Origin of the sequence: Kitasatospora sp. NPDC059648 (genome assembly GCF_042734825.1) — a bacterium.
GTDB lineage: Bacteria > Actinomycetota > Actinomycetes > Streptomycetales > Streptomycetaceae > Kitasatospora.
Window position 1 is genome coordinate 67656 of record NZ_JBHWDU010000013.1, and the last position, 57023, is coordinate 124678.

48 protein-coding genes and 1 riboswitch (1 of these 49 only partly in view) are annotated in these 57023 nt (G+C 73.9%); of the genes, 26 read left to right on the forward strand and 22 right to left on the reverse strand.

The window, feature by feature from the left end:
- Nucleotides 1-588 precede the first annotated feature (588 nt).
- Nucleotides 589-1932 carry a multicopper oxidase family protein gene (locus ACFV1W_RS11175; RefSeq protein ID WP_380415235.1) on the forward strand — a complete coding sequence of 448 codons (1344 nt, stop codon included), beginning with the start codon at nt 589-591 and terminating at the stop codon, nt 1930-1932.
- Between the two features lie 171 nt (nt 1933-2103).
- Here the strand turns inward: ACFV1W_RS11175 and ACFV1W_RS11180 are convergent, their stop codons facing one another.
- Nucleotides 2104-3054 (reverse strand): pseudouridine synthase, encoded by a 951-nt coding sequence (locus ACFV1W_RS11180; protein ID WP_380415236.1) that lies wholly within the window; start codon nt 3052-3054, stop codon nt 2104-2106.
- Between the two features lie 107 nt (nt 3055-3161).
- Between ACFV1W_RS11180 and ACFV1W_RS11185 the strand changes: the two genes are divergently transcribed.
- Complete coding sequence (locus ACFV1W_RS11185; protein WP_380415238.1) at nt 3162-4253, forward strand: PP2C family protein-serine/threonine phosphatase; 1092 nt, start codon at nt 3162-3164, stop codon at nt 4251-4253.
- A gap of 133 nt (nt 4254-4386) precedes the next feature.
- Complete coding sequence (locus ACFV1W_RS11190; protein ID WP_380415240.1) at nt 4387-4776, forward strand: DUF3224 domain-containing protein; 390 nt, start codon at nt 4387-4389, stop codon at nt 4774-4776.
- A 27-nt stretch (nt 4777-4803) separates the two neighbouring features.
- Here ACFV1W_RS11190 and ACFV1W_RS11195 read toward each other — a convergent pair whose 3' ends face one another.
- Nucleotides 4804-5568: a poly-gamma-glutamate hydrolase family protein gene (locus ACFV1W_RS11195; protein WP_380415242.1), complete on the reverse strand. Its 765-nt coding sequence runs from the start codon at nt 5566-5568 to the stop codon at nt 4804-4806.
- Nucleotides 5569-5779: 211 nt separating this feature from the next.
- On the opposite strand from ACFV1W_RS11195, the gene ACFV1W_RS11200 reads away from it, so the two are divergent.
- Complete coding sequence (locus ACFV1W_RS11200; protein WP_380415244.1) at nt 5780-6670, forward strand: DUF5995 family protein; 891 nt, start codon at nt 5780-5782, stop codon at nt 6668-6670.
- On the opposite strand, the gene ACFV1W_RS11205 is transcribed toward ACFV1W_RS11200, so the two are convergent.
- On the reverse strand, nt 6631-8070 hold the full coding sequence (locus tag ACFV1W_RS11205; RefSeq protein WP_380415246.1) for a GuaB1 family IMP dehydrogenase-related protein: 1440 nt from the start codon (nt 8068-8070) through the stop codon (nt 6631-6633). The two genes, ACFV1W_RS11200 and ACFV1W_RS11205, sit on opposite strands and share 40 nt — an antisense overlap.
- A 326-nt stretch (nt 8071-8396) precedes the next feature.
- Between ACFV1W_RS11205 and ACFV1W_RS11210 the strand changes: the two genes are divergently transcribed.
- On the forward strand, nt 8397-9881 hold the full coding sequence (locus ACFV1W_RS11210; RefSeq protein WP_380415341.1) for an SDR family NAD(P)-dependent oxidoreductase: 1485 nt from the start codon (nt 8397-8399) through the stop codon (nt 9879-9881).
- Nucleotides 9882-9905: 24 nt separating this feature from the next.
- Nucleotides 9906-10358 carry an NUDIX hydrolase gene (locus ACFV1W_RS11215; protein ID WP_380415247.1) on the forward strand — a complete coding sequence of 151 codons (453 nt, stop codon included), beginning with the start codon at nt 9906-9908 and terminating at the stop codon, nt 10356-10358.
- Between the two features lie 44 nt (nt 10359-10402).
- Here ACFV1W_RS11215 and ACFV1W_RS11220 read toward each other — a convergent pair whose 3' ends face one another.
- Complete coding sequence (locus ACFV1W_RS11220) at nt 10403-10528, reverse strand: hypothetical protein (RefSeq protein WP_380415248.1); 126 nt, start codon at nt 10526-10528, stop codon at nt 10403-10405.
- 431 nt (nt 10529-10959) lie between these two features.
- Here ACFV1W_RS11220 and ACFV1W_RS11225 point away from each other — a divergent pair, with 431 nt between their 5' ends.
- A complete protein-coding gene (locus tag ACFV1W_RS11225; RefSeq protein WP_380415250.1) occupies nt 10960-11616 on the forward strand; it encodes a hypothetical protein in 657 nt (218 codons plus the stop codon).
- A gap of 92 nt (nt 11617-11708) precedes the next feature.
- Here ACFV1W_RS11225 and ACFV1W_RS11230 read toward each other — a convergent pair whose 3' ends face one another.
- From ACFV1W_RS11230 to ACFV1W_RS11240, 3 genes are all read right to left on the reverse strand, one after another.
- On the reverse strand, nt 11709-12386 hold the full coding sequence (locus ACFV1W_RS11230) for a YoaK family protein (protein WP_380415251.1): 678 nt from the start codon (nt 12384-12386) through the stop codon (nt 11709-11711).
- Between the two features lie 54 nt (nt 12387-12440).
- Complete coding sequence (locus ACFV1W_RS11235; RefSeq protein ID WP_380415252.1) at nt 12441-13175, reverse strand: MgtC/SapB family protein; 735 nt, start codon at nt 13173-13175, stop codon at nt 12441-12443.
- 167 nt (nt 13176-13342) lie between these two features.
- Nucleotides 13343-15007: an NRAMP family divalent metal transporter gene (locus tag ACFV1W_RS11240; RefSeq protein WP_380415254.1), complete on the reverse strand. Its 1665-nt coding sequence runs from the start codon at nt 15005-15007 to the stop codon at nt 13343-13345.
- 357 nt (nt 15008-15364) lie between these two features.
- A riboswitch (M-box (ykoK) riboswitch) is annotated at nt 15365-15541 on the reverse strand.
- Nucleotides 15542-15717: 176 nt separating this feature from the next.
- Here ACFV1W_RS11240 and ACFV1W_RS11245 point away from each other — a divergent pair.
- The 4 genes from ACFV1W_RS11245 (at nt 15718) to ACFV1W_RS11260 (ending at nt 20645) form a co-directional block, all read left to right on the forward strand.
- Complete coding sequence (locus ACFV1W_RS11245) at nt 15718-16479, forward strand: ABC transporter ATP-binding protein (protein ID WP_380415342.1); 762 nt, start codon at nt 15718-15720, stop codon at nt 16477-16479.
- Nucleotides 16476-19217, forward strand: a complete 2742-nt coding sequence (locus ACFV1W_RS11250; RefSeq protein ID WP_380415256.1) for an FtsX-like permease family protein — start codon at nt 16476-16478, stop codon at nt 19215-19217. The genes ACFV1W_RS11245 and ACFV1W_RS11250 overlap by 4 nt, the downstream gene beginning before the upstream one ends.
- 175 nt (nt 19218-19392) lie before the next feature.
- Nucleotides 19393-19764, forward strand: a complete 372-nt coding sequence (locus ACFV1W_RS11255) for a BlaI/MecI/CopY family transcriptional regulator (protein WP_380415258.1) — start codon at nt 19393-19395, stop codon at nt 19762-19764.
- On the forward strand, nt 19761-20645 hold the full coding sequence (locus tag ACFV1W_RS11260) for a M56 family metallopeptidase (protein WP_380415260.1): 885 nt from the start codon (nt 19761-19763) through the stop codon (nt 20643-20645). Before ACFV1W_RS11255 ends, ACFV1W_RS11260 begins: the two co-directional genes overlap by 4 nt.
- Nucleotides 20646-20736: 91 nt before the next feature.
- On the opposite strand, the gene ACFV1W_RS11265 is transcribed toward ACFV1W_RS11260, so the two are convergent.
- A complete protein-coding gene (locus tag ACFV1W_RS11265; protein WP_380415262.1) occupies nt 20737-21807 on the reverse strand; it encodes an NlpC/P60 family protein in 1071 nt (356 codons plus the stop codon).
- Nucleotides 21808-22100: 293 nt separating this feature from the next.
- Between ACFV1W_RS11265 and ACFV1W_RS11270 the strand changes: the two genes are divergently transcribed.
- From ACFV1W_RS11270 to meaB, 3 genes are read left to right on the forward strand one after another with little or no spacing between them, the layout of a single operon-like run.
- Nucleotides 22101-23969 carry a methylmalonyl-CoA mutase subunit beta gene (locus ACFV1W_RS11270; protein ID WP_380415264.1) on the forward strand — a complete coding sequence of 623 codons (1869 nt, stop codon included), beginning with the start codon at nt 22101-22103 and terminating at the stop codon, nt 23967-23969.
- On the forward strand, nt 23966-26179 hold the full coding sequence (scpA, locus tag ACFV1W_RS11275; RefSeq protein ID WP_380415266.1) for a methylmalonyl-CoA mutase: 2214 nt from the start codon (nt 23966-23968) through the stop codon (nt 26177-26179). The genes ACFV1W_RS11270 and scpA overlap by 4 nt, the downstream gene beginning before the upstream one ends.
- A gap of 17 nt (nt 26180-26196) precedes the next feature.
- Nucleotides 26197-27189 carry a methylmalonyl Co-A mutase-associated GTPase MeaB gene (gene meaB, locus ACFV1W_RS11280; protein ID WP_380415268.1) on the forward strand — a complete coding sequence of 331 codons (993 nt, stop codon included), beginning with the start codon at nt 26197-26199 and terminating at the stop codon, nt 27187-27189.
- Nucleotides 27190-27207: 18 nt separating this feature from the next.
- On the opposite strand, the gene ACFV1W_RS11285 is transcribed toward meaB, so the two are convergent.
- The 5 genes from ACFV1W_RS11285 to ACFV1W_RS11305 all read right to left on the reverse strand — a co-directional run bounded on the left by ACFV1W_RS11285 (nt 27208) and on the right by ACFV1W_RS11305 (nt 32296).
- Nucleotides 27208-28695: an NADH-ubiquinone oxidoreductase-F iron-sulfur binding region domain-containing protein gene (locus ACFV1W_RS11285; RefSeq protein WP_380415270.1), complete on the reverse strand. Its 1488-nt coding sequence runs from the start codon at nt 28693-28695 to the stop codon at nt 27208-27210.
- The gene (locus ACFV1W_RS11290; protein ID WP_380415272.1) at nt 28692-29612 is read right to left on the reverse strand and encodes a hypothetical protein; all 921 of its coding nucleotides are present in this window, start codon (nt 29610-29612) and stop codon (nt 28692-28694) included. The genes ACFV1W_RS11285 and ACFV1W_RS11290 overlap by 4 nt, the downstream gene beginning before the upstream one ends.
- 329 nt (nt 29613-29941) lie before the next feature.
- Nucleotides 29942-30586 carry a pyroglutamyl-peptidase I gene (pcp, locus tag ACFV1W_RS11295; RefSeq protein ID WP_380415273.1) on the reverse strand — a complete coding sequence of 215 codons (645 nt, stop codon included), beginning with the start codon at nt 30584-30586 and terminating at the stop codon, nt 29942-29944.
- 22 nt (nt 30587-30608) lie between these two features.
- Entirely contained in the window at nt 30609-31583 is a 975-nt protein-coding gene (locus ACFV1W_RS11300) for a DUF979 domain-containing protein (RefSeq protein WP_380415275.1), read from the reverse strand.
- Complete coding sequence (locus ACFV1W_RS11305) at nt 31580-32296, reverse strand: DUF969 domain-containing protein (protein ID WP_380415277.1); 717 nt, start codon at nt 32294-32296, stop codon at nt 31580-31582. The genes ACFV1W_RS11300 and ACFV1W_RS11305 overlap by 4 nt, the downstream gene beginning before the upstream one ends.
- Before the next feature lie 158 nt (nt 32297-32454).
- Here ACFV1W_RS11305 and ACFV1W_RS11310 point away from each other — a divergent pair, with 158 nt between their 5' ends.
- Genes ACFV1W_RS11310 through ACFV1W_RS11325 form a run of 4 tightly spaced genes read left to right on the forward strand, consistent with a single transcriptional unit; the run spans nt 32455 to nt 35607 of the window.
- Nucleotides 32455-33249: a GntR family transcriptional regulator gene (locus ACFV1W_RS11310; RefSeq protein ID WP_380415279.1), complete on the forward strand. Its 795-nt coding sequence runs from the start codon at nt 32455-32457 to the stop codon at nt 33247-33249.
- Nucleotides 33246-34028, forward strand: coding sequence for a LamB/YcsF family protein (locus tag ACFV1W_RS11315; RefSeq protein ID WP_380415281.1), 783 nt, complete (start codon nt 33246-33248; stop codon nt 34026-34028). Before ACFV1W_RS11310 ends, ACFV1W_RS11315 begins: the two co-directional genes overlap by 4 nt.
- A 40-nt stretch (nt 34029-34068) precedes the next feature.
- Nucleotides 34069-34692 carry an allophanate hydrolase subunit 1 gene (locus ACFV1W_RS11320; RefSeq protein WP_380415283.1) on the forward strand — a complete coding sequence of 208 codons (624 nt, stop codon included), beginning with the start codon at nt 34069-34071 and terminating at the stop codon, nt 34690-34692.
- Nucleotides 34693-34746: 54 nt separating this feature from the next.
- The gene (locus ACFV1W_RS11325) at nt 34747-35607 is read left to right on the forward strand and encodes a biotin-dependent carboxyltransferase family protein (protein WP_380415285.1); all 861 of its coding nucleotides are present in this window, start codon (nt 34747-34749) and stop codon (nt 35605-35607) included.
- Between the two features lie 10 nt (nt 35608-35617).
- On the opposite strand, the gene ACFV1W_RS11330 is transcribed toward ACFV1W_RS11325, so the two are convergent.
- The 4 genes from ACFV1W_RS11330 to ACFV1W_RS11345 all read right to left on the reverse strand — a co-directional run bounded on the left by ACFV1W_RS11330 (nt 35618) and on the right by ACFV1W_RS11345 (nt 41394).
- Entirely contained in the window at nt 35618-36667 is a 1050-nt protein-coding gene (locus ACFV1W_RS11330) for a glycosyltransferase family 2 protein (protein WP_380415286.1), read from the reverse strand.
- Between the two features lie 270 nt (nt 36668-36937).
- Nucleotides 36938-37540 (reverse strand): superoxide dismutase, encoded by a 603-nt coding sequence (locus ACFV1W_RS11335; RefSeq protein WP_380415288.1) that lies wholly within the window; start codon nt 37538-37540, stop codon nt 36938-36940.
- A 332-nt stretch (nt 37541-37872) separates the two neighbouring features.
- Nucleotides 37873-41082 (reverse strand): type 2 lanthipeptide synthetase LanM family protein, encoded by a 3210-nt coding sequence (locus tag ACFV1W_RS11340; protein WP_380415289.1) that lies wholly within the window; start codon nt 41080-41082, stop codon nt 37873-37875.
- Between the two features lie 132 nt (nt 41083-41214).
- On the reverse strand, nt 41215-41394 hold the full coding sequence (locus tag ACFV1W_RS11345) for a hypothetical protein (RefSeq protein WP_030279901.1): 180 nt from the start codon (nt 41392-41394) through the stop codon (nt 41215-41217).
- A gap of 374 nt (nt 41395-41768) precedes the next feature.
- Here ACFV1W_RS11345 and ACFV1W_RS11350 point away from each other — a divergent pair, with 374 nt between their 5' ends.
- From ACFV1W_RS11350 to ACFV1W_RS11360, 3 genes are all read left to right on the forward strand, one after another.
- The gene (locus ACFV1W_RS11350; protein WP_380415291.1) at nt 41769-42293 is read left to right on the forward strand and encodes a hypothetical protein; all 525 of its coding nucleotides are present in this window, start codon (nt 41769-41771) and stop codon (nt 42291-42293) included.
- A 151-nt stretch (nt 42294-42444) separates the two neighbouring features.
- Nucleotides 42445-43686 (forward strand): sensor histidine kinase, encoded by a 1242-nt coding sequence (locus ACFV1W_RS11355; RefSeq protein WP_380415293.1) that lies wholly within the window; start codon nt 42445-42447, stop codon nt 43684-43686.
- A complete protein-coding gene (locus ACFV1W_RS11360) occupies nt 43683-44369 on the forward strand; it encodes a response regulator (protein WP_380415295.1) in 687 nt (228 codons plus the stop codon). The genes ACFV1W_RS11355 and ACFV1W_RS11360 overlap by 4 nt, the downstream gene beginning before the upstream one ends.
- 56 nt (nt 44370-44425) lie before the next feature.
- On the opposite strand, the gene katG is transcribed toward ACFV1W_RS11360, so the two are convergent.
- Nucleotides 44426-46642 carry a catalase/peroxidase HPI gene (katG, locus tag ACFV1W_RS11365; RefSeq protein WP_380415297.1) on the reverse strand — a complete coding sequence of 739 codons (2217 nt, stop codon included), beginning with the start codon at nt 46640-46642 and terminating at the stop codon, nt 44426-44428.
- Nucleotides 46643-46852: 210 nt separating this feature from the next.
- On the opposite strand from katG, the gene ACFV1W_RS11370 reads away from it, so the two are divergent.
- The 3 genes from ACFV1W_RS11370 (at nt 46853) to ACFV1W_RS11380 (ending at nt 49015) form a co-directional block, all read left to right on the forward strand.
- Nucleotides 46853-47266, forward strand: a complete 414-nt coding sequence (locus ACFV1W_RS11370) for a Fur family transcriptional regulator (RefSeq protein WP_380415299.1) — start codon at nt 46853-46855, stop codon at nt 47264-47266.
- 133 nt (nt 47267-47399) lie between these two features.
- Nucleotides 47400-47621: a hypothetical protein gene (locus ACFV1W_RS11375; RefSeq protein WP_380415301.1), complete on the forward strand. Its 222-nt coding sequence runs from the start codon at nt 47400-47402 to the stop codon at nt 47619-47621.
- A 182-nt stretch (nt 47622-47803) separates the two neighbouring features.
- Nucleotides 47804-49015 (forward strand): PP2C family protein-serine/threonine phosphatase, encoded by a 1212-nt coding sequence (locus ACFV1W_RS11380; RefSeq protein WP_380415303.1) that lies wholly within the window; start codon nt 47804-47806, stop codon nt 49013-49015.
- A gap of 17 nt (nt 49016-49032) precedes the next feature.
- Here ACFV1W_RS11380 and ACFV1W_RS11385 read toward each other — a convergent pair whose 3' ends face one another.
- The 4 genes from ACFV1W_RS11385 to ACFV1W_RS11400 all read right to left on the reverse strand — a co-directional run bounded on the left by ACFV1W_RS11385 (nt 49033) and on the right by ACFV1W_RS11400 (nt 55740).
- A complete protein-coding gene (locus tag ACFV1W_RS11385; RefSeq protein WP_380415305.1) occupies nt 49033-50163 on the reverse strand; it encodes a substrate-binding domain-containing protein in 1131 nt (376 codons plus the stop codon).
- A 17-nt stretch (nt 50164-50180) separates the two neighbouring features.
- Nucleotides 50181-51245 (reverse strand): ABC transporter permease, encoded by a 1065-nt coding sequence (locus tag ACFV1W_RS11390; RefSeq protein WP_380415307.1) that lies wholly within the window; start codon nt 51243-51245, stop codon nt 50181-50183.
- A complete protein-coding gene (locus tag ACFV1W_RS11395; protein ID WP_380415309.1) occupies nt 51242-52804 on the reverse strand; it encodes a sugar ABC transporter ATP-binding protein in 1563 nt (520 codons plus the stop codon). Before ACFV1W_RS11395 ends, ACFV1W_RS11390 begins: the two co-directional genes overlap by 4 nt.
- An 80-nt stretch (nt 52805-52884) precedes the next feature.
- Complete coding sequence (locus ACFV1W_RS11400; protein ID WP_380415311.1) at nt 52885-55740, reverse strand: SpoIIE family protein phosphatase; 2856 nt, start codon at nt 55738-55740, stop codon at nt 52885-52887.
- Nucleotides 55741-55910: 170 nt separating this feature from the next.
- On the opposite strand from ACFV1W_RS11400, the gene ACFV1W_RS11405 reads away from it, so the two are divergent.
- The gene (locus ACFV1W_RS11405; protein ID WP_380415313.1) at nt 55911-56819 is read left to right on the forward strand and encodes a cyclase family protein; all 909 of its coding nucleotides are present in this window, start codon (nt 55911-55913) and stop codon (nt 56817-56819) included.
- 101 nt (nt 56820-56920) lie between these two features.
- A protein-coding gene (locus ACFV1W_RS11410; RefSeq protein WP_380415315.1) for a PP2C family protein-serine/threonine phosphatase crosses the window boundary here: on the forward strand, nt 56921-57023 show its start. 1067 nt of this gene lie beyond the right edge of the window; 103 of the gene's 1170 nt are visible here — the first part of the coding sequence; its start codon is at nt 56921-56923; its stop codon lies beyond the right edge, outside the window.

The following is a 57023-nucleotide window of genomic DNA, read 5'->3' on the forward strand; positions in this document are numbered from 1 at the left end:
CGACTCCCCCCCCCCTCCGCCCCCACGTGTGGTTTTCCCCTCCCACCCCGATTTTGCCCCCCCTGTTGTGGCCCACGACGCGCGGCCGGACGCCGGCAGCGCGCGCCAGGCGCTCGCCGCCGCACGAAGTGGCCGCCGGACGTCCCGGGAACGCCGGCCGCCCTGGGGATGCCGGAGTCCCGAGCAGATGCGGCCGCGATGCAGAGCGCGCGAAGCCCGCTGATACTGAGCCAGCGGGGCGGTTACCAAGCGCGGCGCGATCCGCACGGTCAGTCACCGCCAGGTCCGCGCCCGGTCATGTGCGCGGCAGCCGCTGCGGGGCGGCCGGCACCCAAGGCCGGCGACCATCTGCCCGGCGGCACATCGACCGCCGGGTCCCGGACAGAGAGACCCAGGATGCTGAACCGACGAGACCTCCTCAGGGCCGCCACCATAGGCGGCCCGGTGGCCCTCCTCCCATGGGGGCTCATCCCAGGACTGGCCCAGAGCGCGCCAGCCGCACTGCCGACCGCTCATGCCGGCTCGAGGCGCAGGGGGCGGGCCGCCGCCCGGATCGTCCCCTTCGCGCACGCCATGCAGGTGCCCCCGGTGCTGAGTCCGGTGTCGCGGACGGACTCCTCGGACCTGTACCGGCTCCGGATGGCCGAGACCGAGGTGGAGATCGTCAAGGGGCTGCTGACCACCGTCCGGGCCTACGGTGGCTGCTTCCCGGGTCCGACCATCCGGGCGGTCAAGGGCCGGGAGGTGGTGGTCCAGCAGACCAACGACCTGAGCGTGCACACCTCCGTCCACCTGCACGGCGGCCACGTCCGGTCGCAGTACGACGGCCTGCCGATGGCTTTCGTCGAGCCCGGCGAGACCCGCGAGTACCGCTACCCCAACGACCAGGTGGCCGCCTCGCTCTGGTACCACGACCACGCGCACGGGCTGGAGGCCGAGAACGTCTACCGCGGCCTGGCCGGCGCCTACCTGCTCAGCGACCCGCACGAGAGCGGCCTGCCGCTGCCGAGCGGCGAGTTCGACATACCGCTGCTGATCCGGGACGCCCGGATCGAGACGGACGGCAGGCTGGTCTACACCGACCCGTACGAGTGCCCGCACATGCTGGTCAACGGCAAGGAGCGGCCCTACTTCGAGGTGGCGGCGCGCAAGTACCGGCTGCGGGTCTTCAACGTCTCGCCCAACCGCCACATATCGCTGCGCTTCGCCGACGGCGAGCCGTTCACCCAGATAGCCTCCGACGGCGGGCTGCTCGCCGGCCCGGTGAAGTTGAACGAGCTGACCCTGGCCGGCGCGGAACGCGCCGAGATCGTGGTCGACTTCGCCCGCTACCCGGTCGGCGAATCGGTGGTGCTGGAGAACACGGCCGCGTTGGAGACCGAGCGGCCCGAGGTTCTGCGCTTCGACATCACCCGGACGGCCGAGGACCGTAGCCGGATACCGGACGTCCTGGCCACCCTGCCGCCGATCCCGAAGGAGGCGGTGCACCGGGAGTTCTGGCTGACGACCTTCCCCGACACCAGGATCAACGGGCGCAAGTACGACCCGGACCGGACCGACGTGCGGACCACCGTCGGCACCAGCGAGATCTGGACGATCCACAACCACCCCAACCACCGGCCGGCCGGGGTCTTCCACGCCCCCCACTCCTTCCACACCCACCTGGTGCGGTTCCGCGTTCTGGACCGTGACGGGGAGCCGGTCGGCCCGGCCGAGGCAGGGCTCAAGGACACCGTCGCGATCCATCCGGGCGAGACCGTCCGGATCGCCATGACCTGGGGCGACTACCCGGGCGAGTACGTCTATCACTGCCACCACCTGGTGCACTCCTCGCACGGCCAGATGGGCCGGATCGACGTGCTGCCCTCGGCACCGGAAGACCGCGCCGACGAGTCGGGCGAGGCCTTCGCCGGCTCGTCCTCGTCCTCGTAGTGCGGGGCGGGGGGCAGCGCTGCCTTCACGCCCCCGCGGTCGCGCCGCGGGGTCGGGCGGCGGGATCGAGCGGCGGACCGGCCACCGGCCGGGGCCCCGCCGTTCGCCGAACCTGGACTCCGTCTTCGAACTGCCCTCGTCCGCCCCGAGGCGGGAGTTCGAAGACGGACCCTAGGACGCGCCGAGGGCCCAGCCCTCGGGGTCGGTCCAGGCGGCCAGGGTGCGGCGGCTCTCGAAGCGGCGCTCGCGGCCGGTCAGCGGGTCGGTGAACTCGACGACGGAGGAGAGCAGTTGGAGCGGCCGGCGGAAGTCGTCCGGGGCCGGTTCGGGCAGCACCACCGGGTAGACCGGGTCGCCGAGGATCGGCACGCCGAGCCCGCACATGTGCAGCCGTAGCTGGTGGGTGCGTCCGCTGAGCGGGCGGAGACGGTAACGGGCGAGGCCGTCGCGGTGGTCGAGCAAGTCGATCCCGCTCTCGCTGTTCGGCGGGGCGTCGACCTCCCGGGCGGCGATCACGCCCCGTTCCTTGACGATGTGGCTGCGGACGGTGCGGGGCAGGCTCAGCGCCGGGTCGTAGGGCGCGACCGCCTGGTACTCCTTGCGGACCAGCCGGTCGCGGAAGAGGATCTGGTAGGCGCCACGGTCCTCCGGCCGGACCACGAACATGGCCAGGCCGGCGGTGAGCCGGTCGAGCCGGTGGGCGGGGCTGAGCGCGGGCAGGTCCAGGGTGTGCCGCAGCCGGGACAGCGCCGTCTCGACGACGTGCCTGCCGCGCGGGGTGGTGGCCAGGAAGTGCGGCTTGTCGACGACGACCAGGTGCTCGTCCCGGTGCAGCACCTCCAGCTCGAACGGGACGCGGACCTCGTCCGGCAGGTCCCGGTGGAACCACAGGTGCGCGCCGGGCCGGAAAGGCGCGTCGGGTGCGACCGGCCCGTCCTCGCCGACGATCTCCCGCCCGTGCAACGCGGCGTCGATCCGCTCGGCCGCCACGGTGGGCAGCCGCTCGACCAGGTGGGCGCGAACGGTCGGCCAGGGGCCCTCGGCCGGGAGCCGCAGGTGCACCGGGTCCACGCCGTTGCGCTGCAGGAGGGGGGAGGCCGGGCGGCGGCTCTTGCGTCTCATCTCGCGGCCCAGCCTAGTCGGGCACGCCCGGCCGTCTTCGTCCGAGGTGCCGCCTGCGGGGGCGCGGACCAGAGTGGACCTCAGGCCCGCTCAGCCCTGGAGGACGCGTGACCGCCGACGACGGCCCGGCCGCTGTGCCCCCGCTGCACCTGCCGCGACGCACCCGGCTGCTCCTGTACGGCGCCTTCGCGCTGCTGGCCGGCGCCATCGTGGCCGATCTGGCGACCGGCCCCGGCACGACGCTCTCCCCCGTCCTCGCGGTGGCGCCGGTGCTGGCCGGAGCGACCACCCGGACGGCCCGGTTGCCGCTGATCGCCGGGGGGATCGCCATCCTCGCGGTCGGGCTGCTGGAGTCCACCAACACCGATCTGCCGACCGGGGTGCACGTCACCGCGCTGATCACGGTGCTCGCCGCGACGTTGGCCAGCGCCGCCAACGTCTTCCTGGTGGCGGCCCGGGAACGGGAGCTGTTCCGGGTCCGAACGGTGGCCGAGGCGGCGCAGCGGGCCCTGCTGCGCCCGCCGCCGGAGCGGATCGGGCAGCTGCGGGTGGCCGTGCGGTACGTCGCGGCGGCGGCCGAGGCACGGATCGGCGGGGACCTGTACGCCGTCGTCGAGACCCCCTTCGGCGTGCGGATCCTGCTCGGCGACGTGCAGGGGCACGGGCTGCCGGCGGTGGAGACGGCGGCGGACGTGCTGGGCGTGTTCCGGGAGGCGGCGCGGACCGAGCCCGACCTCACCCGACTGGCGGAGCGGCTGGACGCGGCGCTCACCGCACGGTCGGAGGACGGGCGGTTCACCACCGCGCTGCTGCTGGACGTGGCGCCTGACCGGGGGGCGGTGACGACCGTGAACTGCGGCCACCCCCACCCGCTGCTGCGCCGCGGGGACAGGGTGAGCGATCTGGAGCCGCCCTTCCCGGCACCGCCGCTGGGCCTGCTCGGGCTGGCCGGCGGCGGCTATCCGGCGGGCCGCTTCGAGCCGCGGCTCGGCGACCTGCTGCTCCTGCACACTGACGGCGTGTCCGAGGCCCGGGACGCCGAGGGCCGGTTCTACCCGCTGGCGGAGCGGCTGCCCGGCCTGCCTGCGGGGAGCCCGGAGGACCTGCTGGACGCCCTGCTCGCGGACGTCCGCGGCTGGGTCGGAGAGGCCGGGCTGGCCGACGACGCGGCACTGCTGGCGCTGCTCTGGGACCACTGAGGCCCCCGCGCCGGCAGCGCACGACGGCCGAGGCTGGATCGTCAGTGCCGTGTGCGAGGCTTCACGCACGGTCGACGGATGCCGACGGTGCGTGCCGGCCGTGCGTACGGACGGACCGACGAGGGGAACTGTCATGGGTGCGGTGGCGAGCGGATCGTTCGAGCTGACGGCGTTCGAGCCGGTGGAGACGGAGGAGCGCGAGGGCGCCGCCTTCGCGCGGGTCAGCATCGCCAAGACCTTCACCGGCGGGCTGAGCGGGCGCAGCGAGGTGCGGATGCTGTCCGTCGGCGACGCGTCGGGCGGGCCCGCCTCGTACGTCGCGGTGGAGCACGTGACGGGTGAACTGGACGGGCGGGCCGGGTCGTTCGTGCTCCAGCACGCGGCCTGGGACACCACCGGGGTGACGATACGCGTGGTGCCGGGCACGGGGGCGGGCGAGCTGGCCGGGATCACCGGCGAGTTCCGGCTGGCCGTCGACGAGTCCGGCGCCCACACCTACGTGCTGGAGTACGAGCTGGGCTGACGTCCGCCGCGGCGGGCGGCCGGTGGCTCACGGCACCGGCTGGGTCGCCTCCAGACGCTGGATGGCCGTCCGGACGGCCGTCGTGAAGCTCCAGAACAGCGGGAGCGTGCTGGCCCCCGCGTCGGCCCGGGTGTGCCTGCCCGGGGTGAACATCGCGGTCCGCAGTTCGGCGGTCAGCTCCAGCTGGGCGCCCATGCGGAGCAGGCTGCGGTTGCAGATGTTCTCCGGGTCGGTGCCGGCGAACTCCTCCCCGCCGGAGACGTTCACGGCCCGGATGCCCGCCGCGGCGAACTCCTCCATCAGGTACTGGCGGAGGCCGGAGTTCAGGCCGCCGACCAGCACCGCCCGGGCACCGGCCTCCAGTCCGGCCGTGGCGGTGGTGCAGCCGTGCAGCGACAGCACGTTGAGGCTGTCGGAGCACATCGCGCGGACCACGGTGTCGTCGCAGTGGTTCGAGGTGACGTGCAGCGCGCGGTTGTCGGAGGAGCGCAGGCCCTCGAACATCCAGTAGTCGTACACCGGCCCGGCGGCCGGCGTCGGGGTGAGGTCGGCGGGGTGGTGGCCCGCGACGGCCAGGCACAGTTCTGAGGTGCCGCTCTCGATGCCGCCGCCGTGCGGGGCGATGACGGTGGTGCGGACGGAGGCCGTAGGGCTCCGGGGGCTCCGGTCGTCGACCGGCTGCCGGCGGTGGCGGCGGCCGTAGTCCACGCCCTCGACCAGGGCCGGGTCGGCGTAGAGGGCCGTGTTGGAGGGGTGGAGGTCGGCGGCGATCAGGGTACGGCGGTTGATCACGATCGGAACCATGGCAGGAGGTGGGGACGTACGGGACAGGGAGACGAGGAGCCGAAGCGACGGCGAGGCCACGACCGGGTGCGCGCCCTGCGGAGCGGCGTCGGCCTGATCGTGTGACACCGGCTCGACGGACGCGCGCCGCGCCGACAGGCACATCTCCACGCTGCCACGATGATGCGATCAGTGCACGATCAGCCTCGGAGGGTGGCGCATGCCCGGTACAGCAACGGCCCGAACGGCAACGGCCCGGACGGTGACGGCCCGGACACCGATGACGGTCGAGGAGGTGGTCGACCGGCTGCGGGAGATCGCGGCCGCCCTGCCCCTCGCGGACGGGGTGGCGGTCTTCAACCGGCTCTACCTCACCGTCACCGAGGCGGTCCGCGACCGGCTCGCGGGCGGGTGCTTCGCCGACCCGCCGGCGATGGCCGAGCTCGACACCGTGTTCGCCGGACGGTACCTGCTGGCCGTGGCCGCCGACGCGGCCGGGCAGGAGCCGCCCGCCTGCTGGCGGCCGCTGTTCGCGCTGCGCGCCCACCCGGGCGTGCACCCGCTGCAGTTCGCGCTGGCCGGGATGAGCGCCCACATCCAGCACGACCTGCCGCTGGCGGTGGTGGACCTCTGCCGTCGCCGGGGCTGCGAGCCCGCCGACGTCGAACGGGACTACCACCGGATCAACGGCGTGCTCGCCGAGGTGGAGTCGGTCGTCCGGGAGCAGCTGCTGCCCGGGCCCGAGCTGCTGGACCGCGCCGAGCCGCTGACCCACCTGCTGGGAACCTGGTCGGTCGAGGCCGCCCGGGAGGGCGCCTGGTCCGCCGTCCTGGCGCTCTGGGAGCTGCGCGGGCTCCCGGTCGCCGCCCGGGCCTTCACTGCGGCACTGGACGGCTCGGTCGGTCTGCTCGGCCACGCCCTGCTGCTGCCGTTGGTGCCGTACGAGCACTGCGACGGGAGCGCCGGGCAGGACGGGCAGCGCGGACGGAGCGACGACGCCCCCGACACGGCCGCGGCCGCCGGGCTCCCCGAAGCGAGGAACCGGGCGGCCGCCGGGACGGGCGCGGGCGATCAGGCCCAGCTGGAGTGCAGCGGCTTGCCCTCGGCGTAGCCCGCCGCGCTCTGGATGCCCACGATCGCCTTCTCGTGGAACTCCTCCAGGGTGTTGGCGCCCGCGTACGTGCAGGAGCTGCGCACACCGGCCACGATCGAGTCGATCAGGTCCTCCACGCCCGGGCGGGCCGGGTCGAGGAACATCCGGGAGTGCGAGATGCCCTCCTCGAACAGGGCCTTGCGGGCCCGGTCGTACGAGGAGTCCTGGGCGGTACGGTTGCTCACGGCGCGGGCCGAGGCCATGCCGAAGCTCTCCTTGTACTGGCGGCCGTCGGCGGTGGTCTGCAGGTCGCCCGGGGACTCGTACGTCCCGGCGAACCAGGAGCCGATCATCACGTTGGAGGCGCCGGCGGCCAGCGCCATGGCGACGTCGCGCGGGTGGCGCACGCCGCCGTCGGCCCAGACGTGCTTGCCGAGCCGGCGGGCCTCGGCGGCGCACTCCAGGACGGCGGAGAACTGGGGGCGGCCGACGCCGGTCATCATCCGGGTGGTGCACATGGCGCCCGGGCCGACACCGACCTTGAGGATGTCGGCGCCCGCCTCGACCAGGTCGCGGACACCGGCGGCGGAGACCACGTTGCCGGCCACGATCGGGACCTGCGGGTCCAGGCCGCGCACCGCGCGCAGCGCGCTGATCATGCTCTCCTGGTGGCCGTGCGCGGTGTCGACGACCAGCACGTCCGCGCCGGCCTCGATCAGCGCCTTGGCCTTGCCCGCGACGTCGCCGTTGATGCCGACGGTGGCGGCGATCCGCAGCTTGCCGTTCGCGTCCACGGCCGGGGTGTACAGGGTGGCGCGCAGCGCGCCCTTGCGGGTGAGGATGCCGACCAGCTTGCCGTCGCGGTCGACGACCGGGGCGAGCTTGCGGTGGGCCTCGGTGAGCTTGTCGAAGGCCGCGCGCGGGTCGATGTCCTCGTCCAGCACCAGCAGGTCGCGGGACATGATGTCGGCGAGGCCGGTGAAGCGGTCGACGCCCTGGCAGTCGGACTCGGTGACCACACCGACCGGCTTGCCGTCCTCGACCACCACGAGGGCGCCGTGGGCGCGCTTGTGCAGCAGCGAGAGCGCCTCGGCGACGGTGGCGCCGGGGGTCAGGGTGATGGCGGTGTCGACCACCAGGTGGCGCTGCTTGACCCAGGAGATGACGTCGGCGATGACCTCGGTCGGGATGTCCTGCGGGATGGCGACCAGACCGCCGCGGCGGGCGACGGTCTCGGCCATCCGGCGGCCGGCGATGGCGGTCATGTTGGCGACGACCAGCGGGATGGTGGTGCCGGTGCCGTCGTTCGAGGAGAGGTCGACGCCCTGCCGGGAGCCCACGGCGGAACGGCTCGGGACCATGAAGACGTCGTCGTACGTCAGGTCGTACGAGGGCTTGAGGTCGTTCAGGAAACGCATGAATGGGCTCTCTGGCTGGGAGAAATTACACCTCGGGTGCGGGTGCGGCAGGGCCGCCGGGGCGCACTCGGGCGCCCTGCACCCAGCATTCGATTCTCCGTGAGGGCGGGGTCAAAAGCCAGTTCGACGAGCATTGCTGGGGGTGTGCACAAACCATGATCAGTGCTCCGCGCGTAGACATGGACGATCCTCCAAGCCCCTGTCCCTGCCCCACCTCCCGCCCTCCCCACGTCGGCCTTTCGCCCGGGCCCGGGCCGCTCCCGTAGCATTCACGCGGTAACGGCGAGGCGAGTGGGAAAGCGGCAGCGGGCGTGAGCATCGAGCAGATGGACATCGAGCAGGGTCTAGGCGAGGAGGAGATCGACTACGGTCCCGGCCTCGACCCCGAGCGGCTGCGGCTCTGCCTGGAGGTGCTCGCGGAGCTCGACGGGCTGCACGTCGACCACCCGGACGCGATCACCGTCCGCAAGGCCGTCGGCGGCATATTCCGGACCCTCAAGCAGCGCCGCCGCCAGGAGACCCGGGCCCGCAAGACGGCCAACGACCGGGCGGTCACCGCCCGCACCGCCACCGGCGCCCCGTCCCGGATCGACGACGAGACGGCCGGCGCCTTCGGCCTCACCACCGTCACCACCACCGAGATCGCCGGCATCCTGGAGCGGCCGCGCTCCTGCTACATCTGCAAGACCCGCTACGTCGAGGTCGACGCCTTCTACCACAACCTGTGCCAGAGGTGCGCCGCCCTGAACCGGTCCCGCCGGGACGCCCGGGCCGACCTCACCGGCAAGCGCGCGCTGCTGACCGGCGGCCGGGCCAAGATCGGGATGTACATCGCGCTGATGCTGCTGCGCGACGGCGCCCACACCACCATCACCACCCGGTTCCCCAACGACGCGATCCGCCGCTTCAAGGCGATGCCGGACAGCGCCGAGTGGATCCACCGCCTCAAGATCGTCGGCATCGACCTGCGCGACCCGGCCCAGGTGATGGCCTTGGCGGACGAGGTCGCCGCAGACGGCCCGCTGGACATTCTGATCAACAACGCCGCGCAGACCGTCCGCCGCCCGCCGGAGTCCTACCGCGAGCTGGTCAACGCCGAGTCCGCACCGCTGCCGGCCGGCGAGCTGCCGCAGGCCACCACGATCGGCCGCTTCAACAGCGGCAGCGTCGACCTGCCCGCGCTCCCCCACCAGACGAGCGGCGGCGAGCAGCGGCTGGCCGCCGAGGACGTCACCTCGCTCGCCCTGGTCACCGGCTCCGCCACCCCGGCCCGGATCGAGGCCGGCACCGCGATCGACGCCGGCGGCCTGGTGCCCGACCTCGCGCCCACCAACAGCTGGGTGCAGACCGTGAGCGAGGTCGGCCCGGTCGAGCTGCTGGAGGTCCAACTCTGCAACTCCACCGCGCCGTTCATCCTGATCAGCCGGCTGCGCCCGGCGATGGCGGCCTCCGCGTCGCGCCGCAAGTACGTTGTCAACGTCTCCGCGATGGAGGGCGTGTTCCAGCGCGGCTACAAGGGCGCCGGCCACCCCCACACCAACATGGCCAAGGCCGCGCTCAACATGCTGACCCGCACCAGCGCGCAGGAGATGTTCGAGTCCGACGGCATCCTGATGACCGCCGTTGACACCGGCTGGATCACCGACGAGCGGCCACACCCGGACAAGATGCGCCTGGCCGACGAGGGCTTCCACGCCCCGCTCGACCTGGTCGACGGCGCGGCCCGGGTGTACGACCCGATCGTGCGCGGTGAGGCGGGCGAGGACCTCTACGGCTGCTTCCTCAAGGACTACGAGCGCGGCAACTGGTGACCACCCGAAGGAGATGACGGCGAAGTGACCACCGCACCGATGCTCGGCGCAGGGATCATCGTGCCCACCGGGGACGGCCGGGTGCTGATCGGCCGCCGCACCACGGCCGGCGAGCCGCCGACCTGGAGCCTTCCCGGCGGCAAGGTCGACCGGGGCGAGTCCTTCGAGCGGACCGCGGCCCGTGAACTCGCCGAGGAGACCGGGATCGTGCTGCCCGCCGAGGCGATGCGGGTGCTCGCCGTGCACCTGGACCACGAGCTCGGTCGGCCCCGGCTGACCGCCGCCGTGCTGGCGCCGCCGAGTCTGGCCGAGGCGGTGGCCACCGAGCCGCACGCCTGCGCCGGCTGGGAGCGCTTCCCGGTGGACGCCCTGCCGGAGCCGATGTTCTACCCGTCCGCGCTGGTCCTCGGCAGCTGGCTGCCGGGGCTGGACGGCGTGCGGCGGGAGGGGACGCACGGCTACCCCGTCGCCCGCTGATCCACGGGCGACGGGGCGACGGGCGGCCGACTCCCGGTAGGGGCTCAGCCGTTGCGGGCCGACTCCGGCCCGGTGATCCGCCCCGGCAGCGGCGGGGTCGAGGCGATGATCCCGAGCGAGGCGGCCAGCCCGAAGCCGACCGGTCCGTAGTACGTCAGGTCCGGCGACACCAGGTCGTGTCGTATCCCATCTGCGCCTTGAGGAACATCGCCGCCGCGGCGAAGCCCGTCCCGATCGCGAGCGCCGACACCGCCAGCAGCGGCGACGCGCTCTCCAGTCCGACCACCCTGCGTAGCACGCTGACCCGGTGAGGCGTCAACTCGCGGCGAGGGGCGGGCAGGAGGCGGCCGCACGACCGCCCCCTGCTCCGCACCACCGGCCGGAACCCCCACGGTCCGGCCGGGCCGATGCCGCGCCCAGGCACGGGGGCGCCGCCGGACCCAGCCTGCCCGGCCGGCGGGCGGCTGCCGAGGGCCGAACGTCCCGGGTGACCGGGTCCGGCGGTGCTACGAACGCGCACCACTCTTGTGCGAGGGGGCGATCGGGTGGAAATTGGGTGACGAAACCCCGTACGCGCTCGCGTCCTTGAGGAGACATCAGCGTGTCCAGCCCACCCCGCCCGGCCAGGCCCGCGTCGCTCCCGCGGCGAACCGGTCGCCGGCTGCGGCGGGCCTTCGGTGCCCGGCACGAACCGTTGGCCCGCCCCGTCGACCGGTCCCGCGCCCGCGCCTGGCTGCTCGCCGTCCTCGGCGGCTTCCTCGCCACCGCCCTCGCCGTCTGCGGCGCGCTGCTGCTCTACCGCGCCACCGCGCCGCAGGCCGACACCGACCGCGCCCGGCTGCACCAGGTCGACGCCGTGGTGACGGCGGCCGCCGAACACGGTGTCGCCACCGGCAGCCGCTTCTCCGCCGGCTACGGCAGCCGGGTGGACGCCGAGGCCTCCTGGACCTACCCCGGGACCACCCCGCACACCGGCATCGTCCAGGCCCCGCGATCGGCCACCACCGGGACCGTCGTCCCCATCTGGGTCGACCCCGCCGGAAACGCCAGCGCTCCCCCGGTCGAGCGCGCCGCCCTCGCCGTCTCCGCCGCCTGCACCGGCGCCGGTGCGCTCCTCACCCTGCTCGCCGTCCTCGCCTTCGCCCTGCGGCTGCGGCTGAACGTGCTCGACCGCCGCGCCGAGGCCGAGTGGACCGCCGGCTGGGCCCGCCTGGAACCGCTCTGGAGCGGCCGTGCCGGGAACCGCCTGGAGGACTGACGCCCCGGGGCAGGCCCGAGGGCCTGGCTTCGGATTCCCGCCTGCGGGGCGGCGCGCCCTCCGGGCGGACGAGGGGAGTGGGAGGACAGGCCCTAGCGGCGCCGCGTCCAGGCCGGGGCCGGGTTCGGCCCGGCAGCGTGGTGGGTGAGAGCGGCGACGGCGACCAGCAGGGCGAAGGCCAGGGCCAGGGCGGCGGGGACGGAGGCACGGAGGACGAGGACGGCACCCAGGAGGGCGCCGGCGAACATCCAGAACGCCGAAGCCAGGCGGCGGGAGCCGGTGAGGTCCGCGGCCAGGGCGGTGATGGTCATGGTGAGCACGGTGGTGGTGAGGTCGGGGACCTTGAGCGAGCGGACCACCGCGTTCTGCCCGCCCATGGCGAGGGCGAGCAGCCCGATCAGGGTGTAGCGGGCCGTCTCGGAGCTGTGGCCGACCGCGGCCGCCAGGAGGAAACTCACGGCGACGAACACCGACTGGACGGCGACGGCGACGGTCAGCAGGCGCCCGCGGTGGCCGGGCAGGTGCCGGGAGAGGTGGCCGCCGGCCAGGGCGCCGAGCAGGAAGGCGGCGAGGGCGGCCAGCGAGGCGGTGGCGGACAGGCCGGGGGCGCCGGCCAGGGCGAAGCCGAGGAACACCACGTTGCCGGTCATGTTGGCGACGAAGACGTGCCCGAGCGTCAGGTAGCTGACCGCGTCCACCACTCCGGTGACCACGGTCAGCACCAGCAGCATCGGCACCAGCGGCCCGTGCTCGGGGTCGACTTTCGGCATCGGGCCTCCCGGAGGGTTCGTGTGACGGTCTTTCCGTTCTACACCGAAGGGGCTTCAGGCCAGTGCCGGGTTTCCCGGCTCGTCCGACCCGTCGTCCAGGTGCCAGTGGAGGTCCCGCACGCCGGGCTCCAGGGACAGCCGGGTGACGACCTGTTCGAGGGCCGGGGCGACCTGGCCGCCGATCGCCACGGTGGCCCGCAGGCTGGTGGCGTCGCCCTGGTCGCTGCGGCGGGCGCGCAGGCCGGTGGGGGCGAGGCCGGAGGCGGTCAGGGCCTGGAGCAGCAGGGCGCGGATGTGGGTCTCGGACTTGCGGTCGCACTCCAGGTGGACGGTGGCCCGGGAGGTGGAGTCCGGGTCGCTGCCGGACTGCGGAGCCCGGTCGAGCAGCCGCCCGGCCGGGCGCAGCACCAGGTGGACGGCGAGCACGGCGAGGGTGCCGAGGACGGCGAGGTCCGGTTTGCCGGAGGCGGCCAGCACCCCGACGGCGGCCGAGCACCACAGGGTGGCGGCGGTGTTGAGGCCGCGCACGCCGGCGCCGTCGCGCAGGATGACGCCACCACCGAGGAAGCCGATGCCGGAGACGACGTAGGAGGCGACCCGGGTGGGGCTGCCGGCGTCGCCGACGGCCTCGCTGTACAGGACGAACAGGGTGGCCCCGGCGGCGACCAGGGCGTTGGTGCGCAGACCGGCCATCCGGGCGCGCCACTGGCGCTCGACGCCGATCAGCGCGCCGCAGGCGACGCCGGTGGCGAGCCGGACCAGGAACTCGACGGTGGTCAGGGTGTGCACGACGGCACCTCCTCCAGGGGGATCCGCTGACATCGCGGGCGTCGCGGAACTCGCGAAGTCGCGGGGCAAGCGGGCAGACGCGGGCAACGCGGGGAACACGGGCAAAGGGAACGGACGGGGGGCGAGCCGCTGCTCACCACCCGTCCGTACGGGCTGCGACCGGTGGCTCAGTGGTTCAGCGCGGTCTGCACGATCTTGATGATGACCATGACCATCGCGATCAGCAGGTAGGCGCGCAGGGCCCCCATGCCGACCTTGCGGGCGGTGGACATCACCGGACGGCTCAGCGTCTCCAGCGGGGGCATCCGCCAGTCCTCGCGGCCGGTGCGGTCGATCGGGTCCTCCTTGGTGCCCCGCCGTCCGAAGGTGAAGAAGTACCCGGCGACCAGCACGCCCGCGACCCCGCAGCCGGTCATGATCCACAGGATCGCGCCGGAGCTGATGTCCGGCCAGACCACCGAGGCGGTGAGGATCAGCGAGAGCATCACCAGCACGCCGACCACCGTCGAGGTGAAGGCGTTGGTCCTCGGCCCGTTCACCCACGGGCCGAGGACGGCCCTGTCGTTGCAGAGCAGCAGCAGGAAGACGGTGGCGGAGGGCAGCAGCACCCCGGCCAGCACCTGGACGAACTGGGTGATCAGGCCCTGGGTGTAGCCGTTGGACAGCAGGGTGATCGCCGCCGCGACCACCACCAGGCCCGCGTACACCGCGTAGAAGCCCTTGGCGCCCTTGACGCCGCGGTGCAGGGAGTGCTTGATGCCGAACACGTCGCCGATGGCGTAGGCGGTCGAGAGGGAGACCGCGAAGGCGCCGATGATCGAGGCGTCCAGCAGGGCGACGGCGAACAGCACGCCCGCCAGGTGTCCGGCCTTGTCCTCGATGCCCTTGGCCACGGCGGCGGTGTCGGAGAACTGCCCGAAGCCGTCGGTGCCCGCGAAGGCCGCCGCCGTGAGGCCGATCAGCGCGGCCGCGCCGACGATGACCACGACGATCCCGATCCACAGGTCGACCTTCTCGTACTTCATGAAACGCGGGGTGATCCGCTTGTCGATGACGTACGACTGCTGGAAGAACAGCTGCCAGGGGGCGACGGTGGTGCCGACGATCGAGATGATGACCAGCATCACGGCGGCCAGCTGGCCGGCGCCGCCCGGCATGGTCGGCGTCACGAAGTCGTGGGCCATCTGCGAGGTCCTGGGGTGGACCATGAAGTAGATCGGCACCAGCAGCAGCGAGCCGACGCACAGTGTGATGGCCACGCGCTCGAAGCGCTGGAAGGAGCCGGTGAAGGCCGAGGCGATGATGATCGCCGCCGCCAGCACCACCGAGACGACCTTCGGCAGGCCCAGGTACCCGGCCGCCATGGTGACGCCGATGAACTCGGTGACCAGGGTGAGGGCGTTGAGCAGGAAGAGGTCGATGACGCTGAACGCGCCCCAGAACCTGCCGAAGCGCTCCAGGATCAGGCGGGCGTGGCCGACACCGGTGACGGCGCCCAGGCGCAGCACCATCTCCTGGTTGACGTACAGCACCGGGATCAGCATCAGCAGGGTCCACAGCAGGCGGGTGCCGTAGTTCTGCCCGGCCTGGCCGTAGGTGGAGAAGGCGCCGGCGTCGTTGTCGCCGACCATCACGATCAGGCCGGGGCCGACGATCGCCAGCAGGGTCTTGAGCCGGGCGGAGAGCCCGCTGCGGGGGGTGGTGTCGTCGAGCCGGATGGTGCCGAGCGCGCCCTTGATGTCCCCGACGTGGGCGTCGTCGAGCACGGCGGACTGGGCGGCGGGAACGGTGGGGACGGTGGGAACCTTCGGGTCCAGCATCACATTGGTCATGGCGGGGCCTCCCTGCCCTCTTCCTTGAGAGGGCGACAGGGGGCACGCAGCAGCGATCCTCCCCGCGGGCGCACGACGCCCGCTCCGTACGGCGACGCTGAGCGGCGGCGGCCGTGCGGGCATGACGAAGCGTCAGGCGGCTTGCGTCCGGGCATGGTCGAGCGCAGGACGAAGCGCCGGGTGAACGCGCAGGGGAGGTTGTTACCGCGTGCCGGAGGTGTTCGAGAGCATGCGGGGGTAGGGGCTACTGTGGCCCGGACTATTGCAGTCCATTTCTCCGCCTCCTCCCGGTCGGGGGCGCACCGACTGTGCGCCGCGTCGCGACACGGCAAGGAGCACACCGGTCGACGATGGACCGGTACACCCCAACTCGTCAGAGCTTTGGCACTCCACGGCGTGTCCAGCCGGATCGGCCGGAAGCCACTTGGGGTCAACCCTTAACTCGGGAAGACCTGTCCTGAACCTGGGCGTCTCTCGACGTCGTCGGGTCAGTGGCCTGTGTCCGTGAAGACGCCTCACCGAACGAGGTGCCTTTTCAAACCTCGAAAAGCATAGACCCGCCGCGACCACCGCACGTCACCTTTTCGACTGATCTTCGACAGCTTTGTAGAACCTTGACCAACCCCGGCCGGCTTGTGCACCCGCTCACGACATATATAGTTCACCGACATATGCAGCTGAACAGCTCACGAGGGGGAACTGTGTCCCACATCGATCCGAGTCGGCCCGCACCCGTCCTGCGGCTGTCCGGGGTCTCCCGGGTGCACGGGCGCGGCGCCGCCGAGGTGCACGCCCTGCGCAGGGTCGACCTGACCGTCCACGCGGGCGAGTTCGTCGCCGTGATGGGACCGTCCGGCTCCGGGAAGTCGACCCTGCTGACGCTGGCCGGCGGGCTGGACCTGCCCAGCGACGGCCAGGTGCTGGTCGAGGGCGTGGCCCTCGGCGGCCTCGGCCGGGGCCGGCTCGCCGACCTGCGGCGGCGCTCCGTCGGGTACGTCTTCCAGGACTACAACCTGATCCCGGCGCTCACGGCCGCCGAGAACGTCGCGCTGCCCCGCGAACTCGACGGCGTCTCCGGCCGCACCGCCCGCCGCGAGGCCCTGGCCGCCCTGGACGAGCTGGGCATCGGCGAGCTCGCCGACCGGTTCCCCGACGACATGTCCGGCGGCCAGCAGCAGCGCGTCGCCATCGCCCGCGCCCTGATCGGCGAGCGCCGGCTCGTCCTCGCCGACGAGCCGGCCGGCGCGCTGGACTCGGCCACCGGTGACGCCGTGCTCGCCGTGCTGCGCGCCCGCTGCGACGCCGGGGCCGCCGCCATGATGGTCACCCACGAGGCCTCGCACGCCGGCTGGGCGGACCGGGTGGTCCACCTGCGGGACGGCGCGATCGCCTCGGAGAGCACCGGGCGCCGCTCCGGCGGCTGCCGGGCCGCCGTCCACCGGCCCAACCACCAAGGCGAGGTGGCCCGGTGAGGGTCGGGGCGTGGAAGGTCGCGCTGCGGCTCGCCCGGCGCGACGCGCTGCGGGCCAGGGGGCGCAGCGCCCTGATCCTGGCCATGGTGGCACTGCCCGTCCTCGGGGTCACCGGTGCCGACGTCGTCCACCGCAGCGGTCAACTGACCCCGGCCGAACGGGTCGAGCGGGTGGTGGGCAACGCGGACGCGCTGGTCACCGCGCTCAGCCCGGGCCAGAGCGTCGAACAGGCCCCGGTCGCCGAAGACGGCGCCTTCGCCGTCCAGCCCCGCCCGGGCCAGCAGCCGACGCCCGAGCAGCTGAAGGCCGCGGGCACCGATCCGGCCGCCCTGGTCACTTCACTGCTGCCGCCCGGCAGCATCCTCACCCCCGCCCGGACCGGTCCGGAGACCGGCGCGAGCTCGCCCGAGGGGCTGGTCCGCACCCTGACGGCCGAGGCCGACCTCGGCGACCCGGTCTGGCGCGGCCGACTGGACGTGGTCAAGGGCCGTACCCCGAGCGCGCCGCACGAACTGGCCGTCACCCGGGCCTTCCTGGACCACGCCGGGCTCTCCCTCGGCGGCACCACCGCCGTTCAGGGACTGGAAGGGACCACCTTCACCATCACCGGTGTGGTGGAGCACCCCGACGAGCTAGGCCGTGTCGAACTCGTCGCCAGGCCGGGCGAGTTGCTCGACCAGCTGGCCGCCGCCGCGGATCCCGGACGCCCCGCCGCCGAGCGGGCGCAGGGCGGCCGCACGTCCTGGCTGGTGCACCTGCCGGGCGGGGCCGCCCTCGACTGGGCGAAGGTCCAGCAGTTCAACGCCCACGGCTACACCCTCACCGCACGCTCGGTCGCGCTCGACCCGCCGCCGTACGGAGCCGTCCCCTACTTCCGGGACTCCACCTCCTACCGCGACCCGGCCATCGGCAACAGCACCAGGGTCGTGGTCGCCACCGTCACCGGGATGGCGCTGCTGGAGGTCGCCCTGCTCGCCGGGCCGGCCTTCGCGGTCGGGGCCCGGCGCTCCCGCCGCCAGCTCGCCCTGCTGGGCGCGGCCGGCGGCCGGCGCTCGCACATCGGGGCGGTGGTGCTCGGCGGCGGACTGGTGCTCGGCCTGGTCGGCGCGGCGCTCGGCGTGGCCGTCGGCACCGCACTGGTCGCGGCGCTGCGGCCGGTGATCGAGGAGGTCGGCGGCGCGCGCTTCGGCCACTTCGCACTGCCGGTGCCCGACCTGCTGGCGATCGCCGGGATCGGCCTGCTCACCGCGCTGCTGGCGGCCGCGCTGCCGGCCTGGCAGGCCGCCCGGCGCGGCGTCACCGCCGGGCTCACCGGGCGGGACGCCGTCCGGACGCCCAACCGCCTGGTCACCCTGCTCGGCGTGGCGCTGATCCTCGGCGGCGGCGCGATCGCGATGTACGGCGCCGGCGCCGTACAGCACGGCCTGCCCGTGGTGAGCACCTACGACACCCGGACGCTCACCGTGCTCGGCGGCTCGATCACCGCCGAACTCGGCCTGCTCGCCTGCACCCCGGTGCTGGTCGCCCTGTTCGGCCGGTTCGCCGGACGGCTGCCTCTCGGCCCCCGGCTGGCACTGCGGGACTCCGCCCGCAACCGCTCGCGCACCGCACCGGCCGTCGCCGCGGTGATGGCCGCGGTGGCCGGAGCCGTCGCCATCGGGGTGTACAGCACCAGCACCGACGCCGAGAACCGGCGCGACTACCGACCGCAGGCTCCGTACGGCGCCGTCCAGCTGATCAGCCACGACGACGGGCCGAAGGCCGACCGGCTGCCGGCCGAGGTGGAGAAGCAGCTGACCGGGCTCGGCGGGCGCGCCGACGTCGGCCAGCTGGTCTACCGGTTCTGCGACAACTGCTCCAGCACCGTCGTGCTCAAGGGCCCGGCGGAACCGCGCCGGCTGGCCGATCTGCCGCATGTCGCCACCGGAGACGTCTCCGTGCTGCACAACCTGTTCGACGTTCGCGACCCGGAAGCCGAACGCGCCCTGGCGGCAGGGAAGCTGCTGGTCTTCGACCGCTCGCTGATCGGTGCCGACGGCAGGGCCGTGATGCTGCTGCGCGGGGGCGGCGGTGCGCCGCTGCAGCCCGGGCAGATCCCCGAGCCCGACCTCCGGGAAGTCCCGGTGGACGCGGTGCTGGTCGACGACCCCGACGCGGCCCGCTTCGCCCAGGGCCTGATGCCGACCGGCGCGCTGGCCGGGCTCGGCCTCGGCTCGGCGCCCCAGGGTTCGGTGTGGCGGCCCACCACCCCGCCCGACCGCACGGCGCAGCAGCGGGCCGCGGCCGCCGCCGTCCGGCTGGACCACCATGCCGAGCTGACCGTCGAGCGCGGCTACCGGCCCAAGAGCGACGCGATCACCCTCGCCCTCACCGGCTTCGCCGGACTGGTCGTGCTCGGCGCGGCCGGGATCGCCACCGGGCTCGCGGCCGCCGACTCCCGGCAGGACCAGGCCACCCTGGCGGCCGTCGGCGCACCGCCGCGGATCCGCCGGACCATGGCGGGCCTGCAGTGCGCGCTGATCGCCCTGCTCGGGGCGGTGCTCGGGGCGGCCAACGGATTCGTCCCGGCAGTGGGGCTGCTGAAGTCCCGGGCCGGCGGGATCGGTTCGCAGCCGGCCCTGATCGCCGCGCCCTGGGGGGAACTGCTGCTGGTCGTGCTGGTGCTGCCGGTGGTGGCGGGGCTGCTCGCGGCGCTGTTCACCCGCTCGCGGGTGGCGCTGGGGCGGCGGCTGTCCTGACCACCGTTTGAGCACGTCAGGCACTCCTTGAACACCGGGCGAGCACCACCGGCCGGACTCCCTGGGCGCCCGTTCCCGTCACCCGGGGGCGGGCGCCCGGCGCTCGCCGTAGCATGGGCCGCGTTCCAGCGGGCGAAGGGCGCCGGCGAACGGTTCGGCGAGGGAGACGAGGGCGGTGCTACGGGGTTTCGGCGATCTCGAAGCCGAGATCATGGACCGGCTCTGGTCCTGGGGCCGTCCGGCCACGGTACGCGAGGTGGTCGACGACCTCCAGCAGCAGCGGGCGGTCGCGTACACCACCGTCACCACCGTCGCCGACATCCTGCACACCAAGGGCTGGCTGCGCCGGGACAAGGTCGGCCGCGCCTGGGTGTACGAGCCGACCTGCACGCGGGAGGCGTACACCGCCCAGCTGATGCACCAGGCGCTGGAGACCAGCCCGGACCGGGCCGGCGCGCTGCTGCACTTCGTCGACCGGATCAGCGGGGACGAGGCGTCCGCGCTGCTCGCCGCCCTCGAACAGGTGAAGGCCCGGGACTCAGAGTGACGCTCGCCCTGCTCGGGCTCCACCTGGCGGTGACCGGCGTGCTGCTGCCCCGCCGGCTGGCGGGCTCCGCCCGGCTCCAGGCCCGGCCGGCTCTCGGCGCGGCCCTGTGGCTGGCGCTGATGACCTCCTTCACCGTCGCCCTGGTGCTCACCGGGCACCACGCCGTCGAGCCCGCCGCGCACGAGCCGGCCGGGCTGATCGGGCTGCTACCCCACCTCGAACCGACCGGGCCGGTGCTGCCCCACACCCACGACTGGTGGCTGCTGGCCACCGCCGGAGCGGTGCTCGCCGCGCTGGTGGCCGCCGTCGGCGTCCGGGCCGGACGGGCCCGGCGGCGACACCGGGCGGTGCTGGACGTGGTCGCCGTACGGGACCGGCGCTGGGGCGCGCTCGTACTGGAGCACGCCCACCCCACCGTCTACTGCCTGCCCGGGCGCCGCTCCCGGGTCGTGCTGTCGCGCGGGGCGCTGAGGCTGTTGGACGAGCGGCAGCTGGCCGCGGCCGTCGCCCACGAGCACGGGCACATCCGCGGCCGCCACCACCTCTTCCGGCTGCCCGCAGACACCTTCGCCCTGCTGTTCGGGCCGCTGCCGCTGGCCCGGCTCGGGCGCGCGGAGGTGGCGCTACTGCTGGAGATGGCGGCGGACGACGCGGTGCTGGCGAAGGTGTCCCGGGGTGAACTGGCCTCGGCGCTCTGCGCGTTGGCCACTTCGGGGGCGACTCCGGACGGGACGCTCGCGGTCGCCTCCACCGGGGTGCTCGCCAGGGTCCGCCGGCTGGCCCGGCCGGGCACCGGCCGACGGCGCCGACTGGCCTGGTGGCTCGGCCTGTTGACGCTGCCCGCGCTGCCGTACCTGCTGGCCTGCGCGCCGCACCCGTGAACCGCCCGGCCGGCGCGCGGCCGGCGCGGCCGGCGTCCTCCTGATCGACTCCCTTCCGGCGCCACGTACCTGTCGTGTCGCCGGCTGCCGACTACGGCCGGACGGCACCCATGTACGGCATCGCGGAGATCGGCAGGACCTCGACGTTCTTGCCGGTGCGCGGCGCGTGGATCATCTTGCCGTCGCCGATGTAGATGCCGACGTGGTGGATGTCGCTGTAGAAGAACACCAGGTCGCCGGGCTGGAGGGCGTCGCGGGAGATGCGCGGGCCGTCGTTCCACTGGTCCTGCGACATGCGGGAGATCCTGACGCCGGCCGCCTTGTACGCCTGACTGGTGAGGCCGGAGCAGTCGAAGCTGTCGGGGCCGCTCCTGCTCCAGCCGTACGGCTTGCCGAGCTGGGCCTGGGCGAACGCGATGATGGCGGCGGCGCGGCCGCCGGCGGGCGGGGCGGGGGTGCTCAGGTCCTGGCGGGCCGAGGAGCGGGAGGCACGGTCGGAGGCGGCCGCCTGCTGGGCCTCGGCCCTGGCCTTGTCGGCGGCCTGCTGGGCGTTGACCTTGGCGCGGTCCTCGGCGCTCAGCTTGTTGAGCACGGCCTGCGCCTGGGACAGCTTGGTCTGGATCTGCTGTTTCTTCTCCGCCAGTTCGGTGCCGACCGATTCGAGCTGGGCGAGCGTGGCGGTGGCCTCGGCGCGGTCCTGGTCGAGCTTGCGCTGCTCGTCCTGGGCCTGCTTGAGCAGGGCCGCCTGGCCGTCGGTGACCTGGTTCTGCACCGCGGCGCGCTCCAGGTAGGCGGCCGGGTCGGAGTCGAGCATCAGCTGGACGGACGGGTCGATGCCGTTGTTGCGGTACTGGTCGGCGGCGACCGCGCCGAGCCGGGTCCGCAGCTCGTTCATCGCCTCCTGGCCGCGGGCGACCCTCTCCTGGATCCTGTTGGCCTCACCCTGCAGCTTCTGCTGCTTGTCCTGGAAGCCGTTGTACTGCTCGACGGACTGCTCGGCCTCCTCGTTGAGCTTGTCCACCTGCTCCTTGACGGAGGCGAGGCTCGGGGTCGGCTCGGCGTGGGCGGTGCCGGCGGCGAGCACCGCGCCGCCGGCCATCGCCGTGGTGAGGACCGCCATGCGGGCCCGGCTCGGGGGGCTGGGCTTGCGGCGCTTTCCCATCGCGGTGGGCTCCTTCGAGGGGCTTCGGACGGCGTCGGGGGACGGCGAAGGACGGGCGGAGCCGTACGGGGGATCCGCCCCCGCCCGCCTTCTTCGAAGTAACTTAATAGATGAGTGGCCGGGTTCCGCAATCCCCCTCCCGGCAACCGCGTTGACCTGCCGCCGGGCGGATTCGTGTGCCGGCCCTCTTGACACTCCACGGCCGAAGGAGTGCTAAAGGTTCGCCAAAGCGAGAACAAGCTCACACGCGCCGCCCCTCCTGCGGGCATGCAAACGGGCGCTAACCTGCGCACATGAAGGTCCCGCCCGAAAGGCTCCCCCTCGCCGCCGAGTTCCCGGCCGCGCACCGTGAGCAGTGGCAGCAGCTCGTCGAGGGCGTGCTGCGCAAGTCCGGCGCCCAGCCCGAGGACGGCGCCGCCGCCGAGCAGGCGCTCACCACCGCGCTCCCGGACGGGCTGCGCGCCCGTCCGCTGTACACCGCCGAGGACACCTCGGCCGAGCCCGGATACCCCGGCTTCCCGCCGTTCGTCCGCGGCGCCCGCCCGCAGGGCTCCGCCGTCTCCGGGTGGGACGTACGCCAGCGGCACGCCGACCCGGACCGGCGGCGCACCAACGAGGCCGTGCTGGCCGACCTGGAGCACGGCGTCGGCTCGCTCTGGCTGGAGCTGGGCGGCACCGCCCTGCCGGTCGCCGCCCTGCCCGAGGCGCTCACCGGGGTGTACCTGGACCTGGCCGCCGTCGCACTCGACGCCGGGGCCGAATTCACCGACGCCGCCGAACAGTTGTTCAAGCTGTACGAGGAGCGCGAGGTCTCCCCCGGCTCCGCCGCCGGGAACCTCGGCGCCGACCCGCTCGGCCTCCAGGCCCGCACCGGCGACGGCGACCGCACCGACGCCCTGCTCGCCGAAGCCACCGCGCTGGCCGCCCGCTGCACCGACGGGTACCCGAACGTCCGGGCGCTCACCGTCGACGCCCTGCCGTACCACGAGGCCGGCGCCTCGCCCGCCCAGGAACTGGGCTGCGCGCTCGCCACCGGCGTCGCCTACCTGCGCGCGCTGACCGCCGCCGGGCTGTCCGTGGACGCCGCGCTCGGCCAGCTGGAGTTCCGCTTCGCCGCGGACGCCGACCAGTTCCTGACCATCGCCAAGTTCCGCGCCGCCCGCCGCCTGTGGGCCCGGGTCGCCGAGGTGTCCGGTGCCTCCGCCGAGGCCTCGGCCCAGCGCCAGCACGCCGTCACCTCCACGGTGATGATGACCGCCCGCGACCCGTGGGTGAACATGCTGCGCACCACGGTGGCCTGCCTGGCCGCCGGGGTCGGCGGCGCCGACGCCGTCACCGTGCTGCCCTTCGACAGCGCGCTCGGCCTGCCCGACGCCTTCGCCCGCCGGATCGCCCGCAACACCCAGGCGATCCTGCTGGAGGAGTCCCACCTCGCCCGGGTGATCGACCCGGCCGGCGGCTCCTGGTACGTCGAGCAGCTGGGCGAGGAGCTGGCGCAGGCCGCCTGGGCCTGGTTCCAGGAGATCGAGCGGGCCGGCGGCCAGCAGGCCGCGCTCGGCTCCGGTCTGGTCGGCGAGCGGATCGCCGCGACCTGGGCGGAGCGCTCCGGGAAGCTCGCCAAGCGGCGCGAACCGGTCACCGGCGTCAGCGAGTTCCCGCACCTGGACGAGCAGCCGCTGGTCCGCGAGCCTGCCCCGGCGGCGCCGGGCGGCGGCCTGCCGCGGGTGCGCCGCGCCGAGGCGTACGAGGCGCTGCGGGACCGCTCGGACGCCTTCCTGGCGGAGACCGGCGGCCGCCCGAAGCTGTTCCTGGCCTCGATCGGCACCGCCGCCGCGCACACCGCGCGCACCACCTTCGCCGCCAACCTGTTCCAGGCCGGCGGCCTCGCGACCGTCGCCGCCGAGGGCGTCGACCCGGCCGCGTTCGCGTCGGCCTTCGCCGAGTCCGGTGCCACCGTCGCCTGCCTGTGCTCCAGCGACGCCCTGTACGGCGAGCACGCCGCGGCGGTCGCCGGCGCCCTGAGGGCGGCCGGCGCCCAGCGGGTGCTGCTGGCCGGACGGCTCGCCGAAGTGCCCGCCGGAGTGGACGAGTTCATCTACGCGGGCGGCGACGCGATCGCCGTCCTGACCTCCCTGCTGGACCAGATCGGAGTTGCTCGATGATCCCCGACTTCACCGGAATCGGGCTGGACGGCGGCACCGCCGGGGGTGTCACCGGCGGGTCCGACACCCAGTGGCGGGCCGCCTGGCGCCGGGCCACCGGCAAGGACGTCGACGAGCTGGTCTGGGACACCCCCGAGGGCATCGGCGTCAAGCCGCTTTACACCGCGGCCGACCTGGCCGGGGTGGACTTCCTGGAGACGTACCCCGGCATCGCCCCGTACCTGCGCGGGCCGTACCCGACCATGTACGTCAACCAGCCGTGGACCGTCCGCCAGTACGCGGGCTTCTCCACCGCCGAGGAGTCCAACGCCTTCTACCGCCGCAACCTGGCCGCCGGTCAGAAGGGCCTCTCGGTCGCCTTCGACCTGCCGACCCACCGCGGTTACGACAGCGACCACCCGCGCGTCACCGGCGACGTCGGCATGGCGGGCGTCGCCATCGACTCGATCTACGACATGCGCCAGCTGTTCGACGGCATCCCGCTGGACCGGATGTCGGTGTCGATGACCATGAACGGCGCGGTGCTGCCCGTCCTGGCGCTGTACATCGTCGCGGCCGAGGAGCAGGGCGTACCGCCGGAGAAGCTCGCGGGGACCATCCAGAACGACATCCTCAAGGAGTTCATGGTCCGCAACACCTACATCTACCCGCCGCAGCCGTCGATGCGGATCATCTCGGACATCTTCGCGTACACCTCGCAGAAGATGCCCCGGTACAACTCGATCTCCATCTCCGGCTACCACATCCAGGAGGCCGGTGCCACGGCCGACCTGGAACTGGCCTACACCCTGGCCGACGGGGTGGAGTACCTGCGCGCGGGACTGGACGTGGGGCTGGACGTGGACGCCTTCGCGCCGCGGCTGTCGTTCTTCTGGGCGATCGGCATGAACTTCTTCATGGAGGTCGCCAAGCTGCGCGCGGCCCGGCTGCTGTGGGCCAAGCTGGTCAAGCAGTTCGACCCGAAGAACGCCAAGTCCCTCTCGCTGCGCACCCATTCGCAGACCTCGGGCTGGTCGCTCACCGCCCAGGACGTGTTCAACAACGTCACGCGGACCTGCGTGGAGGCGATGGCCGCCACCCAGGGCCACACCCAGTCGCTGCACACCAACGCCCTCGACGAGGCGCTGGCGCTTCCCACCGACTTCTCCGCCCGCATCGCCCGCAACACCCAGCTGCTGCTGCAGCAGGAGTCCGGCACCTGCCGGGTGATCGACCCGTGGGGCGGCTCGGCGTACGTCGAGAAGCTCACGCACGACCTCGCCGCCAGGGCCTGGCAGCACATCCAGGAGGTCGAGGCGGCCGGCGGCATGGCCAAGGCCATCGACGCGGGCATCCCCAAGATGCGCGTCGAGGAGGCCGCCGCCCGCACCCAGGCGCGGATCGACTCCGGCCGCCAGCCGGTGATCGGCGTCAACAAGTACCGGGTCGAGAGCGACGAGCAGATCGACGTCCTCAAGGTCGACAACTCCGCGGTGCGCGCCCGGCAGGTCGAGAAGCTGCGCCGGCTCCGGGAGGAACGCGACGAGGCCGTGACCCAGGACGCGCTGCGCGCGCTGACGGCGGCCGCCGAGGCCGGTCCGCAGCGCGGCGGCTCGCTGGACGGCAACCTGCTGCACCTGGCCGTCAACGCGGCCCGGGCCAAGGCCACCGTCGGCGAGATCTCGGACGCCCTGGAGAAGGTGTACGGCCGCCACTCCGGCCAGATCCGTACCATCTCCGGTGTGTACCGAGACGAAGCGGGCCCGTCGGCTCCCCTCCAGCGCACCCGCGACCTGGTCGAGCGGTTCGAGCAGGCCGAGGGCCGCCGTCCGCGCATCCTGGTCGCCAAGATGGGCCAGGACGGCCACGACCGCGGCCAGAAGGTGATCGCCACCGCGTTCGCGGACCTGGGGTTCACGGTGGACGTCGGCCCGCTGTTCCAGACCCCGGCGGAGGTCGCCCGGCAGGCCGTCGAGGCGGACGTGCACATCGTGGGAGTCTCCTCGCTGGCCGCCGGACACCTGACGCTGGTGCCCGCGCTGCGCGCCGAGCTGGCGGAGGCGGGGCGCGAGGACATCACCATCGTGGTCGGCGGGGTCATCCCCCCGCAGGACTTCGACGCCCTGTACGAGGCGGGCGCGGCGGCCGTGTTCGGCCCGGGCACGGTGATCCCGGACGCGGCGTACGACCTGCTGACGGCACTGGCGGCCGACCTCGGCCACGAACTGTGAGGCGGGGTTTCTAGCGGATGCCTCCGAGGACGATCGACCTCGACAGCTACGTGACCGGTGTCCTCGACGGCTCGCGCGCCTGGATCGCGCGCGCCGTCACCCTCGTCGAGTCCACCCGGCCCGACCACCGCGCGCTCGCGCAGCGGCTGCTCCAGCGGCTGCTGCCGCACGCGGGCGGGGCGGTCCGGGTGGGCATCACGGGGGTGCCCGGGGTCGGCAAGTCGACCTTCATCGACTCCTTCGGGACCATGCTGACCGGGCTGGGCCACCGCGTCGCGGTGCTCGCCGTCGACCCGACGTCGAGCCGGACGGGCGGGTCCATCCTGGGCGACAAGACCCGGATGGAGCGGCTGGCCGTCGATCCGGCCGCCTTCGTCCGGCCGTCGCCGACCTCGGGGACGCTGGGCGGGGTCGCCAAGGCCACCCGGGAGTCGATGGTGGTCATGGAGGCGGCCGGGTACGACGTGGTGCTCATCGAGACGGTGGGCGTCGGGCAGTCCGAGACGGCGGTGGCGGGGATGGTCGACACCTTCCTGCTGCTCAGCCTGGCGCGGACGGGCGACCAGCTCCAGGGCATCAAGAAGGGCGTGCTGGAGCTGGCGGACGTCATCGCCGTCAACAAGGCGGACGGCCCGCACGAGCGGGACGCTCGCGCTGCTGCCCGCGAACTGGCCGGTGCCCTGCGGCTGTTGCAGGCGCCGGACGCGGCGTGGACGCCTCCGGTGCTCACCTGCAGCGGGCTCGACGGGGCCGGGCTGGACGTGCTGTGGGAGCGGCTGCAGCAGCACCGGAAGGTCCTGGACGCGACGGGGGCGCTGGCGGCGAAGCGGCGGGAGCAGCAGGTCGGGTGGACGTGGTCGATGGTCCACGACCAGCTGTACGCGCGGCTGCACGAGCACCCCGAGGTGCGGCGGCTCGCCCCGTCGCTGGAGGCCGAGGTGCGGGCGGGTTCGCTGCCGGCGGGGCTGGCTGCGCAGCGGATCCTGGACAGCTTCTTCGGTACGTCCTGAGGAGGCCGGCAGACCCGGTCAGCCGCGGCGGCGGATCCGCAGGGCGAGTGCGGGGCACTGGTTCACCGCACGGCGGGCACCGTGCTCCTGCCAGGCGGCGACGGGCATGGTGGTGGACACCGGGTAGCCGTGCGGGCCCAGGCGGATCAGGTCCGGGGCGAGTACGGCGCACAGTCCGTGGCCCGCGCAGCGGGACCAGTCGACTTCCAGCGTGGCCTCGTTCCGGCGCGGGAGGGGCAGCACCCCGCGCACCGGTCGGCCGCAGCCCGCGCCGGCGGTGTGCAGGCCGATGTCCTCGGCGAAGACGTCGAGCGCGGACAGGACGAACCGGGCCGTGCCGTCCGGGTGGGAGCAGGCGCCACCGCCCTGGGACGTGGTGACGGCGTGGCGTGCGGTCTCCAGGGCGTCCAGGGCTGCGGACCCGCCGCCCGCGGCCGCCAACGCGGCGAGGGCGTCGGCGGCGGCCGGCAGGCCGCGCTTGCAGGGCCCGCACTGGCCGGCCGACTCCGCCGCCAGCCAGGCCGCGATCCGGGCGATCTCGCCGACCGCGCAGACCTCGGCGGGGAGCACCGCTATCGCGCCCGCGCCGAGCGTCCCGCCGACGGCCGCGAGCCCGGCGTTCGACAGCGGCGCTTCCAGAGCCTCGCGCGGGTCCAGCCAGGCACCGTGGTAGCCGCCCACCAGCACGCCGACACCCGGTGCGACGCCGCAGGCTTCCAGCACCGTGCCCAGCCGGGTCCCGCTCGGGGCCTCGACCACCAGCTGATCGGCGCCCGCCCGGTTGACGGTCAACAGAACGGTCCCGGGCTCGTGGACACCGACGGAGGCGTAGGCGTCCGGGCCGATGCGGGCCGCGACGGCGAGCTGGGCCCAGGTCTCGGCATTGGCCAGCAGCGTCGGGCGTCGGCGCACGCCCCCGTTCCCACCGTCGGCCGCCCGGGCCTTCACGGTCGGCGGCAGGACGGGCCGGCCGTTGATGCCCCGGATCAGGGCGCCGGACTCGCCGGAGACGAAGCGTTCGGGCACGCACACGGTCCGGGCCGGGCACGGGAGGTCGGTCCGCTCCGCGAGGGCGGCGGGGATCGAGACCTCCCCGGGGCCGCCCGCGGCGACGCCGATCACGAGCTCCTCGGCCCCGAGGGCGGCGGCGGCGAGGCGGGCGCCGTCGATGACGAGATGGGGCGCGCGGGAGAGCAGCATCCGGTCCTTCGCGCTGGGCGGCTCGCCCTCGGCGCCGTTCACCACGACGACCGGCGGAGCGCCGGTGCGGTCGGCGGTGGCCAGGGTGGCCCGTGCCTTGCGGGCGAACGGGAAGCCCGCGCCGCCGCGGCCGCGCAGCTCGATGCGGTCGGCCACGGCCAGCAGGCCGTCCCGGTCGAGGTGCGGAAGCGACCCGTGGACGTCGGTGTGTGCGGCCAGGTCGAGCCGGTGCCGGCGGTCGAGACCGGCGGTCAGCAGTGCCGGCCCCAGTCGGCGCACCTGAGGCAGCTCCAGGGCGGTGCTCACTGGGCACCCCCCGACCGGGCCAGGCCGGGCAACGGGGGCACGGGCGGTCCGGCCGTTCGGGCGGCCTGCCCGGGTCGGCGGTACGCCTGCCCCGCGTGCCGGGCCCTCCCGCGCGGTGCCGGGACGGACAGGTGGGCGAGAGCGGCGAAGGGCTGGGCGGCGGGTCGGTGCGCCTTGACCGCGCGTCGGTGTCGCACGCCGGTCCTGCGACGGCCGGCGAAGGCCAGGGCGCGGACCAGGAGCGCGAGCGCCACGACGGCCGCGCACAGCCCGTAGCCCCACACCACCCAGGCGTGCGCCTGCCGGCCCGCCGCCAGCCCGTGGGCCAGGGCGATCGGCCAGCACGCGTACGCCGTCGCGTGCAGGACGCGCCACAGCCACGGGCGGCGGCTGCCCGCGAACCGGCCGCGTACCGCGCCGGTCGCGGCGACCAGCACGAGCAGATCGGCGGCGATGGTGCCCAGGCCGACCGCGAGCCCCGCGCCGCCGCTGAACGGGAGCACGGCGGTCTGCGGCGCGGCGTGGCGCTCCATGACCTTGACCGCGATGTGGGTGGCCAGGAAACCCAGCGCCGCGACGGCGGTCGCCCGGTGCACGGACTGTACGGCGACGCGCAGCCGGGGAGTCAGCACCAGCCGGTCGGTGGCGACGAGCCCGCCCACCACGGCGCCGGTCAGCGTGAGGAGGGTGAAGACCCCGGCGAAGTAGTCCAGGAAGCCCGTCACCCGGCCGACCGCCACGGCCGCCGCTCCAGCCGCTCCCGCCGCCGGAAGGTGACCGCCGGCCGGGAGCACGGCCGCACAGATCCCGCCCGACGCGCAGCACAGCAGCACGGCCGCCCCCAGGAGCGGCACGGACCGCCGAGGACGACGGAGCGGGTTGCGGCGGTGCTTGAAGCGCGGGCCAAGGACTGTCATGGGTACCTCTGAACGTCGGCCCCCCGAGTTCTGCCCGGGTCTTACGGGTGCCACGTATTGTTAGCGGGCGATCGAACCCGTGACAACCCTCCCGCTACGACGCGGGGCAGTAGCAGGCGCCCCGCCCGGACGCTCCTCGTGCGGCGCGGAGTGCGGAACTCCTCCCACGACCGGCCGTAGTGGAGACCGGAGCCGACGTGATCCGCCTCACGCCGCCTGGCCACGGGCCGGACCACGGCGGCGGTGCCCTGCGGTGCAGCGCCGCACGGCGGTGCACCGCCGTGCGGCGCCGAGAGGTGCTCCCGCCCGGCCCCGGGGCACCGCGGCATTCAGTGGGTCGCCCCCTCCGGGACGCGGAGATCGGTGGTGCGGGTCGCGGCGGCGGTGAGGAGGGCGCGCAGGGCATGGGCGACGGTGTCGGCGGGGAGGGAGGGCGTGGAAACGTCGAGGACTTGCGAGGGCAGGGCGGGTATGTGGACGAACCCTCCTCGTGCGGTGGGGAGTTCGTCGGCGAGCAGGTGCATCAGCGCGTAGAAGACGTGGTTGCAGACGAAGGTCCCCGCGGTGTGCGAGAGGGAGGCGGGGACGCCGGCCTCCCGGGCGGCGGCGACGCAGGCCTTGACGGGCAGGGTCGCGAAGTAGGCCGCCGGGCCGCCGGGGACGACGGGCCGGTCGACCGGTTGACGGCCCGCGTTGTCGGGGATGCGGGCGTCGTCGACGTTGATGGCGACGCGCTCGACGGTGACGTCCGGACGGCCGGCGGCCTGGCCGAGGGAGATCACCAGGTCGGGGGCGAACGCCCTTACGGCGGTGCGCAGTTCCTCGGCCGCTTGGCCGAAGACGCAGCTCAGCCTGGCCGCCGTGACCGCCAGTCCCTCGGGCGGGGTGGCGGCGACGAGACGGGCGACCTCCCACGACGGGTTGACGTCGGCGCCGCCGAAGGGTTCGAAGCCGGTGAGCAGGACCCTGGTCACGGGGCCGCCTTTCCAGGAACGGTCAGAACGCGAAGAACGACATGATGGCGATGTTGCAGACCAACAACGCGCCGGCGGTGGGGGCTTGGGCCTTGATCGGCCCGTACTGGTCCCTGAGTTCGAGCAGCGCCGCCGGGACGAGGTTGAAGTTGGCCGCCATCGGCGTGACCAGGGTGCCGCAGAAGCCGGCCAGCATGCCCACCGCCAGGACCACGGCCGGGCTGCCGTGCAGTTGGGTGACCAGGATCGGCCAGCCGATCGCGGCGGTCATCACCGGGAAGGCCGCGAAGGCGTTGCCCATGATGATCGTGAACAGCGCCATGCCCAGGCAGTAGACCGCCACCGCCGCGTACTTGCTGCCGTCCGGCAGGAAGTGGGTGGTGAGCTTGCCGACCTGGGTGCCGACGCCGGCGCTCTGGAAGATCGAGCCCAGGACCGCGAGGAGCTGGGGCAGCAGCAGCGCCCAGCCCATCGCCTCCAGCAGCCCGCGGCCGGAGCGCAGGGCGACGGCCGGGTTGCGCTCGCGGGTGAGCAGCAGCCCGAGGCCCAGGGCGACGACCGTGCCGATGCCCAGCCCGAGCAGGGTCTCGCTGCCGGTCTGCAGCAGCACTCGACCGCCGCCGCCCAGGTGCACGCCCTTGAGCAGGGTCCCGCAGGCCAGCGCGACCAGCGGGAGCGCCAGTGCGGGGATGAACAACCGGTTGCCCAGGCGCGCGGCGGAGGCGGCCCGCTGTTCGGGGGCGGCGGCCGTCGAGGTGCCGCGGCCGGTGAAGCCGAAGCCGGCCAGACAGATCATCGCCAGGACGGCGACGCCCAGCGGCGCGGCGGGGGCGCTCTTGTCGGCGACCCGGGTGCCGTAGACGAAGCTCGCGCCGAGCAGGCCCCAGAAGGCGGCGCTGCCGTGGCGCCTGGGGTTGCCGCGGTCCAGCGCCATCTGCGCGGCCATCGCGATGAAGACGGCTCCGACCAGCCAGTACAGCCACTCGACCTTGATCACTTGCTCGGCTCCTCGATGCGGACGGCGGTGGTGGCCGGCCCGGCGGCGGACAGGTCCCGGGCGAGGGTGTGGTCCAGGCGCAGCAGGCGCGCGCCGTGGACGAGGGTGGCGCAGACCGCGGTGGGGACGGCCCACAGCGCGAGCTGCACCGGCTCCAGGTCGGTGTGGTAGGTCGCGTTGACGAAGCCGGTGATCAGGAGGATCGAACCGACGGCGAGGAAGCAGTCCTCGCCGAAGAACAGGCCGACGTTGTCGGCGCTCGCGGCGAGGGAGCGCAGGCGTTCGCGGGCCCTGTCGGTCAGCGTGCCGTGGCGGCGTTCGGCGGCGGCCTCGGCCATCGGGACGACCATGGGCCGTACGGCGGGCGCCGGTCCGCCGAGGCCGGTGAGGCCGAAGGCGGCGGTGAGTTGGCGGAGCACCAGGTAGACGGCGAGCACGCGGCCGGCGCTGGCCCTGGCCAGCTTGTTCATCAGGGCGCGGGCCTGTTCCTGCAGGCCGTGGCGCTCCAGCAGGCCGATCACGGGAAGGGTGACGGCGAATACGGTCACCGAGCGGCTGGAGGCGAAGCCGGTGCCGAAGGCCTCCAGGACCTTCAGCGGGCTCATCCCGCCGAGCAGCCCGGTGAGGACTCCGGCGACGCCGACCACGAGGAGCGGATTTCGCCGGGTGGCGAACCCGGCCACCACGACGAGGATGCCGAGCAGAACGATCACGTTCCTGACCGCCTTTCGAAGGGGCCTCCGCCCCGAGGACGGCCGCCTGGGGCAGCACGGGCGGAGGAGGTCGCGACCGGGTTGGCCGCGACCCTGCGGGGGTTGCCGTGAGGCTAGGGGATTGTGGAACAATCCGACAAGAGTTCAGGAGGTGGAACGTGACCGGGGTTTTCGACGCACTCGCGGCCGACCGTGGCCGGCTCGAACGCGCCAGCGCCGCCCAACGCGTGGCCGAGGTGCTGCGCGACCACATCACCGAGGGCCGGCTCGCCCCCGGCACCCGGCTGTCGGAGGAGGCGCTCGGCGAGGCACTCACCGTCTCGCGCAACACGCTCCGCGAGGCGTTCCGGCTGCTGGCCGACGAGCGGCTGGTCGTGCACGAGCTGAACCGCGGGGTGTTCGTCCGGATCCTCGAACCGGCCGACGTCGCCGACATCTACACCCTGCGCCTTGCCCTGGAGACGGCCGGGGTGCGCGCCCTGCGCAGCGCGGCGCCCGAGCGCCTGGCCGCCCTGCGGGCCGCGCTGGAACGTGCGGAGGCCGCCGAGGCGATCGGCGACTGGGTCGCCGTCGGCACCGCCGACCTGCACTTCCACCAGGCCGTCGCGGGGATCGCCGGCAGCCGTCGGATCGACGAGTGCATGGCCCGGCTGATGGCCGAACTGCGTCTGGCCTTCGCGGCCGTCCCGTCGGCGCGGGGGCTCCACGCGCCGTTCCTGCGCCGCAACCAGACGCTCACCGGGCTGCTGGAGTCGGGCGAGATCGACGACGCGGAGGTCGAGCTGACCTGCTACCTGAACGACGCCCGCGCGGTGATCGTCCGCGCGATGACGGACACTGCGATGGCGAACGGCCCGGCGACGGACGACCCGGTGACGGACGGCGTGGCGGTGAACGACGCGGTGACGGACGGCGCGCCGGTGAACGGCGCCATGACGGACGGCGCGAGATGAGATCCGCCGAGCGGCCTCCCGGGACGGTCGTCGACCTCAACGCCGACCTCGGCGAGGGCTTCGGCCGCTGGACGCTCACCGACGACGACGCACTGCTGTCGGTGGTCACCAGCGCCAACGTCGCCTGCGGCTTCCACGCCGGGGATCCGAGCACCATGCGGCGGGTCTGCGAGCTGGCCGCGGCGCGGGGCGTACGGATCGGCGCGCAGGTCTCCTACCGGGACCTCGCCGGGTTCGGACGACGCGCGATGGACGTCCCGCCGGACGAGCTCGCACACGAAGTCGCCTACCAGATCGGCGCGTTGCAGGTGTTCGCGCGGGCGGCCGGGGCGCGGGTGGCGTACGTCAAGCCGCACGGCGCGCTGTACAACCGGACGGTGCACGACGAGGAGCAGGCGGAGGCGGTGGTCCGCGGCGTCGGGCTGGCCGCACCGGGCCTTCCCGTCCTCGGGCTGCCCGGCTCGCGGCTGCACGAGGCCGCCGGTCGGGCCGAACTGCCGGTGGTCGCCGAGGCGTTCGCCGACCGCGCCTACACCCCGCAGGGCACGCTCGTCCCCCGCCGCGAGCCCGACGCCGTCGTCCACGACCCGGAGGCCGTCGTCCACCGCTCGGTCGCCATCGCCCGGGACGGCGAGGTCACCGCGCGCACCGGCGACCGGATCCGGCTGCGGGCGCGCTCGCTGTGCGTGCACGGCGACACCCCCGGGGCGGCGGACCTCGCCCTCCGGGTCCGAACCGCGCTGCGGGCGGCCGGAGTTCGGATCGAGGCGTTCGCATGAGCGGCATCGAGCACAGCGGGAGACGGACGGGGTGGACGGGATGAACATCCGGGTCCTGCGGGTCGGCCTCGACGCGCTGCTGGTCGAACTGGACGGCGCCGACGAGGCGGTCGCCTTCCACGCCGAACTCGCGCGCCGCCGCGCGGCCTCCGAACTCCCGCCCGTCACCGAGGTCGTGCCCGCCGAACGGACCGTGCTGCTCGACGGCGTGGCCGACCCCGGGGCCCTGGCCGCCGAACTGGCCGGCTGGCGCGTACCGCCGCTGCGGGCGACCAGTGAGGAGAGCGTGACCGTCCCGGTGCGCTACGACGGCGCCGACGTCGCGGAGGTCGCCGCGCTGTGGGGCGTCGCCGAGGAGGACGTCGCACGCATCCACTCGGCGACCGAGTTCCGGGTCGCCTTCAGCGGCTTCGCCCCCGGCTTCGGGTACCTGACCGGTCTGCCCGAGCGCTACCGGGTGCCCCGGCGGGCCGTCCCGCGCCCCGCCGTCCCTGCCGGGTCGATCGCCCTCGCCGGCCCGTACACCGGCGCCTACCCGCGTTCCTCCCCCGGCGGCTGGCAGCTGATCGGGCGCACCGACGCGGTGCTGTGGGACCCGTCCCGGGAACCCGCGGCCCTGTTCAGCCCGGGGACCCGGGTCCGGTTCGTGATCGAGGAAGCGTGACCGGGGAAGCCCGGTCGAGGACGACCTGCCCGAAGGAAGCGTGATCGAGAGCGCATGACCGTCACCGTGATGAACGCAGGCCTGCTGACGACCGTCCAGGACCTCGGCCGGCCCGGGCACGCGCACCTGGGCGTGCCGCGCTCGGGCGCTCTCGACCAGCCCGCTCACCGCCTCGCCAACCGCCTGGTCGGCAACCCGGCGACGGCGGCCACCCTGGAGACCACTGTGCTCGGCTGCGCGGTGCGGGTGGACTGCGCGGTGACGGCTGCCGTGGCCGGCGCGCCGTGCGCCGTACGGGTCGACGGGCGGCCCGCCGCCTGGGCCGCCCCGGTGCGGCTGCCCGCCGGGGCGCTGTTGGAGGTGGGCCCGGCGACCCGGGGCGTGCGCAGCTATGTCGCCTTCGCGGGCGGGATCGCCGCCGCGCCCGTCCTGGGCAGCCGCTCGACGGACCTGCTCTCGGGGCTGGGCCCGGCTCCGCTGACCCCCGGGGACGCCCTGCCCCTCGGCGAGCCGACCGGCCCGGCCGCCGGGGCGGACGTGGTGCCGACCCCCGCGCCGCCCGACCCGCTGCTCCTGCCCGTGGTGTTCGGGCCGCGGGACGACTGGTTCACCGCCCGTTCGCTCGCCGTCCTGACCGGCTCCGGCTACCGCGTCTCCCCCACCAGCAACCGGATCGGCCTGCGTCTGGACGGCCCGCCGCTGGAGCGCGCCCGCGGGGGCGAACTCCCCAGCGAGGGCATGGTCCTGGGCGCGGTGCAGGTCCCGCCCGACGGCCGTCCGGTGGTCTTCCTCGCCGACCACCCCACCACGGGCGGCTACCCCGTCATCGGCGTCGTCCCCGCCACCGCCCTCCCGGCCGTCGCCCAGGCGGCGCCCGGCACGCCGGTCCGCTTCACCCCGCTGGGTCGGCGGTAGCGCCCCCGGCTCAGCGGCGCACGGCGGCGGCGCGGCGGGCGGCGGCCTGGCGGGTGCGGCGGACGGCGCGGTGGAGGCGCTGGACGGCGATGAAGCGGTTCATCGCGTCGGCCAGGGTGAGGCGGTACTTGAGCCGGAGCTGGGCGTTGAGGTCGGCGACCCGCTCGGGGCCGATGGCGTTCAGGAGCCGGCTGACGTGCCGCTGGTAGACCTCCCAGTAGTTGCGGTCGCCGTCCGGGATCGACCAGAAGAACATCGGGATCTCCTCGACCAGGCAGTTGCGGTCGTAGGCGCTCAGGTACGGGGCGAACCGGGGCTCGGGGCGGGCGAGGAGCCACTCGCGGACGAGCTCCATCGAACGGACCCGGTCGATCAGGCCGCGCGGGTCGGTCTTCTTCTGGGTGATGGAGAGGGCGCCGTCCTCCCGGACCCGCCAGTGGTAGATCGGCTCGGCGAGCACGTCGACCCGCTCGGCGAGGAAGTGGTGGGGGACGCTGACCGGGGCGTCCTCGTACAGGATGCCCTCGGGGTACCGGAGGCCCGCGGCGTCGAAGAAGGAGCGCCGGTAGACCTTGTTCCAGGCGGTGCGGTCGGTGACCAGCGCGGGCAGTTCGCTGACGTGGGTGCGCAGCCGGGTCTCGCGGAACGGTCGGCGGTGGGCGTGCGAGGGGCTGAGGCCGGTGGTGCGCAGACGCATCGCGTTGCCGGCGACGAAGTCGGAGCCGGTCTCGTCGAGCGTGCTGATCATCAGCTGGTAGGCGTGCGGCGGCAGGGTGTCGTCGCTGTCGACGAAGGCCAGGTACTCGGTGCCGGGAGCGAGGTGGCGCCAGCCGGTGTTGCGGGCGGCGCCGAGGCCCTTGTTCTCCTGCCGGACGAGCCGGAAGCGGCCGTCCCGGGCGGCGTACGCCTGGGCGAGCACGGGGCCGTCGTCGGTCGACCCGTCGTCGACCATGACGCACTCGAAGTCCTCGAAGGTCTGTGCCGCGATCGAGTCCAGGCACTCGCCGAGGTAGCGCTCGACGTTGTAGATCGGGACCACGACGGAGAGGCGCGGAGCCATCGAACGACCTTTCGCTCAGGAGCGGGCGGACCGGTCCGCGGGCCGGTCGGCCGGTCGGCCGCCGACCGCCGGTGACCGGCGGTGGTCCGAGCGTAGCGACCGCCGGGCGGTCTCGGGCGAACGGCGGGTGGCGGCGAGTCTTCGGTTCGGTGTGACTGCCGTGCCCGGGGCCAACGCGTGTCAACGGCCGTGACGGGCAGCAGCGGTGGGAACCGCGGGGGACGGCCCCGGACCGCCCGACCGGTCCGGGGCCTCCTGCTCGATCGGCGCTCAGGCGCCCTTGACGGCGGCGAACCGGGTCGAGACGTCCTGCCAGTTGACGACGTCCCACAGACGGGTGACGTAGTCCGGCCGGACGTTGCGGTACTGCAGGTAGTACGCGTGCTCCCACGCGTCGAAGGCCAGCAGCGGGGTGGTGTTCTGGCCCACGTTCCCGTGGTGGTCGTAGACCTGCTCGACGATCAGGCGCTGCCCGAGCGGCTCCCAGGAGAGGATGCCCCAACCGGAGCCCTGGACGCCGGTGGTGGCGGTTGAGAGCTGCTTCTTGAAGGCCTCGAAGCTGCCGAAGTGCTCGGTGATGGCGTCGGCCAGCTCGCCCTCGGGGCGGTCGCCGCCCTCCGGGGAGAGGTTCTGCCAGAACAGCGAGTGCAGCACGTGGCCGGACAGGTGGAACGCGAAGGTCTTCTGCAGCCCGACCAGGCCGCCGAACTGCTCCTTGTCGCGCGCCTCGGCGAGCTGCTCCAGGGTGTCGTTCGCGCCCTTCACGTACGCGGCGTGGTGCTTGGAGTGGTGCAGTTCCAGGATCTCGGCGGACATGGCCCGCTCAAGCGCGGAGTAGTCGTACGGCAGGTCGGGAAGCTGGTAGGTGCCCATCAGGACACGGCCCCTTTCGGCGGGTTGAGCGATGACGATCGTGCCGGGACAACACTATTGCGTATGACTTGCAGGAGCGAAGTATGAGCGCCTGCTTATTCCTCACACTCCGTCCGGCACAATGGTCCCCGAACGTGTCTGTCATGACCGATGAGGGTGAGTGCCACCCTGCGGGTGCCGCCGCCGCGGCTGTGCGCCGACAACGGCGCGCTGGCCGCGGCGATCGGCGACCTGCTGGTGTCGCCTTCGTAGCCGTCCGCGGCCCCGTGGGCCCGGTCGGCGGTTTCGGTGGCTCGGGGCGGGTACGGAGGAGGTGGCGGCGGGGCCGGGGATCAGTGCTGCCTGGGCGGTTCGAGGACCAGGACGGCGGGGGTGGCGTCGGGGGCCGCCAGGCGGAGGAGGCCGTACCCGATGCCGGCCAGGCCGACCATCAGGGAGGGGCTGTGGACCCCGTGCGGCAGGCCGCAGGCCCAGCCCCGGGTGTCCAGGTCGTCCAGGGCGGCGCGGGCCCGGCGCCGGGCGGCGGACCGCCGGCGGTCGCCGGCGAGGTGGAGCGCCTCCAGGTTGCCGAGATCGCCGTGGCAGAGTGAGGAGTTGTGGCCGAAGCCCTCTCGGAGGACGGCGTCGAGAGCGGTGTCGCGTTCGGCGAGGAGCGGCTCGCGTTGCTCTGGCAGGAGTTCGGCGAGCGCGGTGCGGGCCAGGGCGATGCCCGAGGCGCCGTGGCACCACAGCGCGGGGTACGCGGGCGCACCGTGCTCCTCGCGGACGTCGCGCCAGTTGCCCTCGGTGGCGTCGAACAGGGTTCGTTCGTATTCGACCGCGGCGACGGCGAGCCGAGCGAGCCGGGGGTCGCCGAGGCGGTGTCCGGCGTGGGCCAGGGCCCAGGCGATGCCGGAGCCGCCGTGGGCGAAGCCCGCCAGGGGGCGGGTCGCGGTCTCGGCAAGGGACGCGGGCAGCCAGCCGGCGCCGCCGTCGGGGTGCGGGGCCGCGGCCCGGCGGAGCCGTTCGGCGCAGGAGGCCAGCGCGTCGGTGACGGCGGGGCCGGGGCGGACGGCCGCCCAGGCGAGCAGGCCGCCGATGGTGCCGGCGCTTCCGGCGAGCAGGTCGTACTGGGTGTCCTCGCCGGCGGTGGCCGTGACGCGGTCGAGCACGAGGGCACCGAGCGAGTCGAGTTCGGGATCCGGGTGGTGGGCGGCGAGCTGGGCGAGCGCGTACAGTACGCCGCCGGTTCCGGACAGGCCGCCGCCGAGGCGGTCGGCGCGCCGCCGAATCTGGTGACGGAGCGTCACTTCGGCCGCGGAGGCGGCCTCGCGGTGCGAACGGTCACCGGTGGCCAGGGCGAGCTGGTGGAGGAAGAGGGTGATGCCCGCGGTGCCGCTGTACAGGTCCGGGCCGAGTTCGGCGGGGGCCCAGCGGCCGGGCGGCGCCCAGTTGGGGCCGGCCCAGGCGAGGTCGGCGCTGCCGCGGTAGGCCTCGCGGAGCAGCTGCTCACCGGCTTCGACGGCCTTGGCGAGGGCGCGGGCGGCGAGGTCCTCCCCCGGTTCGATGGGCGCGTCGGAGCGGGCGGTGGCGACGGCCCGGCCCGGTTCGCGGGCCCCGTCCGCCGTGGTCACCGAGAGCCGCAGCAGCTGGAGCTGGCGGGCGAGGTCGTCCTCGCCGAGGCCGTCCGCCTTGGCGAGCGCGAGTTCGAGCGCGGGCCGGTCGGTGACGCCCGGGATCGGTGCGCCGGTGGAGGAGCGGGCGTCGACGCCGTCGGGGCGGATGGTGAAGACCGGCACGTCGCCGCGCCAGAGGTCGGCGCGCTCGTGTTCGACGAAGGCGAGCGTCTGCTCCTCCCAGGCGGCGAGCGCCCAGAGCCGGTCGAGGTGGCGGTCCTGGTCGAGGGCGTCGCGGAGCAGGTCGGGGTGGCAGGCGGTGTTGAGCAGGGTGCGGTACTCGAAGGTGTCGCGGCGCAGCAGGCGGGTTTCGTCGGCCGCGAACGCGCCGATGAGCGCACGGAGTCGCGGCTTGTCGGCGGCGAGCAGCCGGTAGGCCTCCGTGAAGCCGGCCTCCAGTTCCGCCAGGTGGTCGGCCGGTCGCAGCGGCTGTCCGGCGGGCACCGGCCGGCTGCCGGGGGCCTCGACGGGCATCCGCCGGTACTCCAGCCGGAGTTCGTCCGTCCCCTGGTCGACCAGGACGGGCACGGGCCGGGGCGGGAGATTGGCCGGGTCCCAGCCGAGGGCGGAGATGTCGGCGCCGCCGTTGCCCTCGTCCCACATGCGTTCGGGGAGCAGGCCGGAGCGCAGCACCGAGTGCCGGGCCTGGTGGCGGGCGAGCCGTTCGGATTCGGACAGGTCCTTGGCGGGCTCGTGGAGGTCGGGGTGGAGGAGGGCCTCCAGGTCGATGAGGACGGGCTGGTCCCGGACGGCGAGCAGGTTCTGGGCGTGGCAGTCGACCGCGTCGAGGACGTACATCAGCGCGACGAGGGTGCCGGCCCGGTGGTAGAAGTCGCTCAACTCGCTTTTGCTAGCCGCTGGTTCGGCGGTGACGTGGGCGACCCAGCCGTAGCCCTCGCCGGCCAGGTGGGCGAGGTCGCGCAGGGGCAGCCGCAGCTGGGGGTTGAGCCAGTGCAGGATCTGCTGGAAGTGGGTCTCGGCGCCGAGCGGCCGGGGCTTGTAGACGAGTCGGACGCCCTGCTCGAAGCGCAGCGAGCTGACCGTGGCGCCGCCGCGGTGCGGGTCGCCGAGGCCGGTGGCGAGTTCGGTGAGCCGGCCGAGCGGCCGGCCGTCGGCGAAGGTGCGGGCGAGGGCCGGGAGGTCGGCGGTGAGGCGGCTGAACAGGGTGAGGGTGGTGCTCGTCCACTGTTCGGCGAGGGTGGTGAGGCGCAGGGCCAGGACCGGGTACTCGGCGAGGAGGCGGAGCGCCTGCTCGGGTCGGGTGAGCCGGTCGAGGAAGTCGCGGTAGCGCCGCTCGGGGGTGTCGGCGGTCAACTCGCCGCTCAGCCGGGCGACATGGAGTTCGGTGATGACGGTCCGGGTGGCCATCCCGTGGGCGGTGGCGGTGAGTGCGGGCAGGGCGAGCGCGGCCAGCTCCTCGGGGGCGCCGAGGGACGGGGCGTCCAGTGCGGCGAGTCCGGCGCACAGGCGGTCGCGGGCGGCGGCGAGCAGCGGGGTGACGAGCCGGGCGAACTCGTGCTCCTCGGGAATGTCCAGGGTGCCGGCGCGCTCGAACGCGGCGGTGAGCCGCTCGGCCCACGGGTGGGTGCCCAGGCGGGCGGCGAGTGCGTCGGGGTGCTCGGCGAGGAGGGCGTGCACGGCGTCCGGGTCGAGTCCGTCGGACGCTAGGCGGCGGGCGAACCAGTCGGCCCGGTCGAACGGCGCCTGGGCCCGCCAGCGCTCCAGCTTCCGGGCGGCGCGCTCGGCGCGTTCGGTGCGGTCGGCGCGGTCCTCGTCACCGGTGCCGGTGCCGGTGCCCGCCGGGTGGAGCCCTTCCGGCGTCCGGCCTCGGGCGTTCAGCGGGACGGCTCGGGCGGCAGCCCGTAGGAATTCGGACGCGTCGACCACGGGGCGGTGCTGCCTCTCTGGAATGCACGGTTGCACTGGTTGCGCCGGTAACGCCGGTAACGCCGAATGCCCGTCCGGCACGGGCCCCGGACCGGCCGTGCGACCGGTCCGGGGCCGGCGCCGGACCCGGGCTCAGTAGCTGCAGACGCGACCGCAGCTGGACCAGCCGTCACAGGTGCTGTTCAGCACTGCGGCGGTGACGTAGAGCTCGTCCGCGAGCTCCCCGGCCGGGTGGACCTGGTGGCCCTGGCCGAGGGTGAGCCGGAAGTCCTCGTCCTTGAGTGCGCGAACCTGCTCAGCCGTGGGCTGCATGCTGCCTCCTCCAAGCGTTCGGATCTGGCACGGGTGTGCCGATTCCGGATCCTGGCAGCGCCGCCCGGCGGCACACCATAGGCATACGCACCACCGGTCCTTGTTTCGGCCAGGATCGAAATAGTGCCCGCCCGCCTGCCCGCCCCCGTTCTCCCAGGCCGCACCCCGTGCCGGCCTCCTCCAGGCCGCCGTCCGATCGTTCGGGCGATCCCACACCTGGCCGGAATACGGGTGGTGTCCCCGAGGTGAACCGCGGCGGTGGTTTGAACCGGTCGCTCCTGTGGCAGCAGCTCGCACCCAGGGGTCACGATGGACTCCCCGGCCCCAGGACGGCCAACCCCCGACCTCCAACCCCCCAGCCCGATCGGAGTGCGATGAGCGAGCAGCGCAACCTCGTCCTGCTGACCTTCCCCGACACCACCGCCTGGCGCTCCGCCTTCGACGCGGCGCAGCACCTGCCGGGCCTGCACGCGGTCGCGGCCCTGGAGCGCAGCTCCGACGGCGTGCTGGAGGTGCGGGACACCTTCACCCGGGGCGCCGGCGTGGCCACCGTCGGCTCCGGCGTGCTGGGCGGGCTGGTGGGCCTGCTCGGCGGACCGGTCGGCGCGCTGCTGGGCTTCGCGGCGGGCGCCGCGCTGGGCAGCGCCGCCGAGGAGCGGTACGCCACCGAGGCCGGCGCCGCGCTGATCGTGCTCTCGCCCCGGGTGCCGGACGGCGGGGCGCTGCTCGCCCTGGACGTCCGGGAGTCCTCCCCCGGCCCGGCGGACGGGCTTGCCGCCGAGCACGGGGCGACGGTCGAACGGATCGACGAGCACACCTTCGCCGAGCAGGTCCGGGCCGCCGAGAAGAAGGCCGAGGAGAGGACGGCCGAGGAGCACCAGCCCGACGAGCGGTCCTGAGCCTCAGGCCGTCCGGTAGAGCACCGGCATCGCCCCCGTCCGGGTGGCCGGCATGTTCTGCAGGTCATCCTTGCGAGGTAGTCACCCGGTGTACCGGCTGCCGCCGATCGCGGGGCTGTCCCGGGCAGGCGCGGACCGCCACAATGTCCCGGTGATCAACCACCCCGCAGTGCGACGGCTGCTGAGCGGCGGAGCGGGCAGCCCGGCTCCCCCGCCCCGGCCGACCCGGCGCGGCCGGGCCTTCGACCTGGCCCTGGCCCTGTTCCTCTGCTACACCTGCGGCCGCTACGCCGTCCTCGCGCACGGCGCCCATGGCACCCACGGCACCCCCCGGCAAGGGCTGTTGCTGCTTGTGCCGCTCGTACCGCTGCCGCTGGTACTGCGCCGGCGCCACCCGCTGGCGGTGCTGTGGGCGGTGCTGCCGGCCGCGCTGCTGGTGCGGGGGCAGCACGAGGACATCGCGTTCTGGGAGGGCGTGGTGGTGATCGTCGCCGCCTACGGCGCGGCCGCGTACGGGCGCCGCTCGAAGGCCCTGCTGCTGAGCCTGTCGGCCGCCGCCGGCACGCTCGTGGTGCTCTTCGACATGGCCAAGCTGCCGCACTTCCCGAACGCGGTGGTCGCCCTGATCGTCCTGGTGCCGGTGTTCACGGTCGCCTACGAACTGCGGATGTGGCGCCGCCGGGTGGAGGAGGGCCGGGAGCGGCTGTCCGCCCTGGAACGCGAGCGGCTGGCCGCGCTGCAGCGCGCGGTGGAGCACGAACGGGCGCGCATCGCCCGGGAGTTGCACGACGTGGTGACCCACAACGTGAGCATGATGACGATCCAGGCCGGAGCCGCCCGCAAGATCCTGGACACCGCCCCGGACAGGGCCCGGGAGGCCATGGCCGCGGTGGAGTCCGGCGGGCGGGCGGCGATGACCGAACTGCGGCACGTCATGGGCCTGTTGACCATCGACTCGGAGACCGGGGACGACGACCCGGCGGCGAGCGCCGACCTGAGTCCGCAGCCCGGTCTCGGGAGGGTGGACGCCCTGGTCGAGGGCGTCCGCCGGGCCGGGCTGGGGGTGCAGCTGACCGTGCGCGGTGAACACCGGGCCGTCCCGCCCGGGGTCGAACTCGCCGCCTACCGGGTCGTCCAGGAGGCGCTCACCAACACCGTCAAGCACGCGAGCGGCGCCGACGCCGAGGTGACCGTCGACTACGCCCCCGACCACCTGCGGGTGGAGGTCACCGACACCGGCGGACGCCAAACCGGAGCGGCCGCCACCGGCAACGGACGCGGTCTGCTCGGGCTGCGCGAACGCCTGGCCGTCTACGGCGGGACCCTGCACACCGGCCCCCGGCCGCGCGGCGGCTACCGCGTCACGGCCTCGATACCGCTGGAGAGCCGATGAACGAGCAGCCCCTGCGCGTGGTGGTCGCCGACGACCAGGCGCTGGTCCGGATCGGGTTCCGGCTGATCCTGGAGTCCGAGGGAATCGAGGTGGTCGCCGAGGCCCAGGACGGCGAGCAGGCCGTCGCCGCCGCCCGCCGGAGCAGACCGGACGTGGTGCTGATGGACATCCGGATGCCCGGCCTGGACGGACTGGAGGCCACCCGGCGGATCCTCGCCGGTGATTCGGAGAGCGCGCCCCGGATCATCATGCTGACCACCTTCGACCTGGACCACTACGTCTACGCGGCGATGGCCGCCGGGGCCAGCGGCTTCCTGCTCAAGGACGTCACCCCGGAGCATCTGGCCGCTGCCGTCCGGCTGGTCCGCACCGGCGACGCGCTGCTCGCCCCCGCGATCACCCGCCGCCTGGTCGAGCGCTTCGCCCGCCCGGCCGCCCCTCACGCGGCCGCCCCGCACCGGGAGCTGGCCACCCTCACGCCACGCGAGCTGGAGGTGATGTCGCTGCTCGCCCGGGGCCTGAGCAACGCCGAACTGGCCGCCCGGCTGCAGCTGTCCGAGGCGACCGTGAAGACCCACGTGGCCCGCATCCTGGGCAAGTTGGGCCTGCGGGACCGGGCCCAGGTGGTGGTCGCGGCGTACGAGACCGGGCTGGTCAGCGCGGGAACGCCCGGAACGGCGTGACGGCGCACGGGAGCCCGGGGGTTCGCACCCCCGGGCTCCCGGTCACCCGTGAAGCGTCACACCAGGTCGAAGCGGTCCGCGTTCATGACCTTGACCCAGGCCGCGACGAAGTCCTCCACGAACTTCTCCTTGGCGTCGTCGGCCGCGTACACCTCGGCGACGGCACGCAGTTCGGAGTTGGAACCGAAGACCAGGTCGGCCCGGGTGCCGGTCCACTTGACCCGGCCCGAGGCGTCCCGGCCCTCGAAGGTGTGGGCGTCCTCCGAGGTGGACTTCCAACTGGTGCCCAGGTCCAGCAGGTTGACGAAGAAGTCGTTCGTCAGCACGCCCGGGGTCTCGGTCAGCACACCGTGCGAGGACTGCTGGTGGTTGGCACCCAGCACGCGCAGCCCGCCGACCAGCACGGTCAGTTCGGGCGCGCTCAGGCCCAGCAGGTTGGCCTTGTCCAGCAGCAGGAACTCGGCCGGCAGCCGGTTGCCCTTGCCGACCCAGTTGCGGAAGCCGTCCGCCTTGGGCTCCAGCGCGGCGAAGGACTCGGTGTCGGTCAGCTCCTGCGGCGCGTCCACCCGGCCGGGCGCGAACGGCACCTCGACGGCCAGGCCGGCCGCCTTGGCGGCCTGCTCGATGCCGACGCCGCCGGCCAGCACCACCAGGTCGGCCAGCGAGACCTGCTTGTCGCCCGCCTGCGCGTTGAAGTCCCGCTGCACGCCCTCCAGGGCCCGCAGGACTCCGGCCAGCCGGTCCGGCTCGTTGACCTCCCAGCCGGCCTGCGGCTGCAGCCGGATGCGGCCGCCGTTGGCGCCGCCCCGCTTGTCACTGTTGCGGTAGGAGGAGGCCGCGGCCCAGGCGGTGGAGACCAGCTCGGAGACCGAGAGGCCGGTGGCGGCGATCCGCCGCTTGAGGTCCGCGACGTCCGCCGCGCCGATCTGCTGGTACGAGACGGCCGGCAGCGGGTCCTGCCAGAGCAGTTGCTCGCTCGGCACCTCGGGGCCGAGGTAGCGCACCACCGGGCCCATGTCGCGGTGGGTGAGCTTGTACCAGGCGCGGGCGAAGGCGTCGGCGAACTCCGCAGGGTTCTCCAGGAAGCGCCGGGAGATCGGCCCGTACACCGGGTCGAAGCGCAGCGACAGGTCGGTGGTCAGCATGATCGGGACGTGCCGCTTGCTCGGGTCGTGGGCGTCCGGCACGGTGCCCTCGCCGGCACCGTCCTTCGGCTTCCACTGGTGGGCGCCGGCCGGGCTCTTGGTGAGCTCCCACTCGTAGCCGAACAGCGTCTCGAAGAAGCTGTTGTCCCAGGTGATCGGGGTGGCGGTCCAGGTGCCCTCCAGGCCGCTGGTGATCGCGTCGCCGCCGACGCCGGTGCCGAAGCTGCTCTTCCAGCCGAGGCCCATCTGCTCCATCGGCGCGTCCTCCGGGTCCGGGCCGACGTGGTCCGCCGGGCCGGCGCCGTGGGTCTTGCCGAAGGTGTGGCCGCCCGCGATCAGCGCGACGGTCTCCTCGTCGTTCATCGCCATCCGGTGGAAGGTCTCGCGGATGTCGCGGGCGGCGGCGATCGGGTCCGGGTTGCCGTTGGGGCCCTCGGGGTTGACGTAGATCAGACCCATCTGGACCGCGGCGAGCGGGCTCTCCAGTTCGCGGTCGCCGGTGTAGCGCTCGTCGCCCAGCCAGGTGGTCTCCGGCCCCCAGTAGACGTCCTCGTCCGGCTCCCACTCGTCGACCCGGCCGCCGCCGAAGCCGAAGGTCTCGAAGCCCATGCCCTCCAGGGCGACGTTGCCGGCCAGGACGATCAGGTCGGCCCAGGAGAGGCTGCGCCCGTACTTCTTCTTCACCGGCCAGAGCAGTCGGCGGGCCTTGTCCAGGCTGGCGTTGTCCGGCCAGCTGTTGAGCGGGGCGAAGCGCTGCTGGCCGCCGCCCGCGCCGCCGCGGCCGTCGCTGATCCGGTAGGTGCCGGCGCTGTGCCAGGCCATGCGGATGATGAAGGGGCCGTAGTAGCCGAAGTCGGCCGGCCACCAGGGCTGCGAGGTGGAGAGCACCTCCTGGATGTCCCGCTTGACGGCCGGGAGGTCGAGGGCGTTGAACGCCGCGGCGTAGTCGAAGTCCGCGCCGAGGGGGTTGGCCACCGCGGGGTTCTTCGCGAGGATCTTCAGGTTCAGCCGCTCCGGCCACCACTGGCGGTTCCCGCCGCCCTGGGTGGGGTGGAGCGCGCGCCCGTGGTTGACCGGGCAGCCTCCCGCGCTCGCCTCTACGCCGGTTGCATCGTGGTTCTCAGACATGGGAATCCTTCCCTACAAGGCGGATCACGGTGTCTTTCTGCTACCTACGGCACCTTCTGCTATTGCCCAGGCTAGCGCCGGAGCCGATCCTACGATGGACGGAATCCAAGTCAAGAAAGACACCAAACCCGTATCCGATCGGGAAACGGACCGCGGCGGATGTCGATTGGTAAACTCCGGTCTCCCCCATGACCTGAATAGGTGAACCGTATGAGTGACCTGCTGGAGCGGCTGCGCGAGCGCGGCTGGCGCCTCACCTCCCAGCGGCGCGTCGTGGCCGAGGTCCTGGACGGCGAGCACGTGCACCTGACCGCCGACGAGGTCCACGCCCTCGCGGCCGACCGCCTGCCGGAGATCTCCCGCGCGACGGTCTACAACACCCTCGGTGAACTGGTCACCCTCGGCGAGGTCATCGAGGTGTCCACGGACGGGCGCGCCAAGCGCTACGACCCCAACGCGCACCGCCCGCACCACCACCTGGTCTGCACCGGCTGCGGCGCCATCCGCGACGTCCACCCGCTCGGCGACCCGCTCGCCGACCTCCCGGCCGAGCAGCGCTTCGGCTTCGCCGTCTCGGGGGCAGAGGTCACCTACCGGGGGCTCTGCCCGGGCTGCACGGGCTGAACGGGCCCGCCGCCACCGGCGGTGGCCGCCCCTGCAACCGGAGGCGCCGGGGCCTTCCGGGATCCTGATTCCCGTTGCCCCACCCCACGACCGGCCGCCACCGGGCCGTCCTCCACCTCGTCCGGTGGCCCTGGTGCTGCGCACCGTCATGGCACAGCTGCCGGGCGACGCCCGGGTGCCGCCGCGCGCCCGGCTCGCCGTACTGCGGCGGCCGGCCGTCCTCGCCGTACTGCCGCTCACCGTCCTCGGCACGGGCGCGAGTTACACCGCGTACGCGTACGGCGTGCCGGTGCCGGGCGCGGTCGGGGTGCCGGAGCGGTCGGTGCCGTGGATGCTCGTCGGCAGGCGGCAGTAGCTGGTGTGCCGTGATGATTGGTGTATGTGTGCACAGGCGGACCACGAACCGGACGACACCCGCCACCGGGAGTTCGGGGTCGCACCGCGGGCGCACCGCCACCGGAGCACGCGGTGAGGCTCCCGCGCCGCGGCGGGGCCGACCGGCAGCGTCGGACGGAGCCGGGCGGGACGGAGCCGCGGGTGCCTGCCCAGCCGGCCTGGATACGCTGGCTGCCGGCCATCTACGCCGCGACCGTCCTGGCGCTGGAGCCGATCACCCCCGTGCAGTGGCCGGTGAGCTTTGTGCTCATCGCCCTGCCGGTCGTCGCCGCCTTCGCCCACGGTCCCGCCTTCGTCGCCGCCGTCACGGTCTTCGCCATGGTGTTGGAAGGCGTCCTGGCAGGCACTCCGTGCTGTGCGGGCCGCGACGTGGGTTATCTGTGGGAGCGCCACTACGTGGCCACCTACTTCTCCACGGCACTGGTCGGGATGCTGGGCGCCCTCCTGGCCGCCCACCGAACGCGCCGGGAACGCACCCTCGCCACCGTACGCTCGGTGGCCGAGACGGCGCAGCGCGTGCTGCTGCGTCCGGTCCCCCACCTCCTGGGCCGCATCGGCATCGAGACCCTGTACCTGTCGGCAGCCGCGGAGGCCCGGATCGGCGGCGACCTCTTCGAGGCGATGAGCACCGCGCACGGTGTGCGCCTGCTGATCGGCGACGTCCGGGGCAAGGGCCTGCTCGCGGTGGAGACGGCCGCGGCGATGCTGGCCGCCTTCCGTGAGGCCGCCCACGACGAGCCCGATCTGCCCGCGATGGCGCGCAGGTTGGAGCGGAGCATGAGCCGCCGAGCCGCCCAGCTCCCCGGCGGCGAGGAACGCTTCATCACCGCGGTGCTCGCCGAGATTCCCGCTGACGAGCCCGTGGTCCGCATCGTCAACTGCGGTCACCCCCCGCCGCTGCTCATCGACCAGGGCCGGATCAGCGAACTCACCCCGTGCGATCCGTCACCGCCTCTCAACCTCGGTGTGCTGCTCGGCGGCGACTACCACGTCGACGTGGAGCCCTTCCGCCCGGGCGACCAACTGCTGCTGTACACCGACGGCGTGACCGAGACCCGCGACCGCACCGGAGCCTTCTACCCGCTCATCCAGCGTGTCCGCAACTGGACCGCCCTTCCGCCGCGCGAGCTCCTGGACCACCTGCACCGGGACCTGGTCGCGTACAGCGGTGCCGCCCTCGACGACGACATCGCCGTGCTCGTCGCACAGCGGCTCCCGGACGGGGAGGAGCCGGGCCCGCCCACCGATCGCGCCCGGGACGAGTCGAAGGGCGGCGCTCGACGGCAGCGCCGACGGATCGGGGCGGCGCTGGGCCTCCGCCCCGCGGCAGCCCGTCGCCGACGACCGCGCTGACGTGATCCGATCCCTCGCTACCTGCCCCAGATCGTCCGGTACGCCTGGCGGTAGCCCGCCGGGTCCCAGTAGGTCGCGCCGCCGCTGTTGGCGGCCGTGGAGATGTGGACCGGGGCGACGTAGCCGCTGGCGGGCTGGTGGGAGAAGGCGCGGTTGAACTCGTCGACGATCTGCCAGCCCTGCTCGGTGAGGGGCTCGGGAACGGTGGCGGCCTGGAACTGCCTGCTGTCGATGCGCTGGAAGGCCGAGGGGTCGCCGTCGCCCGCGCCGATGTTGTACGGGGCGGCGTTGCCCGGCCTGCCGGCCGCGCGCAGGGCGGGCGCGGCGTCGGCGAAGTACAGGTCGTTGATGGCGACGGAGTGCGTCCACCGGCCCTGGAAGCGGGCGAGGAGGGCGGAGACCACCTGGGGGGTGCGGCTGGTCGCGTCCGGGATGGGGATGTTCTCGGAGGCCAGCAGCCTCACGCCGGGGCAGGTGGCGAGTTCGTCCTTGATCAGTTCGGACTTGTTCCTGGCGAACGGGACGGAGTCGTCGGTGAAGACGACGACTCCGGCGTTGCCGTTGGACTCCGCGATGACCCAGTCCGCGCTGAGCCGCGCGACGTCCCCGACGCTGGTGGTGATGTTGCTGAAGAGCGGCGGGTTCGTGCTCGGCCCCGGGGCCGCGACCGCGTGCCAGCCGATGAGCGGGATGTGTGCCGTGCCGGCCTGCGCGACCTGCTGTGCGGTCAGACCCGGGTCGAAGCCGCCGATGACGATGCCCGAGGGTTCGAGGTTGACCGCCTGGCCGAGCGCCGCCTGGATGCCGGCGGGCGTGCCCTGCCCGTCGATCACCCGGACGCTCCAGCCGATGACCGTCGCGGCTTCGATGACGCCCTTGGCCACCCCCACGACGCCGGGGTTGGTCATGGTCTGGGCAACGTAGACGATGCTCCTACCGGGAACCGCCCCGGGGCCGCTGATGGGGCCGTTCCAGGTGGCGTCGACCTGCTCGGCCTGCTGGACGCCCGCCTTCGCCCTGGCGAGGGTGGCCGCCGGGCAACCGGCCCTCGACGGCCCTGCCACGGGGGCGCCGGTCCCGGTCGACAGGCCGCGCTGGCAGCCGGCCGGGGCGGTACCCGCCGCTGCCAGCACGACCGCTGCCAGCACAGTCGCGGCACCACGCTTCACGGCGTGTCCCGAGAGGCTGTCACGTCCGTCGACGGCGGCGTGACCGGACCACGGGTCCCGGCGGCACCGGCCCGCAGCCGGCGGCGTGCGGAGTAGCCGGCCAGGCCGACGGCGAGGAGCAGCGTCGCCCCGTTGAACAGCGGAACGGCCCAGAAGTCGGCGCCGAGTTGCCCGATGCCGGCCAGACCGATGGCGAGGACGGCGACGGCGACCACGGTGCCGAGGGCGTTGGCGCGACCGGGTCTGATCGCGGTGGAGCCGAGCAGTGCGCCGACGAACGCGGGCAACAGGTACTCCAGGCCGACGCTCGGGTTGCCGATCTGCTGCTGCGCGGCGAGCAGGACACCCGCGAAACCGACGACCAGACCCGATCCGGCGAAGGCGTAGACGCTGTAGCGGCGGGTGGGGATTCCGACGAGTTCGGCGGCGCGCGGGTTGGAGCCGATGACGTACAGGTACCGGCCGAGCGGCAGCCGCTCCTGTAGCAGCCACAGGCCGGCCGCGAGAGCGAGCACGTAGGAGGCGGACACCGGCAGTCCGAGGAACGTGGAGTCGTAGAGGTCGGTGAAGGCGACCGGCAGACCGCCCGGACCGGGGAGGACCCGGGCGCCGCCGGTGATCCAGCCGGTGAAGGCGTACAGGACGCTGCCGGTGCCGAGCGTGGCGATGAAGGAGTCGATCCGGCCGAACTCGACGATGACACCGTTGAGGGCCCCGAAGGCCGCTCCGCCCAGGATCACGGCCAGGCAGGCGAGCGGCCAGGGCCAGTCGCCGTCGACGACGAGCCGCAGCACCGCGACGTGCGCGAGACCGAGGGCGTAGCCGATGGACAGGTCGAAGTCGCCGGCGGCGATGGGGATCGTCGCACCGAGCGCGAGGATGGCGGGGATCGACTGGTTGGACAGGATCGAGGAGACGTTGTCGAGGGTGGGGAAGGTGTTCGGCCGCGCGACGGAGAAGATCAGGAACAGCAGAACGGCGAGGGCCGGCAGGCCGTAGCCGCCGATCAGGTGTCCGCGCCGGCGGTGCCGCGGGGGTCGGCGGGAGCGGGGCTCGGTCATCGGCCTGTCGCACGCCGGTCGCCGCCACCGCCGGTGACGGGAGGCATGGCCGAGGCGGCGGAGGTGAGTTCGGTGACGGTGAGGGCCGCGCCGGTCAGCTCGGCGGCCACGGTCCCGCGGACGAACACCAGGGCGCGGTGGCACACGGTGGCGACCTCCTCGAAGTCGGTGGAGATGAGCAGCACCGCGAGGCCGTCGGCCAGCGCCTGGTCGAGCAGCCGGTAGAGCTCGGCCTTGGCGCCGACGTCGACGCTGGCGGTCGGCTCTTCGAGGACCAGCAGCCGCCGGTGCGCCCGGAGCCACCGGCCGACCATGATCTTCTGCTGGTTCCCACCGGACAGCGTGGCGATCGGTGCCTCGCTGTCGCGCGGGTGCACCGAGAACCGCTCGATCAGGGCGGCGGCCTGGGCCCGCTCGCGCCGGGGACTGATCCAGTGCAGCGCCGACCGGCTGCCCGCCCGGGGGTTCGCCAGGAAGTTCTCGCGCACCGTCAGTTCGGCCGCGCAGCCCTCCTCCTGCCGGTTGCCGGTGACCAGGCCGACGCCGGAGTCGACGGCATCGGCCACCGTGTGCGGGGCGTACGGCCGGCCGTCGAGCAGGGCCCGCCCGCCGAGGATCGGACGGGATCCGGCGAGGGCGCGGCCCAGGTCGTGGTGGCCGGCGCCGGTGAGGCCCACCATGCCGAGGATTTCGCCGGCGCGCAGCTTCAGGCTGACCGGCCCGGTGTCCGTGGTCCGCACTGCGTCGAGGCTCAGCACCACCGGGCCCTCGGCAGGAGCGACCGGGGCGGCCCGGTGGCTGACCGGTTCGCGGCCCACGATGTCGTGGACCAGGCGCCGGCGGCTGTGGCCGGCGAGCGGGCCGGAGCTGATCAGACGGCCGTCGCGCAGGACCGCGAAGGCGTCGGCGACCTGGTAGACCTCGTCGAGCCGGTGGGTGACGTAGACGATGCCGTGCCCTCGGTCGCGCAGGGCGCGCAGTACGGCGAACAGCCGGGCGCAGTCCGCGGCGGGGAGGCTGGCGGTCGGCTCGTCCAGGACGATCAGCTCCGCCCGCGTCGCCAGCGCGCGGGCGATGGCGACCAGCGATCGCTCGGCGGGGGCGAGGTCGGCGATCCGCGCGCCGGCGTCGAGGTGCCCGGCGATCAGGGCGAGGGCGTCGGCGCAGCGCTCCCTGGTCCGCCGCCAGGAGACCAGCCCGTGGCAGCGCGGGTAGCCGGCGACCAGGGCGATGTTCTCGGCGACCGTCATCCACTCGACGAGACCGAGGTCCTGGTGGATGAAGGCCATACGACGGGCGGCGGCCTCGGTGCCGAGCGGGTGCCCGGCCACCGTCACCTCGCCCTCGTCCGCGTGGTGGATCCCGGCGAGTGTCCGGATGAGGGTGGACTTGCCGGCACCGTTGGGACCGAGCAGGGCCAGGACGCTGCCGCGACGGATGTCGAGGTCGATCCCGGCCAGCGCGGGAGTGCCGCCGAACCGTTTGCCGAGGCCGCGGATCCGGACGAGTGGGCCACGGCGCGGGGGTGGGCCCGCCGGGAGATCGGAGGTTTCGCGCATGGACCACCGTTCCTACCAGCCCGGCCCGGCCGCCGTGGTGGCGACACACCACGGCGGCCCGCTGAACTCCGGAGGGCGGGTCATCCGATTTCGGGAATGTCGGCGAACTGGTTCTCGAAGAGGCGGCCGTCGAGGAGGTCGGGGACGCCGTCGGACGCGTCCAGGGCGCATTCGGCCCAGATGACCTTGCCCCTGGACGTGTAGCGGGTTCCCCAGGCCTGGGCGAGCTGGGCGACGAGGAACAGGCCGCGGCCGCCCTCGTCGGTGGTGGCCGCGTGGCGCAGGTGGGGGGCGGTGCTGCTGCCGTCGGAGACCTCGCAGATCAGGGTGCGGTCGTGGATCAGACGGACCTGGATGGGCTCGGTGCCGTAGCGGATGGCGTTGGTGACCAGCTCGCTGAGCAGCAGCTCGGTGACGAAGGCGACCCCGTCCAGCCCCCAGTCGCTCAGGCGGCGGGCGGCGGCGGCGCGGATGTCGCCGACGCGGGCCGGGTCGGCGGGCAGGTCCCAGGTGGCCATCCGGCTGGGGTCGAGGGCGCGGGTGCGGGCGACGAGCAGTGTGACGTCGTCGGCCGGGTGCTCGGGTACCACGGCCTCCACGACTGTGCGGCAGATGTCCTCGGGTGAGCGGTTCGGGTGGACCAGGGCGGTGCGCAGGCGGTCGAGGGCCGCGTCGGGGTCGCGGCGGTGGTCTTCGAGGAGTCCGTTGGAGTAGAGGATCAGCTGACTGCCTTCGGGGAGGTGCAGCTCGGCGGTTTCGAACGGCAGGCCGCCCAGGCCGAGCGGGGGCCCGGCGGGGAGGTCGGGGACGCTGACCGTGCCCTCCGGGTGGATCACCGCGGGTGGCGGGTGACCGGCGCGGGCCAGCGTGCAGCGCTGCGAGGTCGGGTCGTAGACGGCGTACAGGCAGGACGCGCCGATGAGGCCGTCATGGCCGGTGGCGGGCTCCGTGCCGTCCTCGTCCCGGTCCAGGCGGCACACGAGGTTGTCCAGGTGGGTGAGGAGCTCGTCGGGGGCGAGGTCCAGTTCGGCGAAGTTGTGCACGGCGGTGCGCAGGCGGCCCATGGTGGCGGCGGCGTGCAGTCCGTGGCCGACGACATCGCCGACGACCAGGGCGACCCGGGCACCGGAGAGGGGGATGACGTCGAACCAGTCCCCGCGCACCCCGGACTCGGCGGGCAGGTAGCGGTGGGCGACCTCGATGGCGCTCTGCTCGGGCAGGCTGCGGGGGAGCAGGCTGTGCTGCAGGGCCAGGACCATGGCGTGTTCGCGGGTGTAGCGGCGGGCGTTGTCGATGCAGACGGCGGCACGGGTGGCGAGCTCCTGGGCCAGCGAGCGGTCGTCGTCCCCGTAGGGGGCGGGGTTCCGGGCGCGGTAGAAGCCGGCGATGCCCAGCAGGACGCCGCGGGCCAGCAGCGGGACGGTGATGAGGGAGTGGACGTCGTACGCGAAGAGGCGCTCGGCCGCCTCGCGGTCCTGCGAGATCCAGCCGACGGCCCTGCGCAGATCGGGTTCCAGCACCGCCTGTCCGCTGGTCAGGCAGCGGCGGTGCGGCGTGGCGGGTTTGAGGTCGACCCGCTCGCCGACCGGGTAGAAGGGGCAGTCGGCGCGGATGCCGTGGACCACCGTGCGGTGCAGCTCGCTGGCGGGGTCGGTGGGCTCCTCGCCGCGCAGGACGGTCTCGGGCAGGTCGATGGTGACGTAGTCGGCCAGCCGCGGGACGGCCATCTCGGCGAGTTCCCGGGCGGTCCGGGTCACGTCCAGGGTGGTGCCGATGCGGGCGCTGGCCTCGGACAGCAGCTCCAGGCGGCAGCGGGCCGCGACGGCGTACTGCCCCACGCCCGGCTCGCCCAGTAGCAGCAGCTGGGCGGCCTCGCCGAGCCCGGGGGCGCGCGGCGCCTCGGCCCCGCGATCCGATGCGCCACCCTCAGGGAGCCGGAGCGGTGGGACGGCGGCGGTCATGGCGGGTTCCGGGACGCCGACCGGCCGACCGTGCCGGTCGGGGGCGGCGAGCCTGGCCGGCGAGTCGCCGGGCAGGATCGCCTCGATGACGAAGCCCTCCACCCCGCACGGGCTCGTCACCGGGCGGCTCAGCAGGGTGACCAGCCGGCCCTGGGAAAGGGTCACCTCGACTGCGGCGCGGCGGGCCGAGGAGATCAGCTCGGTGGCCATCTGTTCGAGCAACAGCTGGTCGTGCCGGTCCAGCCCGCTTCGCGGCAGCTCGTCCAGACCGACCGGGCGCCCGTCCCCGGCCGCCTGGTCGGTCCGGGCGCGGCGCCTGGAATCGAGGTACGCGCGCAGCAGGGTGCGCTCTCGCGCCGAGCTCTGCGCCAGCAGGCGCCGCTCGATGGCGGTGGCGGCCTTGCGGATCAGGTCCGCCATCTGCGGGTCCGCGTAGGCGGGCGGATAGGCGAAGCAGAGGACGCCCTCGATCCGGCCGCTGAGGGGGTCGCGAATGGGAGTCGCCGTACAGGCGTTCGACTGCCCGCGCTCGGCGAAGTGCTCGGCTCCGGAGACCTGGATGAGCCGCCGCTCCGTGAGCGCCAGCCCGATGCCGTTGGTCCCGCCGTACTGCTCGGCAAACACGAAACCCGGCCTGCTCTGGGTCGCGGGCAGCTGCCCGACCATGGCCGCATCGCCGAAACGGCGCTGCAGCACCGCGCCGTCCGCGTCCGTCAGGGCCACGTTCATCCGGCTGCCGGCGAACCTGGATGCCAGCCGGTCCAGCACGGGCCGGGCCGCGTGGACCAGCCGACCGTCCAGATCGATGTCCTGCCGGTACGGGAGCTCGGACCCGCCCGGGGAGACGCCCATCGACTGGCAGCGCTGCCAGGAGTTCAGGATGATGCTCCGCACGCCACCCTCGACCGGTTCACCGAGCATGAACCGCTCACGGGCCCGCACGGGGCCGATCCCCGCCTCATCCGAAGCTGTCATGGCCGCCACAGCGCTCACATTTCCACGGATCTGCCCCCTTCGATGCAATATTAGGACTTTGTCCGCTTTGCGGTATCCGCCGCCGGACCGCGCGCACTCCCCGAGCACGATGGCGCCATCGCGACCATCACCGCATCATCGGCAGAGCGGGGGCCGGATTGAGGAGTGCCATGACCAGTGCCAACGGGCCGACGATGACCCGCGACGAGTTCGACGCGCTTTTCCGGCAGCTGCGCCGCGCGCGTCTCCCCGGGCCGGTCGAAGCGAGGCGACGGGTGGCGGCCGCCGGACTCGTGCGCACGGGCGAGGTCGTCGCCATGGGGCGGCCGTGGGACAGCGTGCCGGGGCCCGACAACCGCAGGCCGGCACTGCACCAGATGACCGAACTGGCGGACGTCACGGCCCCCGAGCCGACGGTGCACCGGGACTTCATCGGCTCCGACTACCACGGCAAGGCCCAGACGCACCTGGACGCGCTCTGCCACATCGCGTACGACGGGCTGCTCTTCGCGGGCGTGCGGGCGCAGGAGGTGTTCTCCTCGCAAGGTGCCGCCTACGGCGCGGTGACCGACCTGCTGCCCGGGCTGGTGGGGAGGGGAGTCCTGCTGGACGTGCCACGCCTGCGCGGCACACCCTGGCTGGAGCCGGGAGAGGCGATCGGCGGCTCGGAGCTGCTGGTCTGCGCCGAGGAACAGGGCAGCCCGCTGCGCCCCCAGGACATCCTCCTGGTCCGCACCGGCCACCTCGCCCGGCGGCGGCGGCTGGGCGCGTGGGATCCGGACGACCTCAGCGCGGGACTGCATCCCGGCGCGATGCGCGCGCTGAGCGAGTCACGGGCCTCGGCCCTGGGCAGCGACGGCGACAACGACGTGCGCCCGAGCCCCGTCGACGGCGTCCACTCGCCGGTCCACGTGCTGGCCATCACCGCCCTGGGCCTCCCGCTGATCGACAACCTGGACCTGGAGCCGCTGGCCGAGGCGTGCGCGCGCACCTCGCGATGGGAGTTCCTCCTCGTCGTCGCGCCCCTGAACATCCCCCGCGGCACCGGCTCACCGGTCAATCCGCTCGCGGTCCTCTGAGCAGCTCGCCGTCTTCCCGGCGAGAGGTCCGTGCCTCGCGGGGCCTCTTCCAGGGCGAGATCCGTTCTGCGTGGACGCGTCCCCAGGAGCACAGTGGGGACATGGAAGACCGAGCACGCGCGGCCCGCCACCAGCAGCGCGGACAACGGAGCTGGGCGCTGCTGCTGATTCCGCTCGCCCTCATCGCGGCGATCACCGTGGTCG

Excerpts from the sequence above, each read along its gene's own strand:
- ACFV1W_RS11180 (WP_380415236.1), bottom strand. The coding sequence starts at position 3,054 with ATGAGACGCAAGAGCCGCCGCCCGGCCTCCCCCCTCCTGCAGCGCAAC.
- ACFV1W_RS11190 (WP_380415240.1), top strand. The coding sequence starts at position 4,387 with ATGGGTGCGGTGGCGAGCGGATCGTTCGAGCTGACGGCGTTCGAGCCG.
- ACFV1W_RS11200 (WP_380415244.1), top strand. The coding sequence starts at position 5,780 with ATGCCCGGTACAGCAACGGCCCGAACGGCAACGGCCCGGACGGTGACG.
- ACFV1W_RS11205 (WP_380415246.1), bottom strand. The coding sequence starts at position 8,070 with ATGCGTTTCCTGAACGACCTCAAGCCCTCGTACGACCTGACGTACGAC.
- ACFV1W_RS11210 (WP_380415341.1), top strand. The coding sequence starts at position 8,397 with ATGGACATCGAGCAGGGTCTAGGCGAGGAGGAGATCGACTACGGTCCC.
- ACFV1W_RS11230 (WP_380415251.1), bottom strand. The coding sequence starts at position 12,386 with ATGCCGAAAGTCGACCCCGAGCACGGGCCGCTGGTGCCGATGCTGCTG.
- ACFV1W_RS11240 (WP_380415254.1), bottom strand. The coding sequence starts at position 15,007 with ATGACCAATGTGATGCTGGACCCGAAGGTTCCCACCGTCCCCACCGTT.
- ACFV1W_RS11265 (WP_380415262.1), bottom strand. The coding sequence starts at position 21,807 with ATGGGAAAGCGCCGCAAGCCCAGCCCCCCGAGCCGGGCCCGCATGGCG.
- ACFV1W_RS11270 (WP_380415264.1), top strand. The coding sequence starts at position 22,101 with ATGAAGGTCCCGCCCGAAAGGCTCCCCCTCGCCGCCGAGTTCCCGGCC.
- scpA (WP_380415266.1), top strand. The coding sequence starts at position 23,966 with ATGATCCCCGACTTCACCGGAATCGGGCTGGACGGCGGCACCGCCGGG.
- meaB (WP_380415268.1), top strand. The coding sequence starts at position 26,197 with ATGCCTCCGAGGACGATCGACCTCGACAGCTACGTGACCGGTGTCCTC.
- ACFV1W_RS11290 (WP_380415272.1), bottom strand. The coding sequence starts at position 29,612 with ATGACAGTCCTTGGCCCGCGCTTCAAGCACCGCCGCAACCCGCTCCGT.
- ACFV1W_RS11315 (WP_380415281.1), top strand. The coding sequence starts at position 33,246 with ATGAGATCCGCCGAGCGGCCTCCCGGGACGGTCGTCGACCTCAACGCC.
- ACFV1W_RS11320 (WP_380415283.1), top strand. The coding sequence starts at position 34,069 with ATGAACATCCGGGTCCTGCGGGTCGGCCTCGACGCGCTGCTGGTCGAA.
- ACFV1W_RS11325 (WP_380415285.1), top strand. The coding sequence starts at position 34,747 with ATGACCGTCACCGTGATGAACGCAGGCCTGCTGACGACCGTCCAGGAC.
- ACFV1W_RS11330 (WP_380415286.1), bottom strand. The coding sequence starts at position 36,667 with ATGGCTCCGCGCCTCTCCGTCGTGGTCCCGATCTACAACGTCGAGCGC.
- ACFV1W_RS11335 (WP_380415288.1), bottom strand. The coding sequence starts at position 37,540 with ATGGGCACCTACCAGCTTCCCGACCTGCCGTACGACTACTCCGCGCTT.
- ACFV1W_RS11345 (WP_030279901.1), bottom strand. The coding sequence starts at position 41,394 with ATGCAGCCCACGGCTGAGCAGGTTCGCGCACTCAAGGACGAGGACTTC.
- ACFV1W_RS11350 (WP_380415291.1), top strand. The coding sequence starts at position 41,769 with ATGAGCGAGCAGCGCAACCTCGTCCTGCTGACCTTCCCCGACACCACC.
- ACFV1W_RS11360 (WP_380415295.1), top strand. The coding sequence starts at position 43,683 with ATGAACGAGCAGCCCCTGCGCGTGGTGGTCGCCGACGACCAGGCGCTG.
- katG (WP_380415297.1), bottom strand. The coding sequence starts at position 46,642 with ATGTCTGAGAACCACGATGCAACCGGCGTAGAGGCGAGCGCGGGAGGC.
- ACFV1W_RS11370 (WP_380415299.1), top strand. The coding sequence starts at position 46,853 with ATGAGTGACCTGCTGGAGCGGCTGCGCGAGCGCGGCTGGCGCCTCACC.
- ACFV1W_RS11390 (WP_380415307.1), bottom strand. The coding sequence starts at position 51,245 with ATGACCGAGCCCCGCTCCCGCCGACCCCCGCGGCACCGCCGGCGCGGA.
- ACFV1W_RS11395 (WP_380415309.1), bottom strand. The coding sequence starts at position 52,804 with ATGCGCGAAACCTCCGATCTCCCGGCGGGCCCACCCCCGCGCCGTGGC.
- ACFV1W_RS11400 (WP_380415311.1), bottom strand. The coding sequence starts at position 55,740 with ATGACAGCTTCGGATGAGGCGGGGATCGGCCCCGTGCGGGCCCGTGAG.
- ACFV1W_RS11405 (WP_380415313.1), top strand. The coding sequence starts at position 55,911 with ATGACCAGTGCCAACGGGCCGACGATGACCCGCGACGAGTTCGACGCG.